Below are 55372 nucleotides of genomic sequence, written 5' to 3'. Positions count from 1 at the left end.
AAATATTGTGTGGGGTAACGTCTGCGTGAGTCGGGTTTGCCATACACAAATGCTCTTAATTTTCAGTGAGGCGATTGTAGGGCAAACCCTGCAGCGGTGAAACCTGCGGCGGCGGTTATTTGTCGCGCCAGCGCCAGAGGCGACTCAGCCACAGCAGCAGCTGATACCACTGCTTGAGGCCGCGCGCGTTGCGCAGCATACGCAGGTGCGTTTTGCTGGTGAAGATATCCTCGATAATCGCCTGTTTTGCGTCTGGATCGGGCTCGCGGCGCACGCAGTGGCAGACGCTCAGCGCTTCGTGAGTGATTTGCGCATGAAAAGCGGGGTAAATCGTCACGCTCTCTCTATAGCGCGCGTTGATCTCCTCCAGCATGCGGGCGATCTTCAGATAGTGACGTTGATACTCTACGTTGCGCTGGCCGGTGCGTTTGCGGTTGCTGATCGAGGCGTCGTGCAGGTAATAACGATAGAGCACCTGCTCGGTATAGCGGACGCGCCGCGCATTGAGCATAAACTCGGTGGTCCAGGGAATATCCTGATGATGCAGACCCGGTTCGAACCAGAGTTGCTTCTGCTCGATCAGCGCCCGACGGTAGATGCCCAGCCAGACCACATGCAGGTAACGCCGCGTTTTCAGCGCGGTGTTAAGCCAGGCCGCACCGTCCAGCACCGACGTGCTGCGCAGGCGATCCAGCGGGATCATCGGTCTGGTGCGCTGGTCGCGCTGAAAATACCATTCGGCGTTGCACTGCGCGGCGTCGAGATCGTCCTGCTCCGCCATCTCTACCAGCGTCTTGTACATCTCCGGTCGCATGGTGTCGTCTGAGTCGGGAAAGGTGACATATTTGCCGCGCGCCACGCGCAGTCCGGCATTGCGCGCGCGCGATACGCCGCCGTTTTCCTGATGAATCACCCGGATATGGGGATGCTGTGCCGCCCAGGCGTCGGCGCGCGCGCCGGAATCGTCGGTAGAGCCGTCGTCGACGATAATGATTTCCAGCGAGGTCAGGGTCTGCGCCAGCAGCGACTGCATAAAGGCATCGAACATCTCGCCCGCGTTGTACATGGGAGAGATGATGCTGAGCAAAGGAGAAGAATCAGGCTGTCCTGTCATATTGTCCGTTTGTTTTTCCGTCGCGCCAGCTGCTTGTCCAGCCTGGCGGAAATAAAATCGTGAATATCGTTAAGCTTGCGCGCGTCCAGCCTGTAGAGCTGTTCCGCCGGATGATGGAACTGATAGAGCGCCTCAAAGACAAACGAGGAGGGCGCGATATGATCTGGACCAATCAACAGCACGTCGCCAAGCGGGCGTTGCTCTTCAACGCTGCACGGCCCATATATCAAAATAACCGGCACCTGCTGCGCGTCGGCGATATAGACATTTCCCGAGTCCGAGGCGACATAAAAGTCCATTTCGGCAATAGCGGCCGGCAGGCTTTCCAGCGGGAGCTTACCGATAAGATTAACAATATTCTTGCGCTCGCCGGTTACCTTGAAGAGCTCCTGCAGGCGGGTCTGCTCATTCGGGGCGCCAAAAGCGTAAAAGGTGCAGGGTAAATCGTCCAGACTATCGAACAGCGTTTTCCAGATAGTGGGAGGAATGGTTTTAGCCTGGTTGCCTGCGGTGATGCTAAACCCGATCTTTGCGCCCTGACCGGAAAAAATCTCCTCCGGCAGCGTGTCCGGCTGCCAGAGCGGGCGGGTTGCGTGCGTAGGATAGCTCTCTTTGGTAAAAGAACGATCGGCCAGCTTTAAGTAGTTCTCTACCGTTAGCGTGTTTTTTTCGTGGCTGACCACGCCGCTGGCGGTCAGGTAAAAAATGTCCTGATAGGCTTTACGCTTATAGGTGGTTAAAAATTGCTTATTGCTGGCGTTGCAGCAGGCGGCGACAAATAAGTTCAGGTTGTTGGGATGCAGCAGATAGATATTGTCGTAACGGTTAAGAAGCTGCCACACCAGCCGAAACTTCTTCATCAGGCTGCTTTTGTAATCTTCGATATACCAGAGGGTTTCCAGCGTATCGTCGCGCTCCGCCAGCGGCGCAACGCTGCGGCTGAGCAGCGCATCGCTTTTTTGCAGATGCGCCAGCAGCGGCGTGATATTCACGAAATCGCCGATTTTCGCTGTCTGAATCACCAGGTTTTTGCCCGTGCGGGGATGCAGCAGCTTCATCACCCATTTCACCGGCAGAAACAGCAGAAAAAGTAGTACGTAATTCAAAATATTTTCCCTTTAACCGGTCACGCCGAAAGGGAGACCTTTTAGCTCGTAAGCTGCGGAGCGGCAGATAATTCCGTGTGCGACCGCTGCGCAAGCTGCAAATACTGCTCGCAAATAACCGAGAGACTATAAATGCTCAGGTCGAGATGATGCAACTCGGGCGGGTTATGATAAATCTCACGCATTTTCTCCGCCAGAGAGGCGGCGTTCATCTCTGCGAGTCCACGCGCCAAATCGTGCGTCAGGATGGTTGCCGGTCCGCCGGGGCAGCGCGTGCTGACCACCGGCGTCTGGCAGATTAAGGCTTCGACCAGCACGTTGCCGAAGCCTTCGCTGTCGGAGCTGACGACCAGCAGCCGGGCATGACGTATCCAGGGATAGGGATTCGCCTGAAACCCCTGAAAGACGACGCGCTCTGCAATACCCAGGCTATCCGCCTGGCGACGCAGCTGCGCTGCGCGCTCAGGGCTGCCCTGGCCAAGCAGCACCAGCGGAGCCTGAATACCGCTTTGCGCATAGGCCGCCAGCAGCCTGTCGTGGCGTTTGGTTTCGTGAAAGCGGCCAACATGAAGAATAAAATCGGTACCGGCCAGCGGGCAGGGTTTAGCCGCCAGCTGCTTAATTTGTTCGAAATCGAACGGATTCGCGATCACCTGGGTGCGGCTCGGCCGCACGCCGACGTTTTCAGTCAGGTCTTCCAGCACGTAGGGCGAGACGGCAATCAGCTGGCGATTCTGGTAGACATGGCGGATTTTCAGGCGCTTCAGCCACAAAGAGAAGCCTGATTTACGCGCCAGATAGGATGCTGAAAAGACGCCGTGCAGGCAATACCAGGTTTTTTGCGGATCCAGCACGCGCGAATGTTTGACGATGCGATCGGTTTTATGGAGATGCGAAAGCACCAGGTCAAAGTCGCCCTCTGCGCTTTGCGTCTGGTTAAGCGCCTGGTCGAGCAGGCGCGCGCGGCGATGGGTTTCGGTGAGTTTACGCCAGGGACTTTTACAGCGATCTTTAATCACACGGTAATCGACGCCTTCAGGTATCGGGTAATCGCATACGCTACGCAAAGAGAAGAGCGAGACGCGATGACCCAGCGCCACCAGCCCTTCCGCCAGCGTCAGCACGACTTTCTCCGCGCCTCCGCCAGGTAAGCCATCAATGATCATCAGTATGCGTTTCGACAAAATACCTACCTCAACATGCCAGCCCTTAGCGCCTGAAGCGTAAGGCTGTCTCAACCTGGCGGCAAAAAGTGTGTAAACACTAATCTCGTTATCGGCTCAATTTTAAGGGAGTCGCTACAGAAAATCCTAACCTTGTTTTTCATAACCTTAACTTAACAAAGCGTAAGAAATTACGGCCTGAATAAGTTTAGCTTAACCAAAGATGCTCTGCTTTCGGAGAAACAAAGAGAGCTGCGGTTAAAATTTTTGCGACTTATGCTCAGCCTGCGTAACATAACGCTTTATAGCGACCCTGCGTACTACGGATAAGTCATGGAAAAACCAGCATTTTTAATTACGCTTGATACTGAAGGCGATAACCTGTGGCGCAACCGTAGCGGCCAGGTCACAACGCATAACGTTCGTTTTCTGCCGCGTTTTCAGGCGCTGTGCGAAAAATATGGTTTTAAACCCACCTGGCTGACCAATTACGAGATGGCGAGCGATCCCGCCTATGTCGATTTTGCCCGCGATCTGCTGGCGCGCGGACAAGGCGAAGTGGGCATGCACCTGCACGCCTGGCACAGTCCGCCCGCGCACGCACTGACCGACGATGACTGGCGCTATCAGCCCTACCTGATTGAATATCCCGAGCAGATCCTGCGTGACAAAGTCGCCTTTATGACCGATCTGCTGGAGACAACGTTTCAGACTAAAATGCGCAGCCATCGCGCAGGACGCTGGGCGTTCAACGAAATCTATGCGCAGGCGCTGGTGGATAACGGCTATCTGGTGGACTGTTCCGTTACGCCGCGCGTTGACTGGCGCGGCTCCGCCGGCGCGCCACAGGGAAAGGGCGGCACGGATTACAGCCGTTTTCCCGACCGCGCCTATTTTCTCGATCTCAACGATATCTCGCAGCCTGGCCAGTCTGGCCTGCTGGAAGTGCCCATGAGCATTCAGTATCGGCATGGCCCTTTCGCCAGCCAGCTGAAAAAAAGCTGGGACAGGCTGCGAGGCAAACGGCGAGGCCCCTCGGTAAACTGGCTCAGGCCCGTCGGCGGCAACCTGGCACAGATGAAGCGGGTGGCCGAGCAGAGCCTGGGTCAGGGCGCTGACTATGTGGAGTTTATGCTGCACTCCTCCGAGTTTATGCCCGACGGTAGCCCGACCTTTAAAAATGAAGCGGATATTGAACGCTTATATGACGATCTGGAGCAGCTGTTTAGCTGGTTGCAAAGCCGCACGCAAGGCATGACGCTGACCGAGTTCGCCCTGCAGAAAAAGCAGCAGCTACTCCCGGCGGTATAGGGCCGCAGCGGGCTTTTTTTTGCCGATGCGGCGCAGCGAAGAGAAAAAGGTATCCAGGCCAGGATAGCGCATCTGCCAGTACTTCTTCGGCTTGCAGTAGCCTCGGCACAGCGCGGCGGCGGCCTTTAGCGCTTTCCTGGTATCGGCGGAGTAGTAGTAATAGCCATAGAGCGCCTTTGACATGCTTTTTACTTCGCTAAAACAGTTCAGCATCATGCCCGTCGCCAGCTTCTGGAAATCGGGCTCATCGCGTCTCGCTTCAGCCAGGGCGCGTATTTTTTCCAGCGCGAAAAGCATATCGTGAATATCGCTCGGGCGAACATTGCGCGTAATACCGCGACGGTTGTCGCGGTAGTAATAAAGCGTGTTGTCCAGATGGCAAATTCGCTGCGTTTTGAAGTACTGGAAGGGGGTAAAAATAACATCCTCATAGCGACGACCATCTTCAAAACGCTCATCTGCCACCAGGGTATGACGGTAGATGCGATTCCACAAGTGCCACATCGCACGTTGAAACAGCGGCTGCAAACAGGCAAGGCCCTGAGCAGAAAAATCATAGGCCGTTCGCTGCGCCGTTTCGCTCGTTGGTGCGACAGGCGGCGTTTCGTCAAAGCGCGCATAGTTGAAATCAATCAGATCGTCGCGGCCAGCGAGCAGCACCGGCTTAATGACCGCATAGTAGTTGCTGCTGACCAGGTCGTCGCCGTCCAGGAAGGTCACAAACTCGCCGCGAGCCTCCCGCAGCCCGACATTGCGCGTTGTCGCAATGCCTTGATTTTCCTGGCGAATAAAAGTGATATGGCAATGAGCGTAGTGCGCCAGCAGCGCCGTAACCTGCTGCGTTGAGCCATCGGTCGAACCATCGTCGATAATAACGATCTGCATATCGTCATCAGCCTGGCTCAGCAGCGAGGTCAGGCAGGCTGTAATAAACGCCTCGTCATTGTGAAAAGGAATAATGACGCTTAGCAGGAAGCGCTGTTCTGCCATTATCGCCGCGCCTCAGAGAGAGAGGGTTGTCTCACGATCGCCACGCTGAAGATAATCGCCAGACAATAAAGCAGCGTTCCTTCGGTACTAAAGAAAATCACGTCGCTCAGGCCATAAATGATGAGCGAGAGCCCCACAGAGAGTAAGGCCGGGTTGCGCAGCGGCCTGAACGCGCTGTAAATCAGGCTCAGGTAAAGACCGATAAGAGAAACAATGCCGAACAGACCTTTGATTGAAAAGTTCTCCAGCACTTCATTATGCATGTGCACGGTGAGATAAATCTCCGCGCCATACAGGCTGGGGTTCTGCCTGATAAGGGCCTTTGCTTTCTCGCCCCGCTCTTCAGCCGATTGCCCTGCCAGAGCGCTGGCACCCGTTTTCATGGCGACGGTCTGCATACTGAGACGGGAGATAATCGAGTTCTCTCCCTGCGTCTCATGCATCATCGCAATATTATCTTTGAGATCCTGAATGCGCGCCTGAATTTTGCTCTGAAACACCAGCGCGCTAATCACCAGCAGTAGAGGCAGGGCGGAAAAAAGAATAATTTTATGCTTACGCTGGATCGCATCTTTAGTAAACAGCACCTGGATCAGCACCAGAATGGGATAAGCCAGCATGGCCGCGCGCGTCCCGGTCAGAATGATGGTGGTATAGGTCACCATAAACAGCAGGGCAAACAGCCAGATTTTATGCCGCGTTCTGAACAGCAGCGCTGATTTAATAAAAACCAGGTTAACCGCTGTAAGAATATAGGCGGCGATGGTGGCGCGATCGTAATTCAGCTCTACCCGACCGATATTAAGATGGATACCCTGATACAGGGCATAGGCGTTTACCGCCAGGCCTGTGACAACGGCGACAATCAGCGCGGTTCGCTGGCGGATGCGCTGGTCGTTCAGCGTCACCAGCAGCAGGAATGACGCGGCGATTTGCAGCCTGCCGGTTGACTGATACTGACGGTACAGCGTGATGTAATCGCCGGGCTGCTTATAAATCGTCGTCCAGATAATGCTGACCAGCCCCACCAGGAAAAGGGCGGCAGGCAATACCAGATGCTTTTTCTCTTGCAGGTAATACCGGGCGTAAATAATAAAACCCGCCAGCGACAGATAGCTGGTGAGGTAAAAGACATTTCTGCCAAATGAACCGCCGAAGGGCGCGGTTAAAAAGGCGAGCGCGCTGCCGGTAAAAATGAGCAGGCTAAAAAAAAGAGGCGGCGTATCCTGCCGAAAAAGAGTCAGCTTAATGTTCATTGTTACTACCCGTTATAGCGCTCAACGCGCCGTTAAATTCAGTCCTGAATACGGCGTAATCAAAATGCTCTTTTGTCCACTTTTTCGCCTCTTCGCTAAAGCGCTGATAGGTCTGCTGATGAGATAAAGTTTCTACAGCATCCGCGCAGGCGACAGGAGAAAGCAGCAGCGGTCTGGTCATAATATGCCGCACGGGATCGTAGACGTCGTAAGGAAAATCGACGCGGATGCCCGTCAGCTTTTCATGCTCTTCAATGGAGACGGAGGGGGTAAGGCCGATACCGCACACGCCGTTTTTTACCACCTCAGGCTGCCCGTCAACCAGGGGATAAATAACCGGGACGCCGAAATAGAGAGATTCCATGCAGGAGAGACCGAAAGGTTCCGTTACGGGCGTGCTCATATAGATATCGATGCGGTTAAAAAAGGGCGCAATATCCTGCTGAAAGCCGCTGAAGGTGACCTTATCTTTAATGCCCAGCCTCTCCGCCAGCGCGATAAAGGCGTCACGGTCAGGCCCTTTGCCGGCAATCTCCAGCGTCACGTTATGGCCGCGGCGCAGTAATTCCTGCAGCGTTAACAGCGTAACGCTAATCCCTTTCAGGCTAACCTGACGCGAAGCGGTGCCGATTTTTATCGGCGTCGTCAACAGGCGCGGCTCCGGGCGGATGCCGGGCGGCGTCATGATGCGGTTAATCACCACAAAGTGGGGGCAGGGCAGCTTAAAACGATGCTTCATAACCTGAGAAGAGGCTGCCGAGGCGGAGATCACGCCATCTAACATGCGCATAAAGCTCAGGGTTTTATGATTCTCCGGATAGCGCCAGGAGCAGCCATGGTCGTAGTAGACCAGTCTGGCGCGTTTCGGCTTCGTCGTCAGACGCGGCACCAGATCCCAGACCACGATCACCTGCGCATCGCTGGCTTCCACCCGCTTCTGCAGCAGATACTTTCTGAGAAACTGAGGCGCCTTTAGCGTAAAACCATTAAATAAGCGGCTGGCGAAGAGGATCTTCTGCTGCGGCATCTGCCGACGGATATCTTCATCGATCTCATTGCTGATGCAGATAACCTCATCCTTGCCCTCAGAAAAATCATTGATGTACTGAAGAAAAAGGCGCTCAACGCCGCCCATTTTGCCGAGATTGATGATGTGGAGCTTTTTCATCCTAAAAACGTCTCCAGCCTTTCGGCGACCGCTTCCGCGCTAATGTCTGACATGCTGTTGCCCTGAGGAGGGCAGAGAGCCTGCTGATTCTGCCCATAGCCCCCAATCAGCCCCGGATCCGTCGGCCCGTAAAGCGTAATATTGGGGCGATCCAGCGCTGCGGTCAGATGGCTTAGTCCGGTATCTACCGAGACCACCGCTTTTGCACCCGCCAGCTCGCGCGCTATCGCTTCCAGCGTCAGCTTCGGCAGCACCTCGACATAGTCGAAGCCTTCCGCCAGACGCTGGGCGCGCTGATGCTCGTGCTCGGCGCCCCACGGCAGCTTGATACGCAATCCTGCGGGCTGCAGCATACCGATCAGCTCGCGCCAGTGGCTTTCAGGCCAGTGCTTGTTGTCGCGCGTTGTGGCGTGGAGAAACACCAGATAGGGCGGGATATCCTGCGGCACGTCGCGCAAAAAGTGCGCGGCAATAGCGTAGTCGCCCTGGGTCTGCGGCTTTTCATAGCCGAGGCTTTTAGCAAACAGCTCGCGCGTACGCTCTACCGCATGCTGCTTTTTGTCGATCTCATGACGTTGGTCGTACCACCAGCTGGCGAAAGGTTCGCGCGCGCTGCGGCTGTCCTGGCCATGCTTGACGCCTCTGGCGAGGCGGGTCACCAGCGCGGCGCTTTTGATCAGCCCCTGCGCGTCGATCACCACATCATAGTGGCGCGACTGCAGCTCGCGCTTGAAGCGCACCCGCTCTTCGCGCTGCTGGCTGCCGAACCAGTGTTTACGCCAGCGACGAATGGCGACCGGCAGGACCTTGTCCACCGCCGGATGCCAGGAGGGGATCTGGGCGAAGTTCTCTTCCACTACCCAGTCGAAGCGAATGCCGGGGATCGCCTGCATGGCGTCGGTCAGAGCGGGAAGCGTATGAAGTACATCGCCCATCGACGAAGTTTTGACGATCAGGACGTGCATGCCGTCTCCTGCGGATGAGCCAGCAGTTCGCTCAGTTCCTGATAAACGCGCTGCGGCTGGATGTCGATCAGGCTCTGATGATAGCCCTGCACGGCATCGCCTTTGCGCACCTTATGGTAGCCGGTAATCAGGCGAATAATACGCACCTGCTTTGCCAGCGGTGGCGTGAAGTCGGGGCTGCTTGGCCCGTAAAGCGCCACCAGCGGCCGGTTGAGCGCGGCGGCGATATGCATCAGCCCGGAATCGTTGCTGACCACGGCGTCACAGCGTGCGATCAGGATAACCGCCTGCTCGAGCTGCGTCTCGCCAGCCAGGTTGCGGCAGTGGTGCCGCGCCTCGGCGGGCAGCGCCGCGATAATCTCTTCGCCGCACGCCCGATCTTTTGCCGAGCCGAACAGCACCACCTGCTTGCCTTCGGCGATCAGCTGCTGCGCCAGTGCGGCGTAGTGATAGTGCGGCCAGCGCTTCGCCGGGCCAAACTCCGCGCCGGGGCAAAAGCCGATCAGCGGCCGCTGCGCCGACAGCTGAAACTGGGCGGAGGTCTCGATTTTTTCCTGGTCCTCAACCTGAAGCTGAGGCCAGAGCAGCGGCTGCGGCAGCTGCTGCGCCGAGGCGACCGGCGTGTCGCAGGCTAACGCGATATAGCGCTCCACCATGAGCGGAAACGCCGCCTTATCCAGCACGCGTACGTCGTTCAGCAGGCCATAGCGCATTTCACCGCGCCAGCCGATGCGGCGTTTAATCCCGGCGAAAAAAGGCACCAGCGCCGATTTAAACGAGTTCGGCAGCACATAGGCACGATCGTAACCGCTGGCGCGCAGCGATTTGCCAATGCGACGACGCTCGCCGAGCGCCAGCGCGCCGTGCCCGAGGGGCATCGCCAGCGCCTGACTGACTTCCGGCATGCGCGACAGCAGCGGACGGCACCAGGCCGGCGCCATCACGTCAATTACGGCGTCCGGATGTTGAGCCTTGAGGGTGCGATAGAGGCTTTGCGACATCATCATATCGCCGACCCACGATGGGCCAATAACCAGAATTTTCATCGCCGGTACGCGTTCCTTATGCGCTGCGGTTCAGCCAGGCCATATACTCGGCCACGCCCTGCGCAACGGTTTTGAACGGCTTGTCATAGCCGGCCGCGCGCAGGCTGGTGAGGTCCGCCTGAGTATAGGCCTGATAGCGGCCTTTTAGTTTTTCCGGGAAGGGAATGTACTCAATTTGCCCTTTCTGATGGAATTTCAGCACCGCGTCCGCCACTTCCTGGAAGGATTCGGCGCGACCGGTGCCGCAGTTATAGATGCCGGAGATGTTGTTTTCCCAGCACCACAGATTTACCGCTACCACGTCGTCAACGTGGATAAAGTCGCGCTTAAAGCCGTCGCTGCCTTCAAACAGTTTTGGGTTTTCGCCGTTGGCGATCTGGGTGTTGAGATGGAACGCCACGCTCGCCATGCTGCCTTTATGACCTTCGCGCGGGCCGTAGACGTTGAAGTAGCGGAAGCCGCACACCGGCGAATCCGCTTCCGGCAGGATCTGGCGCACATAGTGGTCGAACAGCATTTTCGAGTAGCCGTAGACGTTCAGCGGCTGCTCATATTCGCGCTTCTCGATAAAGTTGTCGTTGCGGCCGCCGTAGGTCGCCGCAGAGGAGGCGTAGAGAAAGGGGATCTCACGCTCGAGGCAGTAGTGCAGCAGGTCTTTCGAGTACTGATAGTTGTTATCCATCATGTACTTGCCATCCCACTCGGTGGTGGCAGAACAGGCACCCTCATGGAATACCGCTTCGATCGGGCCGAAATCTTCGCCCGCTGCGATATAGGTCAGAAACTCCTCTTTATCCATGTAGTCGCTGATATCCAGATCGGCCAGATTGACGAACTTGGTGCCGTCTTTCAGGTTGTCGACCACCAGAATATCGCTGATGCCGCGATTGTTGAGCGCCTTGACGATATTGCTGCCAATCATTCCTGCGCCGCCAGTGACGATAATCATGTGCTCTACCTTAAACGTTGGGGCGTGAAACAGGCGGTTTCACGCGCTAATGCCTCACATCATAACATTACATCACGGAGCAGGCAGCCAGATGACTCCGACACGATGGCGGTGCCTCGCTCCCTGACGTGAACTATGCTGCAAAATTAACATTCTCCTGGTGGATTTATCGTTAGCGCACTTCTTCTTCAGTAAGATGTGCCGAATTTATGCCATCTGAGGAGAACAATGATGACAGCGCAATTTTATCAGCAGATCCGCCAGCAGCTCGATACGGCGCACCGGGAGGGGTTGTTCAAGCAGGAGCGCATCATTACGTCCGCGCAGCAGACCGATATCGACGTTGGCCAGCAGCAGGTGATTAACTTTTGCGCCAACAACTACTTAGGCCTGGCAAACCATCCCGCGCTGATTCAGGCGGCAAAAGAGGGCATGGACACGCATGGTTTCGGCATGGCCTCGGTGCGCTTTATCTGTGGCACGCAGGATACGCATAAGCAGCTGGAGAAAAAGCTGGCGGCGTTTCTCGGCATGGACGATGCCATTCTCTATTCATCCTGCTTCGACGCCAACGGCGGGCTGTTTGAAACCCTGCTCGACGCGGAAGACGCGATTATTTCCGACGCGCTAAATCATGCCTCGATTATTGACGGCGTGCGGCTCTGCAAGGCGCAGCGCTATCGCTACGCCAATAACGATATGCAGGCGCTGCGTGCCTGTCTGGTTGAGGCGCGGCAAAAAGGCGCGCGCCATCTTCTTATCGCCACCGACGGCGTCTTCTCTATGGACGGCGTTATCGCCAACCTGCGCGCCATCTGCGATCTCGCCGATGAGTTTGATGCGCTGGTGATGGTGGATGACTCGCATGCGGTGGGCTTTGTCGGCGCGGCCGGTCGCGGCACGCATGAATATTGCGACGTCATGGGGCGCGTCGACATCATTACCGGCACGCTGGGCAAAGCGCTGGGCGGCGCGTCGGGCGGTTATACCGCCGCTCGTGCCGAGGTGGTCGAGTGGCTGCGCCAGCGTTCGCGGCCCTATCTCTTCTCAAATTCGCTGGCGCCGGCGATCGTTGCCGCCTCTATCCGCGTGCTCGACCTGCTGAGCGAAGGCGACGGCCTGCGGCAGCGTCTGTGGGACAACGCCCGCTTTTTCCGCGAAAAGATGACGGCGGCCGGTTTTACCCTGGCGGGGGCCGATCACGCCATTATTCCCGTGATGCTGGGCGAAGCGAGCGTGGCGCAGGAATTTGCCCGTTTGCTGCAGCAAGAGGGCATTTACGTGACCGGCTTTTTCTATCCGGTGGTGCCGCGCGGCCAGGCGCGTATCCGCACGCAGATCTCAGCGGCGCATACCCAGCAGCAGCTGGAGCGCGCGGTTGAGGCCTTTACCCGTATTGGACAACAGCTCGGCGTGATCGCCTGAGGAGCCCTGAATGAAAGCCTTAGCCAAACTTCACGCGCAGGAAGGCATCTGGATGGTAACCGATGCGCCGATCCCGGAGCCGGGCCATAACGATTTGCTTATCAGGATCCGCAAAACGGCTATCTGCGGCACCGACATCCATATCTACAACTGGGATGACTGGTCGCGCAAAACCATTCCGGTGCCGATGATCGTCGGGCATGAGTATGTTGGCGAAGTGGTGGCGATCGGCCAGGAGGTACGCGGCTTCAGCATTGGCGATCGCGTTTCAGGCGAAGGGCATATTACCTGTGGCCACTGCCGCAACTGTCGCGCCGGGCGCACCCATCTGTGCCGCAATACCATTGGCGTCGGCGTAAACCGGCAGGGCTGCTTTGCCGAATATCTGGTGATCCCCGCCTTTAACGCCTTCCGCATTCCCGACAATATTTCCGACGAGCTGGCCGCGATTTTCGATCCCTTCGGCAATGCGGTGCATACGGCGCTGTCGTTCGATTTGGTGGGAGAAGATGTGCTCATCTCCGGCGCTGGCCCTATCGGCATTATGGCCGCGGCGGTATGTAAACATGTCGGCGCGCGCAACGTGGTGATCACCGATATCAACGACTATCGCCTTGACCTGGCGCGCACCATGGGGGTAACGCGCGCGGTTAACGTGGCGCGGGAAGATCTGCGCGGGGTGATGCGCGAGCTGGGCATGACGGAGGGGTTCGACGTCGGGCTGGAAATGTCCGGCGCGCCCCCGGCGTTTCGCACCCTGCTGGAGGTGATGAACCACGGCGGGCGTATTGCGCTGCTGGGCATCCCGCCGGGCGAGATGGCGATCGACTGGAATCAGGTGATTTTCAAAGGACTGTTTATTAAGGGCATCTATGGCCGCGAGATGTTTGAAACCTGGTACAAGATGGCGGCGCTGATACAGTCAGGGCTCGATCTGACGCCCGTGATCACGCACCGCTACGCGATTGACGACTTCCAGCAAGGCTTCGATGAGATGCGCTCCGGGCGCTCCGGGAAAGTGGTGCTGAGCTGGGATTAAAAAAAGCCGCGCAGGCGGCTTTCGTTTATTGCTGCTGCTTCTCTGCATCCGTCAGGTAGCGCACCTTACGGGTGTAGTCCTGACCTTTAAAGGTCAGCGGCTGACGAGGATCGGCCAGATATTTTTGCCATTCTGACAGCGGGAAGCCGCCGTGTGCGCCCACCACCTCCGGCGGGATCACGCCCGGTTTGCCGCCGATACGTTTAGAGACCGGCCAGTTCGCCCATTCGCCCAGGTTAACGGTGCGCAGGTCGAGCAGATCCAGCAGGCACGCCAGCGGTAGCTGATCGGTCGGTGGCTGGCTGTCGTTCATTAATTTCCAGGTGTCGTCGAACAGCGTCAGCCAGAGCGGACAGACGCGCTGCCAGGTCTGGCGCGTAGCCGCCAGATAGGCGCCGTTAACGTGGTCTTCAAGGTAAGGGCGCACGCTGAGTTGATAGTAGGCGGGGATCGTCTCCTGCGCCGCGCCGGCCAGTTTGGCGATCATCTTGCCCTGGCGAAAGCTGGAGTAAAAATGCCCGTTTTTCATCTGAATTTCAGGCATTTTAAGCAGATTGAGATCGGAATCGATCATCAAAATCCCTTCTCCTTGCGCATGCAGCGGCGCCTGCATTTTAATCAGCCGGCTGCGATAAATTTGCTTATAGGGATAGGCCTCTTCGCGATGCGGCACCTCAAGCGTCACAATGCGGGTTTTAGGCGGGAGTTCGCCAAATGCGGCGGCGGGCTGATCGCTGACGATAACAATCTCCTGCGCCGCGGTGGCAAAGCGCTCGGCAAACAGCGCGCTGAGCTTCGCCTCCTCAATGTAATCTTCCCCGGTGCAGGGAATAACAACAGAGGTCACGGGGATGGCGCCCTGCACGTCGGGCTGCGCGTACGGCAGATTATGGCGTGCGCGCACGCGGCGAAAACGTGGGTTAAGAAAGTTAAGCATGCTTCTTCCTTGTGACGCTTTTTAAGATGGTTTCCACGCCGTTCACGTAGGTTTCGATGGCGTATTGCGATCGAACGCGCGCCGACGCGGCATGGGTTAATCGTTGACGCAAGGCGTCATCCTGCCAGAGTGTGACGAGGTGCTGAGTTAGTTGCGCCACATCGCCATATTCGAACAGCAGGCCGGTGTCGTTATGGCTGATTAACTCCTCCGTGCCGACCACGCGGGAGCCCGTCACGGCGGTATTCACCAGCATCGCTTCCAGCACGACGCGCGGCAAACCTTCGCTGCGGGAAGCCAGGATAAAGACGTCGAACGCGGCGAGGTAATCCAGCGCGTTATTCTGAAAACCGGTAAAGATAACCCGATCGAGAATCGCTTCCCTGGCGGCCAGCTGGCGCAGCGCAGCCGCTTCAGGCCCATCGCCAACCACAATCATTTTCCAGTTTGCCTCGGGGCAGGCCTGGTTAAACTGGCTCAGCGCCTGCAGAACATGGTGGTTTGACTTTCGCAGGATCAGGGAGCCGATAGTGCCGAAAATAAACGCCTCTGCCGGCAGGTTTAGGCGCTGGCGCACCGTCGCCCGGTCGGGTAACGGCTGATGGATATCAATGGCGTTAGATACGGTAAAGCAGCGCGACGCCTCAACGCCGCTGGCGCGCAGGGTCTGATTGACGCCGTGCGAAACGGCAATAACGGCGTCGCACTCATCGTTCACCATTTTTGCCAGGCGGGCATTCATCAGCGGCTCAATGCGGCAGTGCTGTACCACGGCAATATCAAGATCGCGTGCGGCGAGATAGCCCTCGACATTGGTGCTGGGCTGATTATTCATATAGAGCGTATCGTAGCGGCCTTGCTGCAGCAGCGCGCGCAGCCTGCGGGCATTTGGCCAGACGCGCCAGCGCGCGTCGATAGCGTCGACCGCCTCTTTTTTCAGACGACGGTTGAAGAAAAGCAGGGCGCGCGCCGCTTCCTTGGCGATCTTCGCCCAGCCGGGCTGCTTTCTCTGCGGAATAAAGACGACCGGAATAGCGATGGCGTTCAGAACTGATTCGATGGTTTCGCCGTTGCCGCGCGCGTAGTTGTGATAAAAGCAGCAGGTAATATCGAAAGCGCTGCGGTCGATGCGCTTAAGCAGCTCCAGCATGCTGTTGGTGCCGCCGCCCCACTCTCTGCCGTTATCCAGCAGCATAATTTTTTGTTTTGCCGTCCTCATCCTGACAGAAATCCTTATAACCGGTCAGCGTCGCTCGCACCGGATTATAGTGATTTCTGGTCAGAAAAGAATGTTAAGGCTGATCCACAGCGTGAAATAGCGGCTTAAAAAAGCTGTTTCAGCTCCCTTACAACAACGCTCTGGCTCGCGCTCTCCAACACCGCTTCAAACACCTTCGTTGCCGGAACCGGCTGCGGCTGCACTTTACACACCCCTGGCGGCTGGAAAGTCGGTTTTGAGGGTCGTGAAGGTGGCTTCGCGGGTGACGTCCCGCTGCGCAGCGGTTCGTTCAGCAGCTGGCTCGGACGCACCAGCGTAATATCGGCGGGCAGGGTCGGCAGCATCTGCTGCAGCACGCGCACCGTATTGGGATGTGGATGACCAATAGCGATGGCGTAGCCGTCCCGCTGCGCCAGCTTCACGGCGCGCGTAAACTGCTGGCGAATCGCGTTGATATCCTGACTATCGTCCAGAAAAACGCGGCGCTTCAGCACCTTCACATGCGTGCCCTGCGCGGCGGGGATCGACTGGCTGTTGCCGATGGTCATGCTGTCGAGAAAATAAAAATTGTACTGATTAAGCGTCTGCATCACCTTGACCATGCCGGGCAGGCTGGAGGTCATTTTGCTGCCCATATGGTTATTCAGACCGACGGCGTAGGGCACGCTGTTGACCGCGCTGCGCAGGATGCGCGCGATCTCTTCGCTGCTCATCTCCGGCGTCAGGGTATCTTTCTCCAGCGGCTGCTTGCTGAGCGGCGCCATCGGCAGATGGATCAGGACTTCATGGCCACCCTGATGCGCTTTGATGGCCATTTGACGTGCCGCGGGCGCATTGGGCAACACCGCAACAGAGATCGCGGCCGGCATCTGCAGCACTTTGTTCTCTTCAGAGGGGCAATAGCCGAAATCGTCGATAACGATGGCGAGTTTGCCCGCATGGGCGGCGCAGCTTAACAGCAGTCCGCCGATAGCGGCGGCGAGATGGCGACGTTGAAAAAACACTTACCTTCCTAACCACGGGAGTGGATTGACTGCCTGTCCCTGACGTCGGATTTCAAAATAGAGCGACGGCGTACCGCGTCCGCCGCTGGTGCCCACCAGGGCGATAGGCTGTCCTGCCTTCACCTGGGCGCCAACGCTGACCAGCGCGCTCTGGTTATAGCCGTAGAGACTCATATCCCCTTTGCCGTGCTCCAGCACCACCACCAGCCCGTAACCCTGCAGCCAGTCGGCCATTAGTACGCGGCCGTCGGCGATCGCTTTGACTTCGGCACCTTCCGGCGCATCGATCACCAGCCCTTTCCAGCGCAGTTCGCCCTGAAGCTGTTCGCCGAAGCGATGTTCGATACGGCCACGCACCGGCCACAGCGCCTGGCCGCCTGCGCGGCCGAGGCCGCCGGTGCGCGCCACCAGTTCGCGCTCGCTCTGCGTCGGCTGGTAGGTCGAGCCTTTGGCTTTCGCCTGCGCCTGACGCTGGCGCACTTTTTCCGCTTCCCGCGCCTCGCGCGCCGCGCGCTCTCGCGCCTCGCGTTCGGCCCGGGCGATTTTATCCTGCAGACGGCTCTCGTTCTGCCGCATCTCCACCAGATCGGCCTGGTCTTTTTCCAGCGCGTTTTCCAGTTCGTTCAGGGTTTTCTTGCGCGCCGCGCTCGCCTGCTGCAGCTTTTCCTGCTGGCCTTGCTGCTGGGCCAGCAGCGTTTTTTGCTGCTGCTGTTTCTGCTCCAGCGACGCTTTTTGCTCGCCCAGCGTCTGGCGGGTTTTTTGCAGCGCGTCGATGCTCTGCTGGCGCGCGTCGTTGAGGTAGCCGAAGTAGGCGAGAATGCGTTCGCTGCGCTGGCTCTCCTCGCCGCCGAGCAAGAGCTGCACGCCGTTATGTTTGCCCTGACGGAAAGCCGCATCCAGCTGCTGAGCCAGCAGGGTTTCCTGCTGCGACTGCTGCTTTTCCAGCCGCGCGATCGAGGCGGTAAGCTGGCTGACTTCGCGATTAAGCGCATTCAGGCTGTTGCGGGTTTCGCGCAGCTGACGGCTGGCCTGCGCAATGACCTTTTCCTGGCTCTGCAGCTGATCGAGCAGCTTGCTGCGCGCAACTTTTTGCGCCTTAACGCTTTTCTCTTTTTCGGCGATATCTTGCTGGATCGATTTCAGCTGCGATTTGCTGTCGTCGGCGCTGTGCGCGGCCGCAGGCAATAACAGAACGCCCGCGCAGAGCAGGCTGAAGGAGAGAGTGGACAGGTGTGCAGGCAACGGGCGTTTCTTTCCGCTGTGACGAGTCCTTGTGGCTAAAACAGTCGCTTTTCCCTTCATAGGCCAGTGATTATTCCACGATGAACAGCCGCTTACCAGCGCAACGCCGCGGGATTTCCTTTACCAAAGATGTCGGTGTTTACCCTGACGCTGAATAAGCGTTACGCCATTTTTGCGATACGGCAATTTTTTTTAGAAAATGACGCACAAATCGTAACTCTGGCCGCTTAGCGTCTGTACATGAGAAGTGGCGCAGGTATACTCAGAACCCTTGTTTTAGCTTAATTAGCCCGGTCTGGAGTCTTTACCCCTCATGCAAGAAATTATGCAGTTTGCAAGCAATCACACCATCCTCAGTCTGGCATGGGTCGTTTTACTGGTTCTGGTGATTGTGACCACCTTTAAAGGAATGTTTTCTAAGGTGAAAGTTATCAGCCGCGGCGAAGCGACCCGCCTGATTAACAAAGAAGAGGCGGTAGTAGTGGACGTGCGGTCGCGTGACGATTACCGCAGAGGACATATTTCGGGCGCCATGAACGTCGCGGCGGCGGATATTAAAAAAGGCAGCTTCGGCGAGCTGGAAAAGCATAAGGCTCAGCCCATAATTGTGGTGTGTGCCACCGGCCAGAGCGCGAGCGAGCCGGCTGAAAAACTGAGCGCCGCCGGCTTTAACCAGGTGACCGTTCTGAAAGACGGCATCAGCGGCTGGAGCGGAGACAACCTTCCGCTGGTGCGCGGAAAATAACATCTATCGAGGTACGCAACATGGCTAATGTCGAGATTTACACCAAGGCGACCTGTCCTTTCTGCCACCGGGCGAAGGCGCTGTTGAGTCAAAAAGGTGTGTCGTTTCAGGAGATCCCCATCGACGGGGACGCCGCGAAACGCGAAGAGATGATCAAACGCAGCGGCCGCACCACCGTGCCTCAGATTTTTATTGATGCGCAGCACATTGGCGGCTGCGACGACCTTTACGCGCTGGACAGTCGTGAAGGATTAGATCCGCTACTGCAGGCGTAAGAGCGGCGCAGGATTTTTCAACTTACAGGACTTAGTCAGATGTCAGAACAAAACACCAACGAAATGCAATTCCAGATTCAACGCGTTTACACCAAAGACGTCTCTTTTGAAGCGCCGAACGCGCCGCAGGTTTTCCAGAAAGAGTGGGAACCGGAAGTGAAGCTGGATCTGGATACTGCGTCATCACAGCTGGCTGACGAGGTTTATGAAGTAGTGCTGCGCGTGACCGTAACCGCCACCGTTGGCGAAGAAACCGCATTCCTGTGTGAAGTACAGCAGGCGGGCATCTTCACCATCAGCGGTATTGAAGGCACGCAGATGGCGCACTGCCTGGGCGCCTATTGCCCGAACATCCTGTTCCCGTACGCACGCGAATGCATCACCAGCCTGGTCTCTCGCGGCACCTTCCCGCAGCTTAACCTGGCGCCGGTAAACTTTGACGCGCTGTTTATGAACTACCTGCAGCAGCAAGGCGAAGGTGCCGAACCACATCAGGATGCCTGATGACTACACACGCTTCGATTAGCGTCATCGGTGCCGGCTCGTACGGCACCGCTCTGGCCATCACCTTAGCCCGCAACGGCAATCCCGTGCTGCTGTGGGGACACAATCCCGCGCATCTGGCGCAGCTGCAGGCCGAACGCTGCAACAGCGCTTTTCTCCCCGACGTGCCTTTTCCCGATAACCTTGAGCTTGAGCCCGACTTAGCCCACGCTATTGCGGCCAGCCGCGATCTGCTGGTAGTGGTGCCGAGCCATGTGTTTGGCGAGGTGCTGCAGCAGATTAAACCGCATCTGCGTCCTGAGTCGCGCATCGTCTGGGCGACCAAAGGGCTGGAGCGCGAAACCGGAAGACTGCTGCAGGATGTGGCGCGCGATATTCTCGGTGACGCGACGCCGCTGGCGGTGATCTCCGGGCCGACCTTCGCCAAAGAGCTGGCGGCGGGCCTGCCGACCGCGATTGCCCTGGCGGCGACCGATGCCTCTTTCGCCGAAGACTTGCAGCAAAAGCTGCACTGCGGCAAAAGCTTCCGCGTTTACAACAATCCTGACTTTATCGGCGTGCAGCTTGGCGGCGCGGTGAAAAACGTTATCGCCATCGGCGCGGGCATTTCCGACGGCATCGGCTTCGGCGCCAATGCGCGCACCGCGCTGATTACGCGCGGGCTGGCGGAAATGAGCCGTCTTGGCGCTGCGCTGGGTGCCGATCCCACGACCTTTATGGGCATGGCTGGCTTAGGCGATCTGGTGCTGACCTGTACCGACAATCAGTCGCGCAACCGCCGTTTCGGCCTGATGCTGGGCCAGGGTGAAGAGGTAGATAACGCGCAACGCATTATCGGACAAGTTGTAGAAGGCTATAAAAACACCAAAGAAGTCAAGGCGTTGGCAGAGCGCGTCGGCGTTGAAATGCCGATTACTGAACAAATCTATCAGGTGCTCTATTGCGGAAAGTCGGCGCGAGAGGCAGCATTGAGCCTGTTAGGCCGTACAAGGAAGGACGAAAACGGCTCAGGCTGATGCGGGATGCGCAGCATGATCACCTGTAGCGCCATTCAGGCGCTTTTTTTTTCGGGAGAAAACTGCAATGTCGTCTGATGAGTTAGAACTGGTCTGGAACAACATCAAAGCGGAAGCGCGCGCGCTGGCCGATTGTGAGCCGATGCTGGCCAGCTTTTATCATGCGACTTTGTTGAAACACGAAAATCTCGGCAGCGCCCTGAGCTATATGCTGGCCAACAAGCTCGCCAATCCTATTATGCCCGCTATCGCCATTCGCGAAATCGTCGAAGAGGCCTATCGTGAAGATCCGTCGATGATCGCCTCGGCCGCGCTCGATATCCAGGCGGTGCGCCAGCGCGACCCGGCGGTGGATAAATACTCCACGCCGCTGCTCTACCTGAAAGGCTTTCACGCGCTGCAGGCCTATCGCATCGGCCACTGGCTGTGGAACGAAGGGCGCCGCGCATTAGCGGTCTACCTGCAAAATGAAATCTCCGTCTCATTCGCCGTGGATATCCATCCGGCGGCGAACATCGGCCACGGCATCATGCTTGACCACGCCACCGGCATCGTTATCGGCGAAACGGCGGTGGTGGAGAATGACGTCTCAATCCTGCAGTCGGTGACGCTCGGCGGTACCGGCAAGACCAGCGGCGATCGCCATCCGAAAATCCGCGAGGGAGTGATGATTGGCGCAGGCGCGAAGATCCTCGGCAATATTGAGGTCGGGCGCGGCGCGAAAATCGGCGCAGGCTCGGTGGTGTTGCAGCCCGTGCCGCCGCATACCACCGCCGCAGGCGTACCGGCGCGCATCGTCGGCAAGCCGGCGAGTGAAAAACCCTCAATGGATATGGATCAACACTTCAACGGCACCGTACCGGGCTTTGAGTTCGGCGACGGGATCTAACTGAGCCGCGCGCCGGCGTAATCAAGCTGGCGCCAGGCTTCATAGACCACCACCGACACCGCATTTGACAGATTCATGCTGCGGCTCTCTGCGCGCATCGGAATGCGGATCTTATGCTCTGGCGGCAGCGCGTCGAGAATGTCGGCGGGCAGCCCGCGGCTCTCCGGGCCAAACAGCAGATAGTCGCCCGCCTGATAGCTCACCGCGCTGTGCGCTGGCGTTCCCTTCGTGGTCAGCGCAAACAGCCGCTGCGGTTGCTCAACGCGCAGAAACGCCTCATAGCCTTCATGCTTCTGAATGGCGGTAAATTCGTGATAGTCGAGACCGGCGCGGCGCAGCCGCTTGTCGTCCCATGCGAAACCAAGCGGTTCAATCAGATGCAGCTGAAAGCCGGTGTTGGCGCAGAGGCGAATAATATTGCCGGTATTCGGCGGAATTTCTGGTTCAAATAAGACGATGTTAAGCATAAGGCCCCCGATAACAGGGGCCGAAGCATAGCAAATTATTGACGGCTGGAGGAGTAGAGCGGCAGCCAGAGCGTCAGGCGCAGGCCACCAAGCGGGCTGTCGTCCGCCTTGACCCAGCCACGGTGCTGCTGGATGGCGGTTTCAACAATCGCCAGGCCGAGCCCGGTACCGCCGGATTCGCGGTCGCGCGCCTCATCGGTGCGGTAGAACGGACGGAATATCTGCTCGCGATCTTCCGGGCTGACCCCCGGGCCGTCATCGTCGACGTGCACCGTCAGGCCGCTGATATCCACCGAAAAGCTGACGCTGATATGCGAGTGCGAGTAGCGCAGCGCATTGCGCACGATGTTTTCCAGCGCGCTCTCCAGCGCATGCGGGTTGCCGTAGAGCGGCCAGGGGCCGGGCGGATAGGGGACGTCGAGCTGCTTGCCCATCTGCTCGGCTTCAAATTTCGCATCTTCCAGCACGTCGTTCCAGAGCTGATTAGCTTTCATCGCCTCGCTGACCAGCGCGTTCTTGTGCTGGGTGCGCGACAGCACCAGCAAATCGTTGATCATGCCGTCCAGACGCTGCGCCTCGGTTTCGATGCGCTCCAGCTCTTTGCCTTCGCCGTGTCGGCGGCGCAGCAGCGCCGTGGCCAGCTGCAGACGCGTCAGCGGTGTGCGCAGCTCATGGCTGATATCCGACAGCAGACGCTGCTGCGACGTCATCATGCGCTCGAGCGCGCTAACCATCTGGTTAAAGCTGGAGCCAGCGGCGAGAAACTCCTGCGGGCCCGATTCCAGTTCTGGATGCTGGCGCAAATTACCGCTGGCGACTTCATCCGCCGCATATTTAAGCTTGCGTGCCGGTCGCGCCAGGCTCCACGCCAGCCACAGCAGCAGCGGCGAGCTGATCAGCATGGTGACAATCAGCAGCAGCAGCGGCCGGTCGAACAGCAAGTTAATAAAATCGAGCTGCGAACTGGTCGCCGGACGAATCAGGTAGAGCTGATAGTTATCTTCGCCGTCGCGCACTGCGAAGGGGCCGACCATTTCGATACGGCCATACTTCTTTTTCTGCGGGTGATCGGCGTTGTCGGACTGCCCGATAAAGTTGCGAATCACCTGCATTTCATTATGCTGCGCGCCTATCACGCGGCCTTCGCTGGTGACCAGCAGCAGACGCTGGCCAGGGGGCGCCCACTTGTCGATGGCGCGGGAGAGTCGGCGCCACCACATTAAATCGTTGGGCGGATCCTGCGCCAGCTCCACTTCAACATGTTGCTCAATCATCGTGCCCTGGCGCTGCTCGCTATCGAGCAGCGAGACCCTCTGACGCGAATCCAGCTTGGGCACCATCAATACCAGCATCAACACCAGCGCCAGGGTTAACCAGAAAATAGCGAAGATGCGGGTGGTGAGGCTGCCAATCATGAAGCTGAAACCATCAGATAGCCGCGGCCGCGCAGGGTTTTAAACCACGGATGGCCGTCGCGGCGTTCAGGCAGTTTGCGGCGCAGGTTGGAGATATGCATATCGATGGCGCGGTCAAACGGCGTCAGACGCTTGCCAAGCACTTCCTGGCTCAGATGCTCGCGCGACACGACCTGACCCAGATGCTGCGCCAGCAGGTAGAGCAGGGTGAACTCTGTGCCGGTGAGATCCAGCGTCTGATTGTCGAAACTCGCCTCCTGACGGCCGGGGTTCAGGCGCAGGCAGTCGACTTCCAGCGTCGGCGAGCTGCTGTCGTGCTGCTGTTGCTGTTCGCTCCAGTTGGAACGGCGCAGAATCGCGCGTATACGCGCCACCAGCTCGCGATCGTTAAACGGCTTAGGCAGATAGTCATCTGCGCCCAGTTCGAGCCCCAGCACGCGATCCAGCTCGCTTCCGCGCGCGGTTAACATAATGACGGGCGTCTGATGTTGCTGGCGTAGTTCTTTCAGCGTGTCGATACCGTTCTTTTTCGGCATCATCACGTCGAGCAAAAGTAGATCAATGGAGTTATCCAGCAGGCTTAACGCCTGTTCGCCGTCGCTGGCTACCACCACTTCAAACCCTTCCATTTCTAACAGTTCTTTTAGCAGCGAAGTTAATTCGCGGTCATCGTCAACCAACAGGATTTTATTCATTTTTTATTGCCCTCCGCAGGCAAAATACCGTGTTCCTGACTTGTCAATCCAACGCTTTACGTAGTTTTACACCCCCTGACGGATGTTTGCAGCTGTCGCCGTACACTGGCTCTCGTTGAATCGCAAAACGGAACGAACTGGAGTAAACGATGCGCACAGTAACCGCCGTCGTCATTGCCTCAGCGATGGTTCTCAATTACGCCAGCGCAGGAGTAGCAGACACGACGACGATTGACCAAATGCATCAAGGCGGATTGACGACAGGCAGTATGACGCAAAATCCGCAAAGCCACATGTTCGACGGCATCGAGTTGACGGAAGAGCAGCGTCAACAGATGCGAGACCTGATGCAGCAGGCGCGATATGAACGTTCCCCTGTCAGCATCAGCGATATCGAAAACATGCATGGTCTGATTACGGCGGACACGTTTAACGAAGCGGCTATCCGCGCCCAGGCTGAGAAAATCGCGCAGGCGCAAATCGAACAGCATGTCGAGATGGCGCGCATTCGCAACCAGATGTATCACTTGCTAACACCGGCCCAGCAGGCCGCGTTGCAGAAGAATTACGAGCGGCGGCTTGCCGAGCTGCGCAAGCTCTCGAATTTGCAGTCAGCATCATCACTGCAAGCAGTGAGTAGTACCAGCAGTAACCAGTAACATAGTATCCCTGTTTTCCTTGCCATAGACACCATCCCTGTCTTCCCCGCCATGATGGCGGGGTTTTTTTTGCCTTTTTTGCGCGTTCCCAGCTGCAGGGTCAATCCTGGTGGGCTGGCACCCGCCCGGCATCAACGCTTTATTTAACAAAGTCATTAACCGCATAGATCTTCTGGTAATTAATAACCCCACTTCTTTCTCGTCTCGTTTATTTTTTTAGCGCTATAAGTTATGCCGTAAAAATATAGCGATAAGCGAAACGAAATTAAATAAATAAAGCGAAGCGATGAATTGTTTAAATATATGATAAGAAGATAATAAGTTTTTCATCATTGAGTAAAGTTGATTTAAATCAATATGTTATATAATTTATTAATTTCTTGAATTCTTATGGCTTACTTCTACACTTAATCCTGTCGCAGCAAGGAAGGCGGACATCCCGGGAATATAAATGGAGTGCATTAACCACATTACGTAAATCAATCTGAATATATTAACGGAGTAAGTTATGGCAGAACATCGTGGTGGTTCAGGCAATTTCGCAGACAACCCGCAGAAAGCCTCTGAAGCTGGTAAAAAAGGCGGACAAAACAGCGGCGGTAACTTCAAAAATGACCGTGAGAAAGCCTCTGAAGCAGGCAAAAAAGGCGGTCAGAACAGCCACGGCGGCGGCCGCAGCTCTTCCTGATATTTAACGAGCTCAGCTGTACTCGTGCGTTTCCCCAGGTGGGAAACGGTACCCCGTCCTCTTTGAGGGCGGGGTTTGTTTTTTCTGGCATTCTGCCAGCCTTTCTTTCCTGAGTACGCAGGGTTTATGCGCAGCGACAATCTGGATGTTAAACTTTAGCCATTCCTTTATTTCGGGTGCATGCCTGTAATGGCTGAGGGAGCACACTATGCAACCCACCTACGCTCGTCTGGTAAAGCGCGCGGCGCTTGCGGCGACCATCCTGGCGACCTGTCTACTGTTCGTGAAAATTTTCGCCTGGTGGTATACCGGCTCCGTCAGCCTGCTGGCCGGCCTGGTCGACTCGCTGGTAGACATCGCCGCCTCGCTGACCAATCTTTTGGTGGTGCGCTATGCGCTACAGCCCGCTGACGCCAACCATACTTTTGGTCACGGCAAAGCGGAGTCGCTGGCGGCGCTGGCGCAAAGCATGTTTATCTCCGGTTCGGCGCTGTTCTTGTTTCTGACCGGGATTCAGCATCTGGCTTCGCCGAATGCGCTACGCGCGCCGCTGGTCGGGGTGGTGGTTACCGTGGTAGCGCTCTGTTCCACTCTGCTGCTGGTGGCGTTTCAGCGCTGGGTGGTGCGCCACACCCACAGCCAGGCGATTCGCGCCGATATGCTGCACTACCAGTCCGATGTGGTGATGAACGGCGCTATTCTGATTGCGCTGGCCTTAAGCAGCTACGGCTTCGCCCGCGCAGACGCGCTGTTCGCGTTAGGCATCGGTGCCTATATTCTCTACAGCGCGCTGCGCATGGGTTACGACGCCGTGCAGTCGCTGCTGGACCGCGCGCTGCCCGAAGAGGAGCACAACATTATTCTCAATCTGGCGCTGAACTGGCCGGGCGTAGAGGGCGTGCACGACGTGCGAACGCGCCAGTCAGGGCCGACGAAATTTATACAGCTGCATCTGGAGCTGGACGACGATTTACCGCTGGTGCAGGCGCATCGCGTAGCGGATCAGGTAGAGAAAGCGCTGCGTCAGCGTTTCCCTGGTTCGGACGTCATTATTCACCAGGATCCCTGTTCGGTCGTACCGATTGAACAGCAGAACTCACCCGGCTTTTAACCTGATTGAATCAGTTCCATCTATTTAAAATGACGAAGCGCTAACATTACTGCAAAAAATTTAGTGAAAACTTGTCTGACCTGAATCAATTCAGCTGCAAGCCTTTGATATACTATCTGCCATCACGGGTCGCGCATAGGGTAAGCCGTTTGACGGCGCACGACAGGCAGGATTAACTTTTCGTTTTAACAATCCAGAGGTTGTCATGATCAAAAAAATTGGTGTATTGACCAGCGGCGGCGACGCCCCCGGCATGAACGCAGCCATTCGCGGCGTTGTGCGCTCAGCGCTGAGCGAAGGACTGGAAGTTTTTGGTATCTATGACGGCTATCTGGGATTGTACGAAGACCGGATGATCAACCTCGACCGCTACAGCGTGTCGGATATGATTAACCGCGGCGGTACCTTCCTGGGCTCGGCGCGTTTTCCCGAGTTCCGCAATGACGAAGTACGTCAGGTCGCCATTGAGAATATGAAAAAGCGCGGCATCGACGCGCTGGTGGTTATCGGCGGCGACGGCTCCTATATGGGCGCAAAGCGTCTGACCGAAATGGGCTTCCCCTGCATTGGTCTGCCGGGCACCATCGATAACGACGTAGCGGGCACTGACTACACCATCGGCTACTTCACCGCGCTGGAAACCGTGGTGGAGGCGATCGACCGCCTGCGCGACACCTCTTCTTCGCACCAGCGCATCTCTATTGTCGAGGTGATGGGCCGCTACTGTGGTGACCTGACCCTGGCGGCGGCGATTGCCGGCGGCTGCGAATTTATCGTGCTGCCGGAAATCCCCTATACCCGCGAAGAGCTGGTGATGGAGATTAAAGCGGGCATCGCGAAAGGCAAAAAGCACGCGATCGTGGCGATCACCGAGCATATCTGTGATATCGACGATCTGGCGAAGTACATCGAAGCGGAAACCAAACGCGAAACGCGCGCGACCGTTCTTGGTCATATTCAGCGCGGCGGTGCGCCTTGCGCTTACGACCGTATCCTCGCTTCACGCATGGGTGCCTATGCGATTGAGCTGCTGCTGCAGGGCTACGGCGGCCGCTGCGTCGGCATCCAGAACGAGAAGATGGTGCATCACGACATCATCGACGCTATCGAAAACATGAAGCGTCCGTTTAAGCGCGACTGGCTGGAAACCGCGAAAAAACTCTACTGATCCGCTTCGGTAATCAGGCGCGTCCGTCGGGCGCGCCTTTGTTATAACCATCTATATTCCTGCCAGTTATAAATGCTTATTTTTAATTCTTTTAGCTCTAAAATGGTTTATGTCACGCTACCGGCCTGATGACATCGGGAGCGTGCATAATGAACAAGTGGAGTATCGGTATTACCCTTCTGCTGGCCTCTGCCAGCGTTCTGGCAAAGGATTACCAGCTGTTAAACGTCTCTTACGATCCGACGCGCGAGCTGTACGAGCAGTACAATAAAGCCTTTGCAGCCCACTATAAGCAGGAAACCGGCGATAACGTGGTGATCCGCCAGTCGCACGGCGGCTCAGGCAAACAGGCTACCTCCGTGATCAACGGCATTCGCGCCGATGTCGTGACCCTGGCGCTGCAATCCGATGTCGATGCCATTGCCGAACGCGGCCGCATTGACAAGAACTGGCTCAAGCGTCTGCCCGACAACTCCGCGCCTTATACCTCCACCATTGTTTTCCTGGTGCGAAAAGGCAACCCGAAAGGCATTCACGACTGGCCAGATTTAGTTAAGCCAGGGGTTTCCGTTATCACCCCGAATCCAAAGACCTCAGGCGGCGCGCGCTGGAACTATCTGGCGGCATGGGGCTGGGCGCTGGATCAGAACAACGGCGACCAGGCGAAGGCGCTGGCCTACGTAAAAGCGCTGTTTAAAAACGTCGAAGTTCAGGACTCCGGCGCACGCGGTGCAACCAATACCTTTGTTGAACGCGGTATCGGCGACGTGCTGATCGCCTGGGAAAATGAAGCCTACCTGGCGGTCGATAAGCTGGGTAAAGACAAGTTTGAAATCGTAACGCCGAGCGAATCCATTCTGGCGGAGCCGACCGTTTCCGTCGTGGATAAAGTGGTGGACGGCCAGGGCACGCGTAAAGTTGCGGACGCCTATCTGAAATATCTCTACTCGCCGGAAGGCCAGACTATCGCCGCGCAAAACTACTACCGCCCACGCGATGCGGAAGTGGCGAAGAAATTCGCCAGTACCTTCGCGCCGGTGAAGCTGTTTACCGTCGATAATAAGTTTGGTGGCTGGACACAGGCGCAGAAGACGCACTTTGCCGACGGCGGCACCTACGATCAGGTGATGAAGCCTTAATCGCGCAAGCGCAGTGAAGACGGTCAGCTACCATGCTGGCCGTTTTTATTTGTGCGTGACATTGCGTGGTCGCCAGGCGAGGATGCAAAAAAAAAATCGGAAAGAGGGGCTTTGCTATGCAGGAACGTCGCCGTGCGCTGGGCCTGATTGCGCTGCTGCTGTTGATCCTGATAAGCGGTTTAGTCGTTGCCGCCCTCCACCTGCATAAAAGCAGCGATGCGCTGTGGCACATCGTCAGCGAAAAGTGCGAGCCGAATCAGCGCGCAACGGGCGCGCCCGCCCCCTGTCAGCGCGTCGAGCTTGAGCAGGGCTATGCGCTGCTCAAAGATCTCAACGGGCCGCTGCAGTATCTGCTGATCCCGCTGGCGAAAATCAGCGGGATGGAAAGCCCGGCGCTGCTCGACCCCGCGACGCCCAATTTCTTTGCCTTCGCCTGGCAGGCGCGTGCGCAGCTGGCGGCAAAGCGCGGCGCGCCCATTCCCGACAGCGCGCTGTCGCTGGCGATCAACGCCGAGTATGGCCGCACCCAGAATCAGCTGCATATCCATATCTCCTGCCTGCGTCCCGACGTACGCCGCTCGCTGGACCGTCTCGCGCCCGCGCTTTCAGACCGCTGGCAGGAGGAGAAGCTGCTTCAGCACCCTTACCAGATACGCGCGCTCACGCTGCCCGAGCTGACGCAGCAGAGCCTGTTTATCCGCGTGGCGAACGAGATCCCCAACGCGGGCAGCGAAATGGGCAAATATGGCCTGGCGCTGGCGGCGCTGCCGGATGGACGCCTGGCAATAATGGCGCTGGCGCGCAACTGGCTGTTGCTAAACCGGGGATCGGCAGAGGAGCTGCAGGACCACAGCTGCGGGATATTGCGGCAATAAAAAAGGCGGCCTGAAGGCCGCCTTTTCTGCGTATCGAAGGTTACGCTTTTTTCGCTTCTGCCGCTGCCTTAACGATAACGGCGAAGGCGTCAGCCTTCAGTGAGGCACCGCCAACCAGCGCGCCGTCGATGTCCGGCTGGGTGAAGAGTTCAGCCGCGTTCTTGTCGTTAACGGAGCCGCCGTACTGAATGATCACCTGCTCGGCGACCGCAGCGTCTTTTTTCGCGATGTGCTGGCGAATAAATTTGTGCACCGCCTGCGCCTGCGCCGGGGTCGCTGATTTGCCGGTGCCGATAGCCCAGACCGGCTCATAGGCGATAACCGCGCCGTTAAAGGCTTCCGCGCCCTGAGTTTCCAGCACCGCGTCGATCTGGCGCGCGCAGACTTCTTCCGTCTGGCCCGCTTCGTTTTCCGCTTCGGTTTCACCAATGCACAGCACCGGCACCAGGCCTGCCGCTTTCAGCACGGCGAATTTCTTCGCGATGAACTCGTCGCTCTCTTTGTGGTAGGTACGACGTTCAGAGTGACCGATAATGATATATTTCGCGCCGATATCTTTCAGCATGTCCGCGGAGGTTTCGCCGGTAAAAGCGCCGGAGAGGTTGACGTCGACGTTCTGCGCGCCCAGGGCGATATGGCTGCCGGAGATGGCGTGTTTCGCCTGGTCGAGGTAGATAGCCGGCGGGGCGATCGCCACGCCGCAGCCGTCAACGCCGGAGAGCGCTTTGCGCAGGCCTTCGATCAGCTCGCCTGTCATCTGCTTGCTGCCATTCAGTTTCCAGTTACCCATAACCAATGGATGTCGCATTCTATCCTCCGCGTTACGCGATTCATTAAATTGCACTGCCAGCAGGCAGCGTAGACTGCCAGACAGTATAGAGATCTATCAGGTTAATGGCTTTGCTTTTCGTCATTTTTGCCGCCCTGATCGGCAGGCGGCAGCGCCAGTTTTATTGGCTCGATAGCGAAGGTCAGACCCTTGTCGCCGTTGTCCGCCACCACGAAGCGCAGCGCGCCTTCTGTGCGGGAAAAATAGCGCGCGCCTTTGCCTTCGCTCAGCAGCGCGTTGAGCTTTTTCCGCGCTTCGTCCGGCGTAAGGCCGGGTACGAAAAAGCGCAGCAGCGCCGTCATATAGGCCATCGCCTTCTCCTGCGACGCTTTCTGATCCGGGCCCGGCACCGGCAGCCAGGTAAGCTGCAGCGTTTTCACTTTTCCGGTTCCCTGCTCCAGCGCGGTAGAGGCGTAGAGGGTTTCGCTGATTTTGCTCGCCGCGCGCGTCAGGCGACTGCTGTCGTTCCTGTTATCGATGGCACGATACTCCATCAGCGGCAGGTCGGCGTTGGCGGCGTTATACCGTTCGCGGAACTGGCCGATGGTCATATCAAAGGTAGGCGCGCCCGCCAGCAGGTAGGGTGCGGCAGGCACGGATTCACTGCGCTCGCGCAGCGGGGGATCGGCGGCAAATGCCGGGGCCGTTAGCGCAAGGCTCAGCAGCAGCGCGCCAGGCAAATTCTTCATTTCGTTGGCTCGACCAGTAAACTCTGCGCCAAATTAGAACGGGTTTTACCTGTGAAAGTCAAAAGCGCGACGGGCAAAATTCGTCCCCGACATAAGAATTAACGCATCGCAGCCAGCTTACCAGTAGTGCTCGCTGGTGATATGCCCCGGTTTACGCTTCAGATGCTTACGCATATCGCGCGTCTCTTTCAGCATCTGCTGGGTATCGCGCACCATCTGCGGGTTGCCGCACAGCATAATATGGCCCGACTCCGCCTCTATCGGCAGGCCGACCGCGCGCTCCAGTTCGCCGCTTTCGATCAGCGCCGGTACGCGGCCGGTGAGCGAGCCCGCTGCGTTTTCACGGCTCACCACCGTCTGAATGCGCAGCTTGCCGTTGTAGATCTGCTGCAGCGACTGCATCAGCGGCAGGTAGCTGAGATCTGCGGCGTAGCGCACCGCGTGTACCAGCACGATATGGTCGAAGCGATCCAGCCCTTCGCCCTGTTGCAGAATAGAGAGGTAAGGCCCAATCGCCGTGCCGGTCGCCAGCATCCACAGGGTTTTGCACGGCGGGATCTCATCCAGCACAAAAAAACCGGCGGCCTCTTTGGTTACCATCAGGGTGTCGCCTGGTCTGAGCGCGTGCAGACGCGGGCTCAGTTTGCCTTCTGGCACCGTGACCAGATAGAACTCCAGCAGCGGATCGCTGGGGGCGTTAACGTAAGAGTAGGCGCGCTGCACGCGTTCGCCGTCGATCTCCAGCGCCAGCTTGGCGAACTGACCGGCGGTAAACGCATCGATCGGCGCATGCACCCGCAGACTGAACAGCGCGTCCGTCCAGTTCTTCACTTCCTTTACTTGCGCATTGACCCATTCAGCCATCATTACTCTCCTGGTCGTTGATTTTTCAGGCACAGTGTTATCATCGCGGCTGCGCGGCGCTTTTTCCACCCGCGCGCCGGTTTTTTGGCTCTAATCGACAAATGCGCCGCACGTCTCAACACGCCGTTGCCCGCGGTTGACAAGGTGGTACGAAAACTTGACGCCCTTCACGTCGACCTCTTTACGTCCCTCTCTCGATTTGTCACGTAATCCTGATATTTTTCCCGCCATAAACCCGATGCAGCGCCTTTTGCTGCTGAATTCATTTTATTTCCCAGACTGAGATGTCGATGAAGAAGATAGAAAATCGGCCGCTGCTGCTGATGTTGATTTTAATGCTGGCGGTTGGACAGATGGCGCAGACGATCTATGTCCCGGCGATGGCCGAGATGGCTGACGCCCTTGGCGTGCACGACGGCACGCTGCAGCGCGTGATGGCGGCCTATCTGATGACCTATGGCGGATCGCAGTTGATCTACGGCCCGCTCTCTGACAGCATCGGTCGTCGTCCGGTGATCCTCGCCGGCATGACGATCTTTATGATCGGTGCCGTCACCGCGATGCTGGCGCCGTCGCTGAACATACTGGTGCTGGGCAGCGCCATTCAGGGGCTGGGCACCGGCGTCGCGGGCGTGATGGCGCGCACCATGCCGCGCGACCTCTATTCGGGCGTCGCGCTGCGTCAGGCCAATAGCCTGCTCAATATGGGGCTGCTGGTCAGCCCGCTGCTGGCACCGGTGATCGGCGCGCTGCTGACGAAGCTGTTTGGCTGGCACGCCTGTTTCGCCTTCCTGCTGCTGCTCTGCTTCTCAGTGACCGGCGCGATGATGCGCTGGCTGCCGGAGACGCGCCCGCAAGGCGGCGAAGTCACGCCTTTTTTCCGCCGCTATCAGCGGCTGCTGCGCGACGCCAGCTTTGTGCGCTTTATTGTGCTGCTGATCGGCGCGCTGGCGGGGATTGCGGTATTCGAGGCGAGCTGCGGCGTGCTGCTGGGCGGGGTGCTGGGACTGGATGCCGTGACCGTCAGCATTCTGTTTATTCTGCCGATCCCCGCCGCCTTTTTCGGCGCCTGGTTTGCCGGACGCGAAGCGCGCTCCTGGCATAGCCTGATGTGGATCGGCATCAACAGCTGCCTGCTGGCGGGCGCGCTGATGTGGCTCCCGGCGTGGTTCGGCATGATGAATATCTGGACGCTGCTGGTGCCCGCCGCGCTCTTTTTCTTCGGCGCGGGCATGCTGTTTCCGCTGGCGACCTCCGGCGCGATGGAGCCCTACGCGTGGCTGGCGGGCAGCGCCGGTGCGCTGATTGGGGGATTGCAAAATCTGGGATCGGGCGTGGTGGCCTGGGCGTCGGCACTGCTGCCGCAGCGCGACCAGTTCAGCCTGGGCATGCTGATGTTCGCTACCGCGCTGGTGATGCTGCTGTGCTGGCTGCCGCTGTCGCGACAGCCAGAAGGTCAGCGCGACACGGTTACAGGATAAAGGGATGCAGCGCCGCGTCTTTGCGGTCCAGATAGTGGATCGACTGGATGCGGCGGATAGTGCGCGATTTGCCGCGTATCAGCAGGGTTTCGCTGGTGGCGATATTGCCCTGGCGCGTAATTCCCTTCAGCAGGTCGCCGCTGGTAATGCCGGTGGCGGCGAAGATCACGTTGTCGTTGCGCGCCATACGCGCCAGCGGTAACACCTCGCCCGCTTTAATACCCATCTCGTCGCAGCGCGCCAGCTCCTGCTCGCCGATGCGGCGATTCTCTTCGCTCTCGCCTTTAACCTCATGACGCGGCAGCAGACGGCCCTGCATATCGCCATCCAGCGCGCGGATTACCGCCGCCGACACCACGCCTTCCGGCGCGCCGCCAATGCCGTAGAGCACGTCCACCTCGCTGTCAGGCATACAGGTAAGGATAGAGGCCGCCACGTCGCCGTCGGGGAAGGCGAAGACGCGCACGCCAAGCTGCTGCAGCTGGGCGATAACGGCGTCGTGGCGCGGTTTCGCCAGAATGGAGACCGTCAGCTGCGCCAGCGGCTTATCCAGCGCTGCGGCGATATTGCGCAGATTGGTTTCCAGCGGAAGGTTGAGATCGATATGGCCGCGCGCCGCCGGACCGACAATCAGCTTCTCCATATACATATCAGGCGCGTGAAGAAAGCTGCCCTTGTCCCCGACCGCCAGCACCGCCAGCGCGTTGGCCTGGCCCATTGCGGTCATGCGCGTGCCTTCGATGGGATCGACGGCGATATCGACCGCGTCACCGCGTCCGCTACCGACCTTCTCGCCGATATAGAGCATCGGCGCTTCGTCAATCTCGCCTTCGCCAATCACAATCTGGCCGTCGATATCGATGGTATTCAGGACGTGTCGCATCGCGTGGACGGCAGCGCCGTCGGCGCTGTTTTTGTCGCCGCGTCCCAGCCAGCGATAGCCAGCTAACGCCGCCGCTTCGGTCACGCGGGAAAATTCTATGGCAAGTTCTCGTTTCATGGCCTGCACCTGCTGAAAAAAGGGCAGTGTAGCATAGCGCGGAAGGGCAAAAAAAAGCCCGCGACAGCGTCGCGGGCCCGGAAGGCTGAGAGGGGTGCCGGCGGTGGCTGGCACGCTCTCCTGTTACTCGTCGTGCTCTTCCCACGCCTGCGCGCGCGCCACGGCTTTTTTCCAGCCAGCGTAGCGGACGTTGCGTTCGGTGGTTTCGATGCTCGGACGGAATTCGCGCTCGATAACCGCTTTGGCGCGCACCTCTTCGAGGTCGTTCCAGAAACCTACCGCCAGACCGGCCAGATAGGCCGCGCCCAGCGCGGTCACTTCGCGCACTTCCGGACGCTCAACGCGCGTGCCGAGAATGTCCGACTGGAACTGCATCAGGAAGTTGTTCGCTACCGCGCCGCCATCCACGCGCAGCGACTGCAGGCGGGTGTCGGCGTCGTTCTGCATCGCTTCCAGCACGTCGCGCGTCTGGTAGGCGATTGACTCCAGGGTGGCGCGAATAATGTGGTTGGCGTTAGCGCCGCGCGTCAGGCCGAAAATTGCGCCGCGCGCATAGGGGTCCCAGTAGGGCGCGCCCAGGCCGGTGAAGGCTGGCACCATATAAACGCCGTTGGTATCTTTTACCTTAAGCGCAAAGTACTCGGAGTCGGTGGAGTCGCTGATCAGCTTCATCTCGTCGCGCAGCCACTGAATAGAGGCGCCGCCGATAAACACGGCGCCTTCCAGCGCGTAGTTCACTTCGCCGCGCGGGCCGCAGGCGATGGTGGTCAGCAGGCCGTGCGAAGAGGTCACTGCTTCGGTGCCGGTGTTCATCAGCATAAAGCAGCCGGTGCCGTAGGTGTTTTTCGCCATGCCCGGCTGAACGCAAAGCTGGCCGTAGAGCGCCGCCTGCTGGTCGCCTGCGATACCGGCGATCGGAATACGCGTGCCGCCTTTACCGCCGATGTTGGTCTGGCCGTAAACCTCTGAAGAGCCTTTAACTTCCGGCAGCATTTCACGCGGAATGTCGAGGATCTCCAGCATGCGCTGATCCCATTCCAGCTTGTGAATGTTGTACATCATGGTACGAGAGGCGTTGGTATGATCGGTAATATGCACGCGTCCTTGGGTCATTTTCCATACCAGCCAGGTATCGACGGTGCCGAACAGCAGCTCGCCACGCTTCGCGCGTTCGCGCGCCCCTTCGACATGGTCGAGGATCCACTTCACCTTGGTGCCGGAGAAGTAGGGGTTAATCACCAGGCCGGTGGTGTGCTGGATATACTCTTCCAGACCCTCTTTTTTCAGTTTGTTGCAGTAGTCCGCGGTGCGCGGATCCTGCCACACGATGGCGTTATAGATCGGCTTGCCGGTCTCTTTGTCCCAGACAATAGCGGTTTCGCGCTGGTTGGTGATGCCGATTGCGGCAATCTCATCGGAACGGATGTCGGCGTGCGCCAGCACCTCTACCAGCGTAGAGCTCTGCGAAGCCCAGATATCCATCGGGTCATGTTCAACCCAGCCAGCCTTCGGGTAGATCTGGGTAAATTCACGCTGCGATACCGCAACGATATTGGCGTCGTGATCCAGCACGACGGCACGTGAGCTGGTAGTGCCCTGGTCGAGCGCAACAATATATTTTTTATCAGTGGTAGTTGTCATAATGCATTCCCGATGAAAAGGTGAAACTTACGCTTTACGCTGCTCAGCGCGTGCGACCGGTTTTTCTGTTTTGCTGGTGACCAGTACGGCGCCAGGCAGGTGGCGGCCAATCAGTGCGCGATAGCCGAAGGCGCCCAGGCAGGCTCCCACTAACGGGCCAAAGATCGGTACCAGGAAGTAGGGGATATCTTTACCGCCCGTGAAGGCCACGTTACCCCAACCCGCAAAGAAGGCGAACAGCTTGGGTCCGAAATCACGCGCCGGGTTCAGGGCGAAGCCGGTCAGCGGACCCATCGCGCCACCGATAACGGCGACCAGCAGGCCGATTAACAGCGGCGCCAGCGGACCACGGGGTACGCCGTTGCCATCGTCAGTCAGCGCCATGATGACCGCCATCAGCACTGCGGTGATCACCATTTCAACCAGGAACGCCTGGCCCACGCTGATATGCGGGTTAGGATAGGTAGAGAAGATACCGGCGAGATCCAGGCTCTGAACCGTGCCGCGCACCATCTGGTGGCTTTGCTCGTAATCGAAGAACAGATTGTAATAAAGGCCATAAACCAGCGCGGCAGCGCAGAACGCGCCCGCGACCTGCGCCAGGATATAAGGCACCACCTTGCGCCCTTCAAAGTTGGCGAACAGACAAAGCGCCACCGTGACGGCAGGGTTAAGATGGGCGCCCGAAACGCCAGCGGTAAGGTAGACGGCCATGGAGACGGCCAGTCCCCAGATAATACAGATTTCCCATTGTCCGAATGCGGCTCCGGCGACCTTCAGCGCGGCCACGCAGCCTGCGCCAAAAAAGATAATCAAGCCGGTACCGATGAATTCGGCGATGCATTGCCCTTTCAGTGTGTTCGATGTCTGACTCATAATGGTATTCCTGAAGCGAGGTTAAATTTTATCAGTTTTTGTTCTCAATCCATGAGTCACCCAGCTTTATTGTAGGGTTGATGTGAATTTATCGTTAACGAGCATAAACGAGAAATAGCGAAATCTAAATCTGTGTGCTGAGTCATAAAAATGCGCGTTTTCGCGCCTTTTCACTTTCATGAAACATCATTTCAACTTTTTGGCCGCCTCGGTTTTTCGCGGCGTACATGCGCAGCGGCAGCAGGCCAGGTATAAGCCGAAAAGTGTTACAGACTGCGCCCGCAGTGCCCGCGTCGCTGGACTTGCGCTATCAGGCTACATACAATCGGAAACATTGTTGCTGGCCTGGCTGATACAGGGCGTCACGCGCTAAGGCTGGCATCATCAACGCCCTGCGAGAATTTAGGAGAGGTCAGAAAGATGTCATTTGAAGTATTTGAGAAACTGGAAGCGAAAGTTCAGCAGGCGATTGATACCATCACCCTGCTGCAGATGGAAATCGAAGAGCTGAAAGAGCAGAACAACGCGCTGAAAAACGAAGCGCAACAGGCGGCGGGCAATCATGACTCGCTGGTGCGTGAAAATCAGCAGCTAAAGGAAGAGCAGCATCTGTGGCAGGATCGCCTGCGTGCACTGCTGGGAAAAATGGAAGAGGTGTAAGCGCCTCATTACTATGAAAAACGGGAGCGCATCGCTCCCGTTTTCGTTTTCGGCGTTACTCGATATCGAGCGGATCTTCTGAGAGGATAATGCCGGTATTGTCGGCGTAGAGATGGTCGCCGGAAAAGAAGGTGACGCCGCCGAAATTAACGCGCACGTCGCTCTCGCCGATGCCTTCACCCGCCGCGCCTGCCGGCACTGCGGCAATCGCCTGAATGCCGATCTCCAGCTCCTCCAGGTCGTCTACCTGACGCACAGAGCCGTAAACCACTAAGCCTTCCCATTCGCTTTCCACCGCCAGACGCGCCAGCTGCGCATCCACCAGCGCGCGACGCACCGAACCGCCGCCGTCAATCACCAGCACGCGGCCCCGGCCGTTCTCTTCCAGCAGATCGTAGAGCAGGCCGTTGTCTTCGAAACATTTCACTGTGGTTATCTGACCACCAAATGAGGTGCGGCCACCGAAGTTTGAAAAAAGCGGCTCAACAACGTTCACTTCTTCATGGTAGATGTCGCAGAGTTCAGAGGTATCGTATTTCATGGTGGTTCCATCTGTTTGCCACAGGAGCGGTAAGTATACCGCCAGTTGCGGATTGTTGGCAAAATCATCAGCGGAAAAAAAGGCGCTGCATCAGCAGCATGCAGAAAAAAAAAGCCCGGCGCAGTGGCCGGGCTTTGCGCAAGCGCATGGAAAAATAGAATTACAGGATAAAGCGGCTGAGATCTTCGTCCGCCACCAGTTCATCCAGGTGCTTGCTGACATATTCCGCGTCGATGGTGACAGAGTCGCCGTGACGATCGCTGGCGTCATAGGAGATATCTTCCATCAGACGCTCCAGCACGGTGTGCAAACGACGTGCGCCGATATTCTCGGTGGTCTCGTTAACCTGCCATGCCGCTTCGGCGATGCGGCGAATACCATCTTCGGTGAACTCGACGTTCACCCCTTCGGTGCCCATCAGCGCTTTGTACTGTACGGTCACAGAGGCGTTCGGCTCGGTGAGGATGCGCTCGAAATCGTTCACGGTCAGCGCCTGCAGCTCGACGCGAATCGGCAGACGGCCCTGCAGTTCCGGGATCAGATCTGACGGGCTGGCGACCTGGAAGGCGCCTGACGCGATAAACAGAATGTGATCGGTTTTCACCATGCCGTGCTTGGTTGATACGGTGCAGCCTTCCACCAGCGGCAGCAGATCGCGCTGTACGCCTTCGCGCGACACGTCCGGGCCGGACGACTGGCCGCGCTTACAGATTTTGTCGATCTCGTCGATAAACACGATGCCGTGCTGCTCGACCGCTTCGATCGCATCCTGCTTCAGCTCTTCCGGATTGACCAGCTTGGCCGCTTCTTCTTCAATCAGCAGCTTCATCGCATCTTTGATTTTCAGCTTGCGCGGCTTCTGCTTCTGGCCGCCCAGATTCTGGAACATCGACTGAAGCTGGTTGGTCATCTCTTCCATGCCCGGAGGCGCCATGATTTCGACGCCAGCCGGCGCGGCCGCGAGGTCGATCTCAATCTCTTTATCGTCCAGCTGGCCTTCGCGCAGCTTCTTGCGGAACGACTGGCGCGCGGCGGAGGGTTCGCTGCTCTGCTCCGGCTGGCCCCAGTTGTTCTTGGCAGGCGGGATCAGCACGTCGAGGATGCGCTCTTCCGCCATCTCTTCGGCACGGTATTTGTTCTTTTCTATCGCCTGGCTGCGCACCATTTTCACGGCGGCGTCGGTCAGGTCGCGAATAATTGAGTCGACTTCTTTACCGACGTAGCCCACTTCGGTGAACTTAGTCGCCTCTACCTTAATAAACGGCGCGTTGGCGAGCTTCGCCAGGCGACGGGCGATTTCGGTTTTACCGACGCCGGTCGGGCCGATCATCAGAATGTTTTTCGGCGTCACCTCGTGGCGCAGCTCTTCGTCGAGCTGCATACGACGCCAGCGGTTACGCAGCGCGATGGCCACAGCTTTTTTTGCGCCGTCCTGGCCGATAATAAAGCGATTCAGTTCGCTGACGATTTCGCGGGGAGTCATCTCAGACATCTTTAATCCTTACGCCCTGGACGGCAGTTCTTCGAAGTTAACATTGTGGTTAGTGTAGATGCAGATGTCGCCTGCGATATCTAAGGATTTCGCGACGATCTCATGCGCGCCCAGCTCGGTATTCTCCAGCAGCGCACGCGCTGCCGCCTGAGCGAAGGGGCCACCGGAACCAATGGCGATCAGATCGTTTTCGGGCTGGATGACGTCGCCGTTGCCGCTGATGATCAGCGAGGCGTTTTCATCAGCGACCGCCAGCAGCGCTTCCAGACGGCGCAGCATACGGTCGGTGCGCCAGTCTTTCGCCAGCTCGACGGCAGCTTTCACCAGGTGGCCCTGATGCATTTCCAGTTTACGTTCGAAGAGTTCAAAGAGCGTGAAGGCATCTGCAGTGCCGCCAGCGAAACCGGCAATTACTTTATCGTTGTAAAGACGACGCACTTTTTTCACGTTGCCTTTCATAACGGTATTGCCGAGCGTTGCCTGGCCATCACCGCCGATAACGACTCGTCCGTTGCGTCGTACGCTTACTATTGTTGTCACGGGCAGACCCCTTGTTGCAGTAGAAAAAAAGCGCCGCGCGGCAAGGCGCGGCGCATCATGCAACCAGATATGGGGCGGGTTTGGCGGGTTTCAACCCCCGACGGCGAGCGGAATACAGTTTGAATGGCCGTTGCCGCGCAGCCGCTTCAGCGTACTGTCGGCGGCGCTGCGATCCTTCAGCGGACCTATCACCACGCGATTCCAGCCACCGCCGGTGGTAATCCGGCTTTCGAAACCTTCGAACGCCAGACCGGCGCGTACCGATTCCGCCTGGTCGGTGCCTTTAAATGAACCGCACTGCACCATCCAGCGCTGCGAAGAGGCCGGTTTTTCCGCCGCTTTCTTCGCCGTCTCCTGCGCAGGTTCGCGCGTAACGGGCGCAGGCTGCTGCGTTTGAGGCTGAGTCTGGCGCGGCTGCGCCGCCGGACGCGTACTCGGCTGCTGCTGAGACTGATGTGTGGTCTGCGTCTGGCGCGCAGGCTGGCTCGGCTGCGTGGTTTGCGGCTGACGCGCCGGCGCGCTTTGCGGCGCCTGCTGTTGACGCGACTGCATCTGAAGCTGCTGCTGGCGCTGCAGGGTCTGCTGACGCTGCGCCGGCGTCTGTTCGTTCCACGGCACTTCGTTCAGCTGCGTCGGCGACTGGCGCATATCCGCCTGCATCTGCTCCAGCAGCTGGCGCTGTTCGTCGGTGAGCTGCGTGTGCGACTGGATCTCGCCGCCCGCCGAAGGTTCGGTTGGCGTCGGCACTGTGACCTGACGGTTCTCCAGCTCTTTAATGTATTTCCAGCGCTCTTCAGGCTTCGGCGGCAGACCGTTGCCGTTGGCTTTATGATCCGGGATCACCGGCACATCTTCTTTTTTATGATGCGCAAGGAACCATAAACCACCGGCAAAGGTCACCAGCACCGCAACGGCCAGTCCGATAAGAAGTTTGGAAACACCTGAACCGCCTTTGCTTTTCTTTCCACGGCTGGTGCTGCTTTTTTTGCGACGCGTCCCTGTTGAACGCCCGCGGCCTACATAATCTCTCTGTGCCACTCTCGTTCTGATACCCTTCAAAAAATCGTGCCAATGGGGCGAAAACGCCTGGAAAGACCGCCCGGCAAGGAGTCCGCCATGTTACTCAAGGGTTGGAACTTTGACCAGCAGTGTTCGCTTTAAGAATCTACTGAAAATAACGCAAAAGTGCGGTTATTTCTCGTGCTTCTTCTCAGGCGCCGTGCTGCCGCGCACGGTGAGTTCGGCGTCCAGCAGACGTGAACCGTTGTTTACGCGCTTGCCCTGCAGCTCATCCAGCAGCAGCAGCATCGCTTCGCGTCCAATCTGATAGCGCGGCTGCGTCACGGTGGTGAGCGGCGGCTCGCAGTAGCGCGAGAGTTCGATATCGTCGAAGCCGACAATCGAGAGATCCTGCGGCACGCGCAGGCCGAGGCGTTTCGCCTGATTCATTGCGCCGAGCGCCAGCATGTCGCTGTGACAGAAGAGCGCGCGCGGCGGCTGCGGCAGCGCCATCAGCTGTTTCAACGCCTGCGCACCCGCTTCAAAGCTGAAGTCGCCCCGCACGATATAGGTGGGATCGACGGTAAGATTGCTGCGGCGCAGCGCCTGGATATAGCCCTGGGTGCGGTACTGGCACAGCGGCATCTCTTCCGGCCCGGCGATGCAGGCGATCTGGCGATGACCCAGCTGCAGCAGATGGTTAACCGCCTCAAAAGCGGCCGTCAGGTTGTCGATATGCACGGTAGGCAGCGCCATCTCCGGCGCGAACTCATTCGCCATCACCATCGGCGGCAGATTGCGCTGATCCTCATTAACGGGATCGAACGGGATCCGCGAACCGAGCAGCACCATGCCGTCGATCTGACGCGTCAGCAGCAGATCGAGAAAGGTCTTCTCTTGCTGATTCTGGTGCGCGCAGTCGCCAATCAGTACCAGATAGCCTTCCTGCGCCGCCGTCACTTCGACGCCGCGAATAATTTCGCTAAAGAAGGGATCGCAGATATCGGGGACAATCACCAGAATCGTCTGCGTGTCGCCGCGACGGGCGTTGCGCGTCAGGCCGTGCGACGCATAGCCGACGGCAATAACCGCCTGTTCGACTTTTTGCCGCGTCGCCGCCGAGACTTTTTCAGGATTCATCAGCGCGCGTGAGACGGTTGCGGTTGAAACGCCCGCCTTTTCAGCCACATCTTTCATGGTGGCGGGCGCTTGAGGGGTCTGCTCCAACACTCTACTCCTGACGCATTCAAAGGATAGTTATGGCCGAAAAAAGCCACGCCGCTCACATTGTTAACGATTGCGCGGCCGGTTTGTTACTTAATTTGCATAAAAATTGTGACTTGTGCGACTTTTTTCGATCTGGCTCGCAGGCTCAGCTCTCGGTGGGGTCGATATCAAGCGTCCATTTGACTTTGCGCGCGGCGGGCAGCGTCGTAATCAGCGGCAGCGAGCCGTCGAGCAGCTGCTGCAGGCGCTTGCGCGAGGGGTGCTGTACCAGCAGCTGCCAGCGCCAGCGTCCGCCGCGCTTCGGCTGCAGCGCCGGAACCGGCCCCATCAGCCACATCGCGCTATCTTTCAGCGGGCTGGCGTCAAGCAGGTTGCGCAGCTGCTGCAAAAATTCGGCGGCCTGCTGGTTGTCGTGATCCTCGGCGCGAAACAGCGCATGGCTGGTCCAGGGCGGCAGCATGACCGACTGGCGCTCCAGCAGCGTCTGCTGGGCGAAGGCGAAATAACCCTGATGCAGCAGCGTCTGCAGCAGTGGATGTTCCGGATGGTGGGTCTGCAGCAGCACTTCGCCCTGTTTGCCGGCGCGGCCGGCGCGGCCGGCGACCTGGGTATAGAGCTGCGCGAAGCGCTCGGCGGCGCGGAAGTCGGCGGAGAAAAGCGCGCCGTCCACGTCCAGCAGCGACACCAGCGTGACGTCCGGGAAGTGGTGGCCTTTTGCCAGCATCTGCGTGCCCACCAGAATGCGCGCGCCGCCGCGATGCACATCGGCCAGATGCTGCTCCAGCGCGCCCTTGCGGCTGGTAGTATCGCGATCGATGCGCGATACCGGCACGCCGGGAAACAGCGTGCCGAGCTGCTGCTCCAGCTGCTCCGTGCCGACGCCGACCGGCAGCAGATGGGTCGAACCGCACTGCGGGCACTGATTAGGCAGCGGACGCTGGCTGTCGCAGTGGTGGCAGCGCAGCTGGCGCTGCTGCTGGTGCAGGGTATAGTAACGTTCGCAGCGCTGACACTCCGCAATCCAGCCGCAGTCATGGCAGAGCAGGGCGGGCGAATAGCCGCGACGGTTAAGGAACAGCAGCACCTGATTATCCGCCTGCAGATGCTGGCGCATTTTGCCGATTAGCGCGGGCGCCAGCCCACCGATAAGCTGCTGGCCTTTGAGATCCACCAGCTGCTGCAGGGCCGGTTTCGCATTGCCGGCGCGTTTCGTGAGGTCGAGCTGACGATATTTGCCGCTGCGCACGTTGTGCAGCGTCTCCAGCGCGGGCGTCGCCGACCCCATAACAATCGGGATATTCTCTTCGCGCGCGCGGAATACCGCCAGGTCGCGCGCCTGGTAACGCCAGCCTTCCTGCTGTTTATAAGAGCTGTCGTGCTCTTCATCAATAATGATCACGCCCGGACGCGCCAGCGGGGTAAACAGCGCCGATCGCGTGCCGATGATAATGGCATTTTCGCCCTGGCGCGCGCGCAGCCAGACGGCAAGGCGCTCGCTGTCGTTAAGAGCGGAGTGCAGCACGTCGACCGGCGCGTCGAAGCGCTCGCGGAAGCGGGCGATGGTCTGCGGCGTCAGGCCGATCTCCGGCACCAGCACCAGCGCCTGCTTGCCGCGCGCCAGCACATTTTCCAGCACGCTGAGATAGACTTCGGTTTTGCCGGAGCCGGTGATGCCGGCCAGCAGCCAGGCGGCGTAGTGCTCATCCTCGCTGCGGATAGCGCCAACCGCCATCGCCTGGTCGGTATTGAGCCGCAGGCGCTCGCCCTTAACGGCATAGCGCGGACGCCAGTCCAGCTGCTGCGGCTGATGCTCGCGCAGGTCGCACAAACCTTTTGCGCGCAGCGCCTGAAAGGCGGTTTCGGTCAGATCCTGCTCGGCGACCTGATGGCGATAGAGTGGCTGATTACGCAACGCCGCCAGCGCCTGCTGCTGCTTCGGCGCGCGCTTCAGGCTTTCGGGCGCGGTTGCCTGACCCTGTTCGGTGATGACCCACTGCCACAGCGGCGCGTCCTGCGCCGGTTTCCCCTGGCGCAGCAGCACCGGCAGCGCATGGCTCAGCACCTCGCCAACGGGCGAATGATAGTAACCCGCCGCCCAGTTGAGCAGTCGCCACAGGGAAGGCGGATAGAGCGATTCGCCGTCCAGCACCTCGGCGACGCGCTTGAGCTGCGCCTCCGGCAGATCGCTCTGGTCGCGGAAACCCACCACCACGCCAACCATTTTCCGGTTGCCGAACGGCACGCTGACGCGCCCGCCCAGTACCGGCTGCGCGCCGTGCGGCGGCAGATAGTCAAACAGACGGGGGAGCGGAACGGGCAGGGCAACCTGAACGACGGGCATGGCAATCTCTTTCCGGTTCAATGAGTCATCGCGGGACGCCTAGTGTACACGCTGGCGCGACCAGCGGGTATCTTGCAGAAGATTTGCTAAAAGCGGTTATTTTCTGTATAGTATGCCGCCTTTGGTGAGAAAGGTCTCGCCAGAGCTAAACATTAATGTTCAACCGCGTGTGGTGCTGTGCAGGTTTTTTAGCCTGGCACGGAGAGCGACACGGCCTTTTATGAGGTTCTCCCATGAAACAAGGTATTCACCCGAAATACGAAGCTGTGACCATCACCTGCACCTGCGGTAACGTGATTCACACTCGCTCTACTATGGCTCACGACATGAACCTGGACGTCTGCGGTAAATGTCACCCGTTCTACACTGGTAAGCAGCGTGAAGTTGCAACCGGTGGCCGCGTTGACCGCTTCAACAAGCGTTTCAGCGTACCGGGCGCTAAAAAATAAGTTTTCTGAGCGGAATGATTCACGCCTGGCGCTGAGTCATTCTGCTCTGCTGTTTCCCTTCGCGTTACCTCTCTGATTGTCTCTTCCCGTTCTGCACTGTCAACAACTCCCTTTCTCTGCCTCTACGCGCAGCGCATACCTGTGTCCCGTTAGAGAACAGCGCGTCATTAAAGCGGCTTTTCTTGCGTCTGAAAAACGATTTATTTCTGAGAGCAGGCAGGAAATTAAGCCGGGATGATTTTCTTCTGGCAACGATCTGCAGCCTAAAGGCGCGATTGCTAATAAGGCGGGAGAAACTATGGCAGCAGAGTCTCAAGCGATAGCCTGCTGCCAGCGGCTGGCAAAGGGATCAATATTCCCAGGTATCGGGATCGACGCCTTTTTCGCGCATGATTTTTTTTGCTTCTTCCGGAATTTCATCGCTGCGCTCTTTGCGCAGATCAACATCATCCGGCAGCGGCTGTCCGGTGAAGGCATGCAGAAAGGCTTCACACAGCAGTTCGCTGTTTGTGGCGTGACGCAGGTTGTTCACCTGACGACGGGTGCGCTCATCCGTTAAAATTTTCAGCACGCTTAACGGGATAGAGACAGTGATTTTTTTAACCTGCTCACTCTTCTTACCGTGTTCAGCGTAGGGGCTGATATATTCGCCGTTCCATTCAGCCATGGGTTACCTTAATAAAAAGTTGAAAGTGGGAAATCCGTGGATTATGCCCGATTTTACCGTGCCTGACCTCTTGAACTGCGGGGTTTCTTCATCCTGGCCGCAAAAGCGGACGCAAAACGCAGGCAATGAAGGGTAATTTTAGCGGGTTATAGCTTTCTGCTCAATCTATACGCAAAGACATTTAGATGTCCAGATGTATTGACGTCTAATTATGGAGTGTTATCCTGATGCCTCTTTATTACTCTCTTCAGGAACAAAAAGCACCATGACGCGTAAACAGGCAACCATCGCGGTCCGCAGCGGTTTGAATGATGACGAGCAATATGGCTGCGTTGTCCCACCGATTCACCTCTCCAGTACCTATAACTTCCTCGACTTTAACGAACCGCGCGCGCATGACTATTCGCGTCGCGGCAACCCAACGCGCGACGTGGTGCAGCGCGCGCTGGCTGAGCTGGAAGGGGGAGCGGGCGCGGTGCTAACCAATACCGGCATGTCGGCGATCCATCTGGTGACGACGGTGTTCCTGAAGCCGGGCGATCTGCTTGTCGCCCCGCACGACTGCTACGGCGGCAGCTATCGCCTGTTCGACAGCATGGCGAAGCGCGGCGCGTACCGCGTGAAGTTCGTCGATCAGGGCGACCGTGCGGCGCTGGAGGCGGCGCTGGCGGAAAAACCGAAGCTGGTGCTGGTAGAAAGCCCAAGCAACCCGCTGCTGCGCGTGGTAGATATCGCCGCCATCTGCGAGGCGGCGCGCAGCGCAGGCGCCGTCAGCGTGGTCGACAATACTTTCCTGAGTCCGGCGCTGCAAAATCCGCTGGCGCTGGGCGCGGACCTGGTGATCCATTCCTGCACCAAATATCTCAATGGCCACTCTGACGTGGTGGCGGGCGCGGTGATTGCAAAAGATCCGGCGCTGGTGACCGAGCTGGCATGGTGGGCGAATAATATCGGCGTTACCGGCGCGGCTTTTGACAGCTACCTGCTGCTGCGCGGGCTGCGCACGCTGGCACCGCGTATGGCGGCGGCGCAGCGCAACGCGCTGGCAATTGTGAGCTATCTGCAACAGCAGCCGCTGGTGAAAAAGCTGTATCATCCTTCGCTGCCGGAAAACGCCGGACACGAATATGCGGCGCGTCAGCAGCGCGGCTTCGGCGCGATGCTGAGCTTCGAGCTGGACGGCGACGAAGCCCTGCTGCGTCGTTTTCTTAAGGCGCTGCAGCTCTTTACGCTGGCGGAATCGCTGGGCGGCGTAGAAAGCCTGATTTCCCACACCGCGACCATGACGCACGCCGGCATGTCGGCGGAAGCGCGCGCGGCGGCGGGTATCTCAGAGACGCTGCTGCGCATCTCTGTGGGCATTGAGGATCATGAAGATTTAATTGCCGATCTGGATAATGCATTCCGGACGGCGTCTGAGGGTTAAAAATGACGATTTCAGCCGGCGCGGCAACGCCGAAGAGTAAGCAGTTGCACAAATTTGGCGGCAGCAGCCTGGCGGATGCGCGCTGTTACCAGCGCGTCGCCACTATCATGGCGGATTACAGTCAGCCGGGTGATTTGATGGTGGTTTCGGCGGCTGGCTCGACAACCAACCAGCTGATTAGCTGGCTAAAGCTCAGCCAGAGCGATCGCCTGGCCGCGCATCAGGTGCAACAGGCTTTACGGCGTTATCACAGCGAGCTGATCGCCGGGCTGCTGCCTGCCGAATATGCCGAGCCGCTGATTGCGAACTTTATTCGCGATCTGGAAAAGCTCGCCGCGCTGCTGGACGGCACCATCAGCGACGCGGTCTACGCTGAAGTGGTCGGCCACGGCGAAGTGTGGTCAGCGCGGCTGATGGCGGCGGTGCTGAGCCAGCGCGATATCGACGCCTGCTGGCTCGACGCGCGCGACTTCCTGCGGGCGGAGCGCGCTGCGCAGCCGCAGGTGGACGAAGGCAAATCCTGGCCGCTGCTGCAGACGCTGCTGGCGCAGCATCCGCACCAGCGCATCGTCGTTACCGGCTTTATCTGCCGCAACGACGCGGGCGAAACCGTGCTGCTGGGGCGTAACGGCTCCGACTACTCCGCCACGCAGATTGGCGCGCTGGCGGGCGTCAGCCGCGTCACCATCTGGAGCGACGTCGCCGGCGTCTACAGCGCCGATCCGCGCAAAGTCTCCGACGCCTGCCTGCTGCCGCTGCTGCGCCTTGATGAAGCCAGCGAGCTGGCGCGTCTCGCCGCACCGGTGCTGCACACGCGTACGCTGCAGCCGGTTTCCGGCAGCGATATCGACCTGCAGCTGCGCTGCAGCTATCAGCCGGAGCAGGGCTCGACCCGTATCGAACGCGTGCTGGCGTCCGGCACTGGCGCGCGCATCGTCACCAGCCATGACGACGTCTGCCTGATTGAGGTTCAGGTGCCGGATCGGCACGATTTCGCGGCGCTGCATAAAGAGGTCGAGCTTCACCTCAAGCGCGCGCAGCTGCGTCCGCTGGCGACCGGTGTGCATCCGGATCGCCAGCTGCTGCAGCTCTGCTATACCGCTGAAGTGGTCAACAGCGTGTTCCAGCTGCTGCAGGATGCGGGCCTGCCCGCTCATCTGCAGCTGCGTGAAGGGCTGGCGCTGGTGGCGCTGGTTGGCGCGGGCGTGACGCGTAATCCGCTGCACAGCCACCGTTTCTGGCAGGAGATCCAGGATCAGCCGGTGGAGTTTGTCTGGCAGTCGGAAGATCATATCAGCCTGGTGGCGGTGCTGCGCGTCGGTCCGACGCAGTCGCTGGTTCAGGGGCTGCATCAGTCGCTGTTCCGCGCGGAAAAGCGCATCGGCCTGATGCTGTTCGGCAAAGGCAATATCGGTTCGCGCTGGCTGGAGCTGTTCGCGCGCGAGCAGGAAGCGCTGTCGGCGCGCACCGGCTTTGAATATGTGCTGGCGGGCGTGGCGGACAGTCAACGCAGCCTGCTGAGCTATGAGGGGCTCGACGCCAGCCGCGCGCTCGCGTTCTTTGATGACGAAGCGGAGGAGCGCGACGAAGAATCGCTGTTCCTGTGGATGCGCGCGCATCCGTTCGACGATCTGGTGGTGCTCGACGTCACCGCCAGCACGCCGCTGGCGCAGCAGTATCTCGACTTCGCCAGTCACGGCTTCCACGTTATCAGCGCCAATAAAGTCGCCGGGGCGTCCGACAGCCAGACCTGGCGGCAGATCCGCGACGCCTTTACCAAAACGGGCCGACACTGGCTCTATAACGCCACGGTCGGCGCCGGTTTGCCCATTAACCACACGGTGCGCGATCTGCGCGACAGCGGCGACACGATTCTGGCCATCAGCGGCATCTTCTCCGGCACGCTCTCCTGGCTGTTCCTGCAGTTCGACGGCACGGTGCCCTTTACCGAGCTGGTAGACCAGGCCTGGCAGCAGGGCTTAACTGAACCCGACCCGCGCGTAGACCTGTCGGGCCACGACGTGAAGCGCAAGCTGGTGATCCTCGCGCGCGAGGCGGGCTACAACATCGAGCCTGACCAGGTGCGCGTCGAGTCGCTGGTGCCGGCCGGCTGCGAGGCTGGCTCTATCGACGACTTCTTCGAGCATGGCGAGGCGCTTAACGAGCAGATGCTGCAGCGTCTGGAGGCGGCGCAGGAGATGGGCCTGGTGCTGCGCTACGTGGCGCGTTTCGACGCCAGCGGCAAAGCGCGCGTCGGCGTTGAAGCGGTGCGGCCGGAACATCCGCTGGCGTCGCTGCTGCCCTGCGATAACGTCTTTGCGATCGAAAGCCGCTGGTATCGTGACAATCCGCTGGTGATCCGCGGTCCCGGCGCAGGGCGCGACGTCACCGCCGGCGCAATTCAGTCCGATATTCATCGACTTGCCCAACTGCTGTAACCCTTCCCGCGCCTGCCCCCGTGGCAGGCGCTCAGCGCCTCTTTTTAACCCGCATGAATTTCCCTCACCCGGTTTGAATATTTGTCACGCCGCTTTATCACTTTTCAGTTGACGGCATGCTGAGATTGGTTCATTTTGTGCATCTGGACGTCTAAACGTATGGATGTTCGCAGGCGGTAAATTAATCCGATGTTTTTGATGAGGTGAGCAGGATGAGTTTCTTTCATGCCAACCAGCGCGAAGCGCTGAATCAGAGCCTGGCGGAGCTGAACGGGCAAATTAATGTCTCATTCGAGTTTTTTCCGCCCCGTACCAGCGAAATGGAAGAGACCCTGTGGCACTCCATCGATCGTCTTAGCAGCCTGAAGCCGAAATTTGTCTCCGTTACCTACGGTGCCAACTCCGGCGAGCGCGACCGCACCCACACTATTATTAAAGGCATCAAAGATCGCACCGGCCTCGAAGCTGCGCCGCACCTGACCTGTATCGACGCCTCGCGCGACGAGCTGCGCGCCATTGCCCAAGATTACTGGAACAACGGCATTCGCCATATCGTGGCGCTGCGCGGCGATCTGCCGGCGAACGGCGGCAAACCTGATATGTACGCCTGCGATCTGGTGTCGCTGCTGAAAGAGGTCGGCGACTTTGATATTTCGGTGGCCGCCTATCCGGAAGTCCATCCCGAAGCGAAAAGCGCGCAGGCCGATCTCATCAACCTGAAGCGCAAAATCGACGCGGGCGCCAGCCGCGCCATTACCCAGTTCTTTTTCGATGTTGAAAGCTACCTGCGCTTTCGCGACCGCTGCGTCGCCACCGGCATCGACGTTGAGATCGTGCCGGGGATCCTGCCGGTTTCAAACTTCAAACAGCTGACGCGCTTCGCCACGATGACCAACGTGCGGGTACCGGGCTGGATGAACGCTATGTTCGATGGACTGGATGACGATGCGGAGACGCGCAAAATGGTTGGCGCCAATATCGCCATGGACATGGTGAAAATCCTGTCGCGCGAAGGGGTAAAAGATTTCCACTTCTATACGCTGAACCGCGCGGAGATGAGCTACGCCATTTGCCATACGCTGGGCGTGCGGCCGGTGCTGGCAGCCTGATATCGAGGGCAGCGCTGCGCTGCCCGCTTTAGCGTTAAAACACCACCGCCTGACCATCCTTTCTGCTCTCGGTCGCCGCGATATAGAACCCTTGCGGGTCGCGGACGATCGCCTGCGCACCGCCGAAGTTATAGCCCTGCAGCGGATCCTCCAGCGTTATCTGATGACCCAGCCGACGCAGCGCCGCCAGCGTATTGCGCTCAAGCGCAGATTCGAACACCACGTGACGACCCTGCTCCACGCGCCAGCGCGGCGCGTCGATCGCCGCCTGCGGGTTCTGTTTGTGCTGCATAATGCGCAGCGCCAGCTGCAGATGGCCCTGCGCCTGCATTGGCCCGCCCATGACGCCGAACGACATCAGCGGCGCGCCCTGCGCGTCGAGCGCAAAAGCCGGGATAATGGTGTGGAAAGGGCGCTTGCCGCCCGCCACTACGTTAGGGTGGGTGGGATCGAGCGAAAAGCCCGCGCCGCGGTTCTGCAAACTGATGCCGGTGCCAGGCACCACCACGCCGGAGCCAAAGCCCATAAAGTTCGACTGAATAAAAGAGACCATCATACCGCTGGCATCGGCGGTGCTGAGATAAACGGTGCCGCTCTGCTGCGGCGCGCCGAAGACAAAGTCACCCGCGCGTTCAGGGTCGATCAGCGCCGCGCGCTGGCGCAGATAGCGCTCGCTCAGCAGCCGCTGCGCCGGAAACTCAAGATGATCTTCATCGCTGACGTAACGCGCCAGATCCACCAGCGCCAGCTTCATCGCTTCGATTGAGAGGTGCAGCCAGGGCACGGAGTCGGGCGCGTAGCGACCGATATCGAGCTGTTCGAGAATGCCCAGCGCAATCAGCGTGGCGATCCCCTGGCCGTTAGGCGGCAGCTCCTGCACCGAGCCGCCGGCGAACGGCTGCGACAGCACCGTAACCCAGTCGGCGCGATGTCTGTCGAGATCCTCCAGCGTCAGCGCGGCGTTGTGCTGACGGGCGAAGGCGACCATCTTTTCCGCCAGCTCGCCGCGGTAAAAGCTCTCTCCGTTGCTGGCAGCGATTTTTTGCAGCGTGTCGGCCTGCGCCGGATTGCGGAACAGCTCGCCGACGCGCGGCGGCCGGCCGCCGGGGGCAAAGCATTCGCGGAAGCCGGGCTGATGCTGGAGTTTGTCGTAGCCGCGCCGCCAGAGTTCGGCGATTAATGGCGAAACCGGAAAGCCGTTGCGCGCGTAATCGATAGCGGGCTGCGCCAGCGTGGTCAGCGGCAGCGTGCCGAAACGCGCCGCCAGCGTAACCCAGGCGGATACCGCGCCCGGCACCGTGACCGCTTCCCAGCCGATCTCCGGCATGCGGCTGCGGCCAACGAAACGTCCTGGATGCCAGGCCGCTGGCGCGCGGCCCGACGCGTTCAGGCCGTGTAGCTGGCTCCCGTCCCAGATAATGGCGAAGGCGTCGCTGCCGATGCCGTTGCCGGTCGGTTCCAGCACCGTCAGCGCCATGGCGGTGGCAATCGCCGCGTCCACCGCGTTTCCGCCCTGCAGCAGCATACGCAGACCCGCCTGCGACGCCAGCGGCTGAGAGGTGGCGACGGCGTTGCGGCCCATCACCGGCACGCGATGCGACGCGTAGCTGGCGTGAAAATCGAACCCAGAGTGCATTTCCCGTTCCTTAGCTGAGTGCAGCTGCGCCATAACGATGCGCCGAGGTGGTGCAACATCTCTGCTGTTGCAGCCTGGCGGAGAGGTGAAACAAGAAAAATCACAGGCTTTGCATACTGGCGCGATTCTTGCCTGCTTTTTACACAGCGCGGTCTACAGTAGCAGTGTAAACGCTAAGCATTTTTTGCAATTTTTGCGCTTTTTTTAAGCGCAGCGCGGCGGGTTTACTTTGTGTGATCAATGGCTTGTTTTGCTTATAGCAAAAAGGACGGTTTTGGATAAAAAAATAATTGATATTCACGCAGCAAATCGTCAGGTCTCTATCCATACTTAGAATCCCGGCGAGATGGCGCATTGCTCTGACAAAACAATCAGGCGGTACGCATCAGGCTGTGTCCCGTAGGGGTTTCTCTAACGATAACCATAAACCCTTGCGGGATACAGCCTGCAAAGATCGGTGTGTGAACCATTTGGTTTTACCTCTACTTTCACGTGATTCATAGTGAGTTTTAAGGAGTTCTCTATGGAAGTAAAAGATCCTGTTTTTGAATTGCTCAGCAGCCTTGAGCAGATTGTACTGACACGTGATGCAACACCTGCCACAACTGAAATTCAGCTTCAGCCCGCCATGCCAGAGCCGCAGCGCCTGCGTGAGTTAACCGGAATGAAAGTAGATGAATTTGCCAAAGTGATGGGCGTCAGCGTCTCCTCAGTAAAAAGCTGGGAAGCGCGCCGCACCCGACCTTCAGCGACGGCGCAAAAACTGATGAAATTGCTGCATGCCAATCCCTATCTCGGACGGCAGTTACTGGACTAAAAAATAAGAAAAAAAGAGAACCCGCCACGGCGGGTTTTTTTTTAACTCAGTCCGCCATATTTCGCCGCCTGTTTAACGAACCAGCTCTCCGGCACGCTGTAGGGCGGCTGGCCAAGCTGCGCAATTCCCTGTTCGATAATGGTGCTGGCCTGCTGCCACAGCCGGGCGTCGCCCTGCTTAAGCAGTTCTATCTGAACGCGTTTCTCAACCAGATAAATCCGCGCGAAATGGGGATCGAAGCGGACGATGGCGCGCGTATTATCGATAATATCGGCCAGCTTGACGGTTTGCGCCTCGGGCGAGGCTTCAGCGGTATGGCGGAAGTGCGCCAGCTTGCGCGCGGCGCGATTTTTCGCCTGCGGCTGAGCGCTGTCGGTCAGCATTCCGACCAGCTGCGCGACGCGCGAACCGAAGTGCGATTCAATGTCGGCCAGGGTCGTGTCGGTGTCCTCTACCGTATCGTGCAGCCAGGCGGTGGCCAGCAGTTCGTCGTCGTCGCTGACGCTGCGCACCAGCTCGGCGACGGCGGCGGGATGAACGATATAGGGTTCGTCGGTATATTTACGCCGTTGACCAGCCTCAGCGTGAGCGCGTGTGGCGTAGCGTCGCGCCTGCTCTTCCAGAGATTCCAGCATGCAAAAGCCCTCTTTGTTAAAAAGTTGCTTGCAATTATCTAGCGCGCTATTTATATTGAATGCCATGAACAGTAACCAAAATGACAAAAAAGTGAAGGCAACGCCACTGTTGGTCAATCAACAGCTCTGCTTTGCGCTCTATTCCGCCAACCTGGCGATGAATAAAGTCTATCGGCAACTGCTTTCGCAGCTCGATCTCACCTATCCGCAATATCTGGTGATGCTGGTGCTGTGGGCGCAGGACGATCTCACCGTGTCTGAAATCGGCGAACAGCTGTTTCTCGATTCCGCCACGCTGACGCCGCTGCTGAAGCGACTGGAGAGCGCGGGATTGATTAACCGTCAGCGTTCGCGCCAGGATGAACGTCAGGTGGTAGTGACCCTGACGGAGCAGGGCCGCGAACTGCAGAGCCAGGCGAGCACCATTCCAGAAACGGTGCAGTGCGCCACCGCCTGTGACGACGAGACGCTGCTGGCGCTGAAGAACGAGCTTGATTTACTGCGCGACAATTTAAACCGGTCGCGCTAGAGATTTACCGGGCGCTCGCGCCCGCTGAAACACCTGCTACACTTATATTAATCGCGTACGATTAAATCGTTTATACAGAGAGGAAGTTATGTCTTTAGAGAAAGTTGTTTATACCGCAAAAGCCAAAGCAACCGGCGGCCGTGATGGTCGTGCAACCTCTTCTGACGGCGTGCTGGACGTGAAGCTGGGCGTGCCGAAAGAGATGGGCGGCGCCGGCGGCGAAGTCACCAACCCGGAGCAGCTGTTCGCTGCCGGCTACTCCGCCTGTTTCCTTGGCGCGATGAAGTTTGTGGCGGGCCGCGACAAAATCGCCATGCCGAAAGATGCGTGGATTGAAGGTGAAGTCGGCATCGGTCCGATCCCTGACGGCTTCGGCATTGAAGCTAAACTGAATATTCATCTGCCGGAGATGGACGAAGCGGAAGCGCAGAAGCTGGTTGACGCTGCGCATATCGTTTGCCCGTACTCTAACGCTACGCGCAACAATATCGACGTCACCCTGAATATCATTCGCTAAGTTTTACGGGCCCACTGCGGGCCCGTTCTCATTTCTCCGTTTTTCTGACCGCTTCTCGCCCTCTGCCCTGTCGTCTTTTCTGGCCTGCCTGGTTAATTTATGTTCTACTGTGCAGCCTCGTGAAAGATCTGTCCGAGCCCGCTCAGATTCTTCCTGTTCGCCAGACAATCGTTATGTCCTGGCGCTAATGCAGCGAACTCTTCCGCGTTGCGATAGTCACAATAGCGTTCAACATCGTGCTTAAGTCCCGGGAAACCCCTTTAAGATGAATTATATTAAGACCATAACCCAGCAAAAGCTGTCGCTGCTGCTGGCGTTATACATCGGCATCTTGCTTAATTTGCCGATTTTCTACCGTCGTTTTGACGGCTTTCTCACTAAATCCACCC

The 55372-nt window shown here is 58.3% G+C and carries 56 protein-coding genes and 1 pseudogene (2 of these 57 running past the window's edge); 24 read left to right on the top strand and 33 right to left on the bottom strand.

Annotated features, from left to right (window positions below; genetic code table 11):
- The 4 genes from rfaQ to LB453_RS21645 form a co-directional block, all read right to left on the bottom strand.
- Positions 1–43: the 5' portion of a putative lipopolysaccharide heptosyltransferase III gene (rfaQ, locus tag LB453_RS21660; protein ID WP_103797300.1), read on the bottom strand. The gene continues 1034 nt to the left of window position 1, outside the view; only the first 43 of its 1077 coding nucleotides appear in the window; it begins with the start codon at positions 41–43; its stop codon lies off the left edge, out of view.
- A gap of 72 nt (positions 44–115) precedes the next feature.
- On the bottom strand, positions 116–1114 hold the full coding sequence (locus tag LB453_RS21655; protein ID WP_103797299.1) for a glycosyltransferase: 999 nt from the start codon (positions 1112–1114) through the stop codon (positions 116–118).
- Complete coding sequence (locus LB453_RS21650; RefSeq protein WP_103797298.1) at positions 1111–2220, bottom strand: glycosyltransferase family 9 protein; 1110 nt, start codon at positions 2218–2220, stop codon at positions 1111–1113. Before LB453_RS21650 ends, LB453_RS21655 begins: the two co-directional genes overlap by 4 nt.
- 41 nt (positions 2221–2261) lie before the next feature.
- On the bottom strand, positions 2262–3386 hold the full coding sequence (locus LB453_RS21645; protein WP_103797297.1) for a glycosyltransferase: 1125 nt from the start codon (positions 3384–3386) through the stop codon (positions 2262–2264).
- 330 nt (positions 3387–3716) lie between these two features.
- On the opposite strand from LB453_RS21645, the gene LB453_RS21640 reads away from it, so the two are divergent.
- Positions 3717–4694 (top strand): polysaccharide deacetylase family protein, encoded by a 978-nt coding sequence (locus tag LB453_RS21640; RefSeq protein ID WP_103797296.1) that lies wholly within the window; start codon positions 3717–3719, stop codon positions 4692–4694.
- On the opposite strand, the gene LB453_RS21635 is transcribed toward LB453_RS21640, so the two are convergent.
- Genes LB453_RS21635 through rfaD form a run of 6 tightly spaced genes read right to left on the bottom strand, consistent with a single transcriptional unit; the run spans position 4677 to position 11068 of the window.
- Complete coding sequence (locus tag LB453_RS21635) at positions 4677–5684, bottom strand: glycosyltransferase (protein ID WP_103797295.1); 1008 nt, start codon at positions 5682–5684, stop codon at positions 4677–4679. The genes LB453_RS21640 and LB453_RS21635 overlap by 18 nt on opposite strands.
- The gene (locus tag LB453_RS21630; RefSeq protein WP_103797294.1) at positions 5684–6940 is read right to left on the bottom strand and encodes an O-antigen ligase family protein; all 1257 of its coding nucleotides are present in this window, start codon (positions 6938–6940) and stop codon (positions 5684–5686) included. Before LB453_RS21630 ends, LB453_RS21635 begins: the two co-directional genes overlap by 1 nt.
- On the bottom strand, positions 6930–8108 hold the full coding sequence (locus tag LB453_RS21625; protein ID WP_103797293.1) for a glycosyltransferase: 1179 nt from the start codon (positions 8106–8108) through the stop codon (positions 6930–6932). The genes LB453_RS21630 and LB453_RS21625 overlap by 11 nt, the downstream gene beginning before the upstream one ends.
- Entirely contained in the window at positions 8105–9073 is a 969-nt protein-coding gene (gene rfaC, locus LB453_RS21620; RefSeq protein WP_103797292.1) for a lipopolysaccharide heptosyltransferase RfaC, read from the bottom strand. The genes LB453_RS21625 and rfaC overlap by 4 nt, the downstream gene beginning before the upstream one ends.
- Positions 9061–10119: an ADP-heptose--LPS heptosyltransferase RfaF gene (gene rfaF, locus LB453_RS21615; protein ID WP_103797291.1), complete on the bottom strand. Its 1059-nt coding sequence runs from the start codon at positions 10117–10119 to the stop codon at positions 9061–9063. The genes rfaC and rfaF overlap by 13 nt, the downstream gene beginning before the upstream one ends.
- A gap of 16 nt (positions 10120–10135) precedes the next feature.
- Positions 10136–11068, bottom strand: coding sequence for an ADP-glyceromanno-heptose 6-epimerase (gene rfaD / locus LB453_RS21610; protein ID WP_103797290.1), 933 nt, complete (start codon positions 11066–11068; stop codon positions 10136–10138).
- Positions 11069–11299: 231 nt separating this feature from the next.
- Between rfaD and LB453_RS21605 the strand changes: the two genes are divergently transcribed.
- Positions 11300–12493, top strand: a complete 1194-nt coding sequence (locus LB453_RS21605; protein ID WP_103797289.1) for a glycine C-acetyltransferase — start codon at positions 11300–11302, stop codon at positions 12491–12493.
- 10 nt (positions 12494–12503) lie between these two features.
- Positions 12504–13532, top strand: a complete 1029-nt coding sequence (gene tdh / locus LB453_RS21600; RefSeq protein ID WP_103797288.1) for an L-threonine 3-dehydrogenase — start codon at positions 12504–12506, stop codon at positions 13530–13532.
- A gap of 25 nt (positions 13533–13557) precedes the next feature.
- On the opposite strand, the gene LB453_RS21595 is transcribed toward tdh, so the two are convergent.
- The 4 genes from LB453_RS21595 to envC all read right to left on the bottom strand — a co-directional run bounded on the left by LB453_RS21595 (position 13558) and on the right by envC (position 17994).
- Positions 13558–14469, bottom strand: coding sequence for a hypothetical protein (locus tag LB453_RS21595; protein ID WP_103797287.1), 912 nt, complete (start codon positions 14467–14469; stop codon positions 13558–13560).
- Entirely contained in the window at positions 14462–15688 is a 1227-nt protein-coding gene (locus LB453_RS21590) for a glycosyltransferase (protein ID WP_103797286.1), read from the bottom strand. Before LB453_RS21590 ends, LB453_RS21595 begins: the two co-directional genes overlap by 8 nt.
- Before the next feature lie 104 nt (positions 15689–15792).
- Positions 15793–16692 carry a divergent polysaccharide deacetylase family protein gene (locus LB453_RS21585; RefSeq protein ID WP_103797285.1) on the bottom strand — a complete coding sequence of 300 codons (900 nt, stop codon included), beginning with the start codon at positions 16690–16692 and terminating at the stop codon, positions 15793–15795.
- The gene (gene envC / locus LB453_RS21580; RefSeq protein ID WP_103797284.1) at positions 16693–17994 is read right to left on the bottom strand and encodes a murein hydrolase activator EnvC; all 1302 of its coding nucleotides are present in this window, start codon (positions 17992–17994) and stop codon (positions 16693–16695) included.
- 253 nt (positions 17995–18247) lie between these two features.
- Here envC and LB453_RS21575 point away from each other — a divergent pair, with 253 nt between their 5' ends.
- The 5 genes from LB453_RS21575 (at position 18248) to cysE (ending at position 21363) form a co-directional block, all read left to right on the top strand.
- Positions 18248–18679: a rhodanese-like domain-containing protein gene (locus LB453_RS21575; RefSeq protein ID WP_103797283.1), complete on the top strand. Its 432-nt coding sequence runs from the start codon at positions 18248–18250 to the stop codon at positions 18677–18679.
- Between the two features lie 20 nt (positions 18680–18699).
- Positions 18700–18954, top strand: coding sequence for a glutaredoxin 3 (grxC, locus tag LB453_RS21570; RefSeq protein WP_103797282.1), 255 nt, complete (start codon positions 18700–18702; stop codon positions 18952–18954).
- A gap of 39 nt (positions 18955–18993) precedes the next feature.
- Positions 18994–19458 carry a protein-export chaperone SecB gene (gene secB / locus LB453_RS21565; RefSeq protein ID WP_103797281.1) on the top strand — a complete coding sequence of 155 codons (465 nt, stop codon included), beginning with the start codon at positions 18994–18996 and terminating at the stop codon, positions 19456–19458.
- Positions 19458–20474, top strand: a complete 1017-nt coding sequence (gpsA, locus tag LB453_RS21560) for an NAD(P)H-dependent glycerol-3-phosphate dehydrogenase (protein ID WP_199187360.1) — start codon at positions 19458–19460, stop codon at positions 20472–20474. Before secB ends, gpsA begins: the two co-directional genes overlap by 1 nt.
- A 67-nt stretch (positions 20475–20541) precedes the next feature.
- Positions 20542–21363 (top strand): serine O-acetyltransferase, encoded by an 822-nt coding sequence (cysE, locus tag LB453_RS21555; RefSeq protein WP_103797279.1) that lies wholly within the window; start codon positions 20542–20544, stop codon positions 21361–21363.
- Here the strand turns inward: cysE and trmL are convergent.
- Genes trmL through cpxR form a run of 3 tightly spaced genes read right to left on the bottom strand, consistent with a single transcriptional unit; the run spans position 21360 to position 23940 of the window.
- Complete coding sequence (gene trmL / locus LB453_RS21550; RefSeq protein ID WP_103797278.1) at positions 21360–21830, bottom strand: tRNA (uridine(34)/cytosine(34)/5-carboxymethylaminomethyluridine(34)-2'-O)-methyltransferase TrmL; 471 nt, start codon at positions 21828–21830, stop codon at positions 21360–21362. The genes cysE and trmL overlap by 4 nt on opposite strands.
- Before the next feature lie 35 nt (positions 21831–21865).
- Positions 21866–23245 (bottom strand): envelope stress sensor histidine kinase CpxA, encoded by a 1380-nt coding sequence (gene cpxA, locus LB453_RS21545; RefSeq protein ID WP_224481575.1) that lies wholly within the window; start codon positions 23243–23245, stop codon positions 21866–21868.
- Positions 23242–23940 carry an envelope stress response regulator transcription factor CpxR gene (gene cpxR, locus LB453_RS21540; protein WP_103797276.1) on the bottom strand — a complete coding sequence of 233 codons (699 nt, stop codon included), beginning with the start codon at positions 23938–23940 and terminating at the stop codon, positions 23242–23244. The genes cpxA and cpxR overlap by 4 nt, the downstream gene beginning before the upstream one ends.
- Before the next feature lie 149 nt (positions 23941–24089).
- On the opposite strand from cpxR, the gene cpxP reads away from it, so the two are divergent.
- From cpxP to LB453_RS21510, 6 genes are all read left to right on the top strand, one after another.
- Positions 24090–24599 (top strand): cell-envelope stress modulator CpxP, encoded by a 510-nt coding sequence (cpxP, locus tag LB453_RS21535; protein ID WP_103797275.1) that lies wholly within the window; start codon positions 24090–24092, stop codon positions 24597–24599.
- A gap of 508 nt (positions 24600–25107) precedes the next feature.
- Positions 25108–25287, top strand: a complete 180-nt coding sequence (locus tag LB453_RS21530) for a general stress protein (protein WP_081137847.1) — start codon at positions 25108–25110, stop codon at positions 25285–25287.
- 208 nt (positions 25288–25495) lie between these two features.
- Complete coding sequence (gene fieF / locus LB453_RS21525) at positions 25496–26398, top strand: CDF family cation-efflux transporter FieF (RefSeq protein WP_224481574.1); 903 nt, start codon at positions 25496–25498, stop codon at positions 26396–26398.
- A gap of 205 nt (positions 26399–26603) precedes the next feature.
- Entirely contained in the window at positions 26604–27566 is a 963-nt protein-coding gene (gene pfkA / locus LB453_RS21520; protein WP_033754393.1) for a 6-phosphofructokinase, read from the top strand.
- A 149-nt stretch (positions 27567–27715) separates the two neighbouring features.
- Positions 27716–28705 carry a sulfate ABC transporter substrate-binding protein gene (locus LB453_RS21515; protein ID WP_103797273.1) on the top strand — a complete coding sequence of 330 codons (990 nt, stop codon included), beginning with the start codon at positions 27716–27718 and terminating at the stop codon, positions 28703–28705.
- 116 nt (positions 28706–28821) lie between these two features.
- Positions 28822–29580: a CDP-diacylglycerol diphosphatase gene (locus tag LB453_RS21510; protein ID WP_103797272.1), complete on the top strand. Its 759-nt coding sequence runs from the start codon at positions 28822–28824 to the stop codon at positions 29578–29580.
- A gap of 40 nt (positions 29581–29620) precedes the next feature.
- On the opposite strand, the gene tpiA is transcribed toward LB453_RS21510, so the two are convergent.
- The 3 genes from tpiA to fpr form a co-directional block, all read right to left on the bottom strand.
- On the bottom strand, positions 29621–30388 hold the full coding sequence (tpiA, locus tag LB453_RS21505; RefSeq protein WP_033792844.1) for a triose-phosphate isomerase: 768 nt from the start codon (positions 30386–30388) through the stop codon (positions 29621–29623).
- Between the two features lie 83 nt (positions 30389–30471).
- On the bottom strand, positions 30472–31098 hold the full coding sequence (locus LB453_RS21500; RefSeq protein WP_103797271.1) for a DUF1454 family protein: 627 nt from the start codon (positions 31096–31098) through the stop codon (positions 30472–30474).
- A gap of 117 nt (positions 31099–31215) precedes the next feature.
- Positions 31216–31962 (bottom strand): ferredoxin--NADP(+) reductase, encoded by a 747-nt coding sequence (fpr, locus tag LB453_RS21495; RefSeq protein ID WP_103797309.1) that lies wholly within the window; start codon positions 31960–31962, stop codon positions 31216–31218.
- Positions 31963–32252: 290 nt separating this feature from the next.
- Here fpr and emrD point away from each other — a divergent pair, with 290 nt between their 5' ends.
- The gene (emrD, locus tag LB453_RS21490) at positions 32253–33443 is read left to right on the top strand and encodes a multidrug efflux MFS transporter EmrD (RefSeq protein WP_146053868.1); all 1191 of its coding nucleotides are present in this window, start codon (positions 32253–32255) and stop codon (positions 33441–33443) included.
- On the opposite strand, the gene glpX is transcribed toward emrD, so the two are convergent.
- The 3 genes from glpX to LB453_RS21475 form a co-directional block, all read right to left on the bottom strand.
- The gene (gene glpX / locus LB453_RS21485) at positions 33433–34443 is read right to left on the bottom strand and encodes a class II fructose-bisphosphatase (RefSeq protein WP_103797308.1); all 1011 of its coding nucleotides are present in this window, start codon (positions 34441–34443) and stop codon (positions 33433–33435) included. The genes emrD and glpX overlap by 11 nt on opposite strands.
- A gap of 123 nt (positions 34444–34566) precedes the next feature.
- Positions 34567–36084 (bottom strand): glycerol kinase GlpK, encoded by a 1518-nt coding sequence (gene glpK, locus LB453_RS21480; protein WP_103797269.1) that lies wholly within the window; start codon positions 36082–36084, stop codon positions 34567–34569.
- A 27-nt stretch (positions 36085–36111) separates the two neighbouring features.
- Complete coding sequence (locus tag LB453_RS21475; RefSeq protein WP_103797268.1) at positions 36112–36960, bottom strand: MIP/aquaporin family protein; 849 nt, start codon at positions 36958–36960, stop codon at positions 36112–36114.
- Positions 36961–37380: 420 nt separating this feature from the next.
- Between LB453_RS21475 and zapB the strand changes: the two genes are divergently transcribed.
- Entirely contained in the window at positions 37381–37620 is a 240-nt protein-coding gene (gene zapB, locus LB453_RS21470; protein WP_033754422.1) for a cell division protein ZapB, read from the top strand.
- Between the two features lie 55 nt (positions 37621–37675).
- Here the strand turns inward: zapB and rraA are convergent, their stop codons facing one another.
- The 6 genes from rraA to priA all read right to left on the bottom strand — a co-directional run bounded on the left by rraA (position 37676) and on the right by priA (position 44760).
- Positions 37676–38161 carry a ribonuclease E activity regulator RraA gene (rraA, locus tag LB453_RS21465; RefSeq protein ID WP_033754424.1) on the bottom strand — a complete coding sequence of 162 codons (486 nt, stop codon included), beginning with the start codon at positions 38159–38161 and terminating at the stop codon, positions 37676–37678.
- A gap of 160 nt (positions 38162–38321) precedes the next feature.
- Complete coding sequence (gene hslU / locus LB453_RS21460) at positions 38322–39653, bottom strand: HslU--HslV peptidase ATPase subunit (RefSeq protein WP_033754427.1); 1332 nt, start codon at positions 39651–39653, stop codon at positions 38322–38324.
- Positions 39654–39662: 9 nt separating this feature from the next.
- Positions 39663–40193 (bottom strand): ATP-dependent protease subunit HslV, encoded by a 531-nt coding sequence (gene hslV, locus LB453_RS21455; protein WP_103797267.1) that lies wholly within the window; start codon positions 40191–40193, stop codon positions 39663–39665.
- A gap of 90 nt (positions 40194–40283) precedes the next feature.
- Positions 40284–41231, bottom strand: a complete 948-nt coding sequence (ftsN, locus tag LB453_RS21450) for a cell division protein FtsN (protein ID WP_103797266.1) — start codon at positions 41229–41231, stop codon at positions 40284–40286.
- 153 nt (positions 41232–41384) lie between these two features.
- Positions 41385–42389: a DNA-binding transcriptional regulator CytR gene (cytR, locus tag LB453_RS21445; RefSeq protein ID WP_233215881.1), complete on the bottom strand. Its 1005-nt coding sequence runs from the start codon at positions 42387–42389 to the stop codon at positions 41385–41387.
- 175 nt (positions 42390–42564) lie between these two features.
- Complete coding sequence (gene priA / locus LB453_RS21440; protein ID WP_224481573.1) at positions 42565–44760, bottom strand: primosomal protein N'; 2196 nt, start codon at positions 44758–44760, stop codon at positions 42565–42567.
- Positions 44761–44993: 233 nt separating this feature from the next.
- On the opposite strand from priA, the gene rpmE reads away from it, so the two are divergent.
- Positions 44994–45209, top strand: coding sequence for a 50S ribosomal protein L31 (gene rpmE / locus LB453_RS21435; RefSeq protein WP_033754439.1), 216 nt, complete (start codon positions 44994–44996; stop codon positions 45207–45209).
- Positions 45210–45558: 349 nt separating this feature from the next.
- Here rpmE and metJ read toward each other — a convergent pair whose 3' ends face one another.
- Entirely contained in the window at positions 45559–45876 is a 318-nt protein-coding gene (gene metJ / locus LB453_RS21430; protein WP_033754441.1) for a met regulon transcriptional regulator MetJ, read from the bottom strand.
- 265 nt (positions 45877–46141) lie between these two features.
- Between metJ and metB the strand changes: the two genes are divergently transcribed.
- The 3 genes from metB to metF all read left to right on the top strand — a co-directional run bounded on the left by metB (position 46142) and on the right by metF (position 50849).
- Positions 46142–47302 carry a cystathionine gamma-synthase gene (metB, locus tag LB453_RS21425; protein ID WP_103797263.1) on the top strand — a complete coding sequence of 387 codons (1161 nt, stop codon included), beginning with the start codon at positions 46142–46144 and terminating at the stop codon, positions 47300–47302.
- Between the two features lie 2 nt (positions 47303–47304).
- Positions 47305–49740, top strand: a complete 2436-nt coding sequence (locus tag LB453_RS21420) for a bifunctional aspartate kinase/homoserine dehydrogenase II (protein ID WP_224481572.1) — start codon at positions 47305–47307, stop codon at positions 49738–49740.
- A gap of 212 nt (positions 49741–49952) precedes the next feature.
- Positions 49953–50849, top strand: coding sequence for a methylenetetrahydrofolate reductase (gene metF, locus LB453_RS21415; protein WP_103797261.1), 897 nt, complete (start codon positions 49953–49955; stop codon positions 50847–50849).
- Positions 50850–50883: 34 nt separating this feature from the next.
- Here the strand turns inward: metF and LB453_RS21410 are convergent, their stop codons facing one another.
- Both LB453_RS21410 and LB453_RS21405 read right to left on the bottom strand, forming a co-directional pair.
- A complete protein-coding gene (locus LB453_RS21410; protein WP_103797260.1) occupies positions 50884–52485 on the bottom strand; it encodes a gamma-glutamyltransferase family protein in 1602 nt (533 codons plus the stop codon).
- A gap of 139 nt (positions 52486–52624) precedes the next feature.
- Entirely contained in the window at positions 52625–52813 is a 189-nt protein-coding gene (locus LB453_RS21405; RefSeq protein WP_146053867.1) for a hypothetical protein, read from the bottom strand.
- Positions 52814–53008: 195 nt separating this feature from the next.
- On the opposite strand from LB453_RS21405, the gene LB453_RS21400 reads away from it, so the two are divergent.
- Positions 53009–53302: an HTH-type transcriptional regulator gene (locus LB453_RS21400; RefSeq protein ID WP_033754453.1), complete on the top strand. Its 294-nt coding sequence runs from the start codon at positions 53009–53011 to the stop codon at positions 53300–53302.
- Positions 53303–53343: 41 nt separating this feature from the next.
- Here LB453_RS21400 and LB453_RS21395 read toward each other — a convergent pair whose 3' ends face one another.
- Positions 53344–53937: an HD domain-containing protein gene (locus LB453_RS21395; protein WP_103797259.1), complete on the bottom strand. Its 594-nt coding sequence runs from the start codon at positions 53935–53937 to the stop codon at positions 53344–53346.
- Positions 53938–54001: 64 nt separating this feature from the next.
- Between LB453_RS21395 and LB453_RS21390 the strand changes: the two genes are divergently transcribed.
- From LB453_RS21390 to eptB, 3 genes and pseudogenes are all read left to right on the top strand, one after another.
- The gene (locus tag LB453_RS21390; protein WP_103797258.1) at positions 54002–54466 is read left to right on the top strand and encodes a MarR family winged helix-turn-helix transcriptional regulator; all 465 of its coding nucleotides are present in this window, start codon (positions 54002–54004) and stop codon (positions 54464–54466) included.
- A gap of 88 nt (positions 54467–54554) precedes the next feature.
- Positions 54555–54983 carry an organic hydroperoxide resistance protein gene (locus LB453_RS21385; RefSeq protein WP_081137898.1) on the top strand — a complete coding sequence of 143 codons (429 nt, stop codon included), beginning with the start codon at positions 54555–54557 and terminating at the stop codon, positions 54981–54983.
- A gap of 265 nt (positions 54984–55248) precedes the next feature.
- Positions 55249–55372 (top strand): annotated as a pseudogene (eptB, locus tag LB453_RS21380) (kdo(2)-lipid A phosphoethanolamine 7''-transferase) (its annotated part continues 1550 nt past the right edge of the window); the annotation flags it as partial.

The sequence above is a fragment of the Pantoea agglomerans genome (assembly GCF_020149765.1).
GTDB classification, from domain to species: domain Bacteria; phylum Pseudomonadota; class Gammaproteobacteria; order Enterobacterales; family Enterobacteriaceae; genus Pantoea; species Pantoea alvi.
This window is presented reverse-complemented; position numbering and strand designations above follow the sequence as displayed.

What these genes read in the sequence shown, in the direction of transcription:
- LB453_RS21655 (WP_103797299.1), bottom strand. Translation starts at nt 1,114, where the DNA reads ATGACAGGACAGCCTGATTCTTCTCCTTTGCTCAGCATCATCTCTCCC.
- LB453_RS21645 (WP_103797297.1), bottom strand. Translation starts at nt 3,386, where the DNA reads ATGATCATTGATGGCTTACCTGGCGGAGGCGCGGAGAAAGTCGTGCTG.
- LB453_RS21640 (WP_103797296.1), top strand. Translation starts at nt 3,717, where the DNA reads ATGGAAAAACCAGCATTTTTAATTACGCTTGATACTGAAGGCGATAAC.
- LB453_RS21635 (WP_103797295.1), bottom strand. Translation starts at nt 5,684, where the DNA reads ATGGCAGAACAGCGCTTCCTGCTAAGCGTCATTATTCCTTTTCACAAT.
- LB453_RS21630 (WP_103797294.1), bottom strand. Translation starts at nt 6,940, where the DNA reads ATGAACATTAAGCTGACTCTTTTTCGGCAGGATACGCCGCCTCTTTTT.
- LB453_RS21625 (WP_103797293.1), bottom strand. Translation starts at nt 8,108, where the DNA reads ATGAAAAAGCTCCACATCATCAATCTCGGCAAAATGGGCGGCGTTGAG.
- rfaC (WP_103797292.1), bottom strand. Translation starts at nt 9,073, where the DNA reads ATGCACGTCCTGATCGTCAAAACTTCGTCGATGGGCGATGTACTTCAT.
- rfaF (WP_103797291.1), bottom strand. Translation starts at nt 10,119, where the DNA reads ATGAAAATTCTGGTTATTGGCCCATCGTGGGTCGGCGATATGATGATG.
- rfaD (WP_103797290.1), bottom strand. Translation starts at nt 11,068, where the DNA reads ATGATTATCGTCACTGGCGGCGCAGGAATGATTGGCAGCAATATCGTC.
- LB453_RS21605 (WP_103797289.1), top strand. Translation starts at nt 11,300, where the DNA reads ATGACAGCGCAATTTTATCAGCAGATCCGCCAGCAGCTCGATACGGCG.
- tdh (WP_103797288.1), top strand. Translation starts at nt 12,504, where the DNA reads ATGAAAGCCTTAGCCAAACTTCACGCGCAGGAAGGCATCTGGATGGTA.
- LB453_RS21595 (WP_103797287.1), bottom strand. Translation starts at nt 14,469, where the DNA reads ATGCTTAACTTTCTTAACCCACGTTTTCGCCGCGTGCGCGCACGCCAT.
- LB453_RS21590 (WP_103797286.1), bottom strand. Translation starts at nt 15,688, where the DNA reads ATGAGGACGGCAAAACAAAAAATTATGCTGCTGGATAACGGCAGAGAG.
- envC (WP_103797284.1), bottom strand. Translation starts at nt 17,994, where the DNA reads ATGAAGGGAAAAGCGACTGTTTTAGCCACAAGGACTCGTCACAGCGGA.
- LB453_RS21575 (WP_103797283.1), top strand. Translation starts at nt 18,248, where the DNA reads ATGCAAGAAATTATGCAGTTTGCAAGCAATCACACCATCCTCAGTCTG.
- grxC (WP_103797282.1), top strand. Translation starts at nt 18,700, where the DNA reads ATGGCTAATGTCGAGATTTACACCAAGGCGACCTGTCCTTTCTGCCAC.
- secB (WP_103797281.1), top strand. Translation starts at nt 18,994, where the DNA reads ATGTCAGAACAAAACACCAACGAAATGCAATTCCAGATTCAACGCGTT.
- gpsA (WP_199187360.1), top strand. Translation starts at nt 19,458, where the DNA reads ATGACTACACACGCTTCGATTAGCGTCATCGGTGCCGGCTCGTACGGC.
- cysE (WP_103797279.1), top strand. Translation starts at nt 20,542, where the DNA reads ATGTCGTCTGATGAGTTAGAACTGGTCTGGAACAACATCAAAGCGGAA.
- trmL (WP_103797278.1), bottom strand. Translation starts at nt 21,830, where the DNA reads ATGCTTAACATCGTCTTATTTGAACCAGAAATTCCGCCGAATACCGGC.
- cpxA (WP_224481575.1), bottom strand. Translation starts at nt 23,245, where the DNA reads ATGATTGGCAGCCTCACCACCCGCATCTTCGCTATTTTCTGGTTAACC.
- cpxR (WP_103797276.1), bottom strand. Translation starts at nt 23,940, where the DNA reads ATGAATAAAATCCTGTTGGTTGACGATGACCGCGAATTAACTTCGCTG.
- cpxP (WP_103797275.1), top strand. Translation starts at nt 24,090, where the DNA reads ATGCGCACAGTAACCGCCGTCGTCATTGCCTCAGCGATGGTTCTCAAT.
- LB453_RS21530 (WP_081137847.1), top strand. Translation starts at nt 25,108, where the DNA reads ATGGCAGAACATCGTGGTGGTTCAGGCAATTTCGCAGACAACCCGCAG.
- fieF (WP_224481574.1), top strand. Translation starts at nt 25,496, where the DNA reads ATGCAACCCACCTACGCTCGTCTGGTAAAGCGCGCGGCGCTTGCGGCG.
- pfkA (WP_033754393.1), top strand. Translation starts at nt 26,604, where the DNA reads ATGATCAAAAAAATTGGTGTATTGACCAGCGGCGGCGACGCCCCCGGC.
- LB453_RS21515 (WP_103797273.1), top strand. Translation starts at nt 27,716, where the DNA reads ATGAACAAGTGGAGTATCGGTATTACCCTTCTGCTGGCCTCTGCCAGC.
- LB453_RS21510 (WP_103797272.1), top strand. Translation starts at nt 28,822, where the DNA reads ATGCAGGAACGTCGCCGTGCGCTGGGCCTGATTGCGCTGCTGCTGTTG.
- tpiA (WP_033792844.1), bottom strand. Translation starts at nt 30,388, where the DNA reads ATGCGACATCCATTGGTTATGGGTAACTGGAAACTGAATGGCAGCAAG.
- LB453_RS21500 (WP_103797271.1), bottom strand. Translation starts at nt 31,098, where the DNA reads ATGAAGAATTTGCCTGGCGCGCTGCTGCTGAGCCTTGCGCTAACGGCC.
- fpr (WP_103797309.1), bottom strand. Translation starts at nt 31,962, where the DNA reads ATGGCTGAATGGGTCAATGCGCAAGTAAAGGAAGTGAAGAACTGGACG.
- emrD (WP_146053868.1), top strand. Translation starts at nt 32,253, where the DNA reads ATGAAGAAGATAGAAAATCGGCCGCTGCTGCTGATGTTGATTTTAATG.
- glpX (WP_103797308.1), bottom strand. Translation starts at nt 34,443, where the DNA reads ATGAAACGAGAACTTGCCATAGAATTTTCCCGCGTGACCGAAGCGGCG.
- glpK (WP_103797269.1), bottom strand. Translation starts at nt 36,084, where the DNA reads ATGACAACTACCACTGATAAAAAATATATTGTTGCGCTCGACCAGGGC.
- LB453_RS21475 (WP_103797268.1), bottom strand. Translation starts at nt 36,960, where the DNA reads ATGAGTCAGACATCGAACACACTGAAAGGGCAATGCATCGCCGAATTC.
- zapB (WP_033754422.1), top strand. Translation starts at nt 37,381, where the DNA reads ATGTCATTTGAAGTATTTGAGAAACTGGAAGCGAAAGTTCAGCAGGCG.
- rraA (WP_033754424.1), bottom strand. Translation starts at nt 38,161, where the DNA reads ATGAAATACGATACCTCTGAACTCTGCGACATCTACCATGAAGAAGTG.
- hslU (WP_033754427.1), bottom strand. Translation starts at nt 39,653, where the DNA reads ATGTCTGAGATGACTCCCCGCGAAATCGTCAGCGAACTGAATCGCTTT.
- cytR (WP_233215881.1), bottom strand. Translation starts at nt 42,389, where the DNA reads ATGAAAGATGTGGCTGAAAAGGCGGGCGTTTCAACCGCAACCGTCTCA.
- priA (WP_224481573.1), bottom strand. Translation starts at nt 44,760, where the DNA reads ATGCCCGTCGTTCAGGTTGCCCTGCCCGTTCCGCTCCCCCGTCTGTTT.
- rpmE (WP_033754439.1), top strand. Translation starts at nt 44,994, where the DNA reads ATGAAACAAGGTATTCACCCGAAATACGAAGCTGTGACCATCACCTGC.
- metJ (WP_033754441.1), bottom strand. Translation starts at nt 45,876, where the DNA reads ATGGCTGAATGGAACGGCGAATATATCAGCCCCTACGCTGAACACGGT.
- metB (WP_103797263.1), top strand. Translation starts at nt 46,142, where the DNA reads ATGACGCGTAAACAGGCAACCATCGCGGTCCGCAGCGGTTTGAATGAT.
- LB453_RS21420 (WP_224481572.1), top strand. Translation starts at nt 47,305, where the DNA reads ATGACGATTTCAGCCGGCGCGGCAACGCCGAAGAGTAAGCAGTTGCAC.
- metF (WP_103797261.1), top strand. Translation starts at nt 49,953, where the DNA reads ATGAGTTTCTTTCATGCCAACCAGCGCGAAGCGCTGAATCAGAGCCTG.
- LB453_RS21410 (WP_103797260.1), bottom strand. Translation starts at nt 52,485, where the DNA reads ATGCACTCTGGGTTCGATTTTCACGCCAGCTACGCGTCGCATCGCGTG.
- LB453_RS21405 (WP_146053867.1), bottom strand. Translation starts at nt 52,813, where the DNA reads ATGGATAGAGACCTGACGATTTGCTGCGTGAATATCAATTATTTTTTT.
- LB453_RS21400 (WP_033754453.1), top strand. Translation starts at nt 53,009, where the DNA reads ATGGAAGTAAAAGATCCTGTTTTTGAATTGCTCAGCAGCCTTGAGCAG.
- LB453_RS21395 (WP_103797259.1), bottom strand. Translation starts at nt 53,937, where the DNA reads ATGCTGGAATCTCTGGAAGAGCAGGCGCGACGCTACGCCACACGCGCT.
- LB453_RS21390 (WP_103797258.1), top strand. Translation starts at nt 54,002, where the DNA reads ATGAACAGTAACCAAAATGACAAAAAAGTGAAGGCAACGCCACTGTTG.
- LB453_RS21385 (WP_081137898.1), top strand. Translation starts at nt 54,555, where the DNA reads ATGTCTTTAGAGAAAGTTGTTTATACCGCAAAAGCCAAAGCAACCGGC.